The organism is Mucilaginibacter sp. (assembly GCF_028287845.1).
Lineage (GTDB): Bacteria > Bacteroidota > Bacteroidia > Sphingobacteriales > Sphingobacteriaceae > Mucilaginibacter.
Genome location: NZ_JAQBOW010000162.1, coordinates 1 through 57,671, shown reverse-complemented (window position 1 = coordinate 57,671; position 57,671 = coordinate 1). Strand labels below are relative to the sequence as shown.

The 57,671-nt window shown below is 39.7% G+C and carries 58 protein-coding genes and 1 tRNA gene (1 of these 59 running past the window's edge); 35 read left to right on the top strand and 24 right to left on the bottom strand.

The window, feature by feature from the left end; genetic code table 11:
- Positions 1-958: the 3' portion of a class I SAM-dependent rRNA methyltransferase gene (locus JWP71_RS16260; protein WP_299502338.1), read on the top strand. It extends 230 nt beyond the left edge of the window; 958 of the gene's 1,188 nt are visible here — the last part of the coding sequence; the start codon falls outside the window, past its left edge; it ends in the stop codon at positions 956-958.
- A 120-nt stretch (positions 959-1,078) separates the two neighbouring features.
- On the opposite strand, the gene JWP71_RS16255 is transcribed toward JWP71_RS16260, so the two are convergent.
- The 9 genes from JWP71_RS16255 to JWP71_RS16215 form a co-directional block, all read right to left on the bottom strand.
- Positions 1,079-2,488 (bottom strand): hypothetical protein, encoded by a 1,410-nt coding sequence (locus tag JWP71_RS16255; RefSeq protein ID WP_299502109.1) that lies wholly within the window; start codon positions 2,486-2,488, stop codon positions 1,079-1,081.
- Positions 2,469-3,017, bottom strand: a complete 549-nt coding sequence (locus JWP71_RS16250; protein ID WP_299502107.1) for a hypothetical protein — start codon at positions 3,015-3,017, stop codon at positions 2,469-2,471. Before JWP71_RS16250 ends, JWP71_RS16255 begins: the two co-directional genes overlap by 20 nt.
- Positions 3,014-3,571 (bottom strand): sigma-70 family RNA polymerase sigma factor, encoded by a 558-nt coding sequence (locus tag JWP71_RS16245; protein ID WP_299502104.1) that lies wholly within the window; start codon positions 3,569-3,571, stop codon positions 3,014-3,016. Before JWP71_RS16245 ends, JWP71_RS16250 begins: the two co-directional genes overlap by 4 nt.
- Positions 3,572-3,776: 205 nt before the next feature.
- On the bottom strand, positions 3,777-4,304 hold the full coding sequence (locus JWP71_RS16240; RefSeq protein WP_299502101.1) for an ATP-binding protein: 528 nt from the start codon (positions 4,302-4,304) through the stop codon (positions 3,777-3,779).
- A 69-nt stretch (positions 4,305-4,373) separates the two neighbouring features.
- Positions 4,374-5,015 carry a nicotinamide riboside transporter PnuC gene (gene pnuC / locus JWP71_RS16235; protein WP_299502098.1) on the bottom strand — a complete coding sequence of 214 codons (642 nt, stop codon included), beginning with the start codon at positions 5,013-5,015 and terminating at the stop codon, positions 4,374-4,376.
- Between the two features lie 299 nt (positions 5,016-5,314).
- Complete coding sequence (locus JWP71_RS16230) at positions 5,315-6,862, bottom strand: DHA2 family efflux MFS transporter permease subunit (RefSeq protein WP_299502095.1); 1,548 nt, start codon at positions 6,860-6,862, stop codon at positions 5,315-5,317.
- Between the two features lie 106 nt (positions 6,863-6,968).
- On the bottom strand, positions 6,969-8,030 hold the full coding sequence (locus tag JWP71_RS16225; protein WP_299502092.1) for an HlyD family secretion protein: 1,062 nt from the start codon (positions 8,028-8,030) through the stop codon (positions 6,969-6,971).
- A 13-nt stretch (positions 8,031-8,043) separates the two neighbouring features.
- Positions 8,044-9,402 (bottom strand): TolC family protein, encoded by a 1,359-nt coding sequence (locus JWP71_RS16220; protein ID WP_299502090.1) that lies wholly within the window; start codon positions 9,400-9,402, stop codon positions 8,044-8,046.
- Between the two features lie 2 nt (positions 9,403-9,404).
- Positions 9,405-10,034, bottom strand: coding sequence for a TetR/AcrR family transcriptional regulator (locus JWP71_RS16215; RefSeq protein ID WP_299502088.1), 630 nt, complete (start codon positions 10,032-10,034; stop codon positions 9,405-9,407).
- A gap of 198 nt (positions 10,035-10,232) precedes the next feature.
- Between JWP71_RS16215 and JWP71_RS16210 the strand changes: the two genes are divergently transcribed.
- From JWP71_RS16210 to JWP71_RS16200, 3 genes are all read left to right on the top strand, one after another.
- On the top strand, positions 10,233-12,689 hold the full coding sequence (locus JWP71_RS16210; RefSeq protein WP_299502085.1) for a PIG-L family deacetylase: 2,457 nt from the start codon (positions 10,233-10,235) through the stop codon (positions 12,687-12,689).
- A 202-nt stretch (positions 12,690-12,891) separates the two neighbouring features.
- The gene (locus tag JWP71_RS16205; protein WP_299502083.1) at positions 12,892-13,083 is read left to right on the top strand and encodes a hypothetical protein; all 192 of its coding nucleotides are present in this window, start codon (positions 12,892-12,894) and stop codon (positions 13,081-13,083) included.
- A 108-nt stretch (positions 13,084-13,191) separates the two neighbouring features.
- Positions 13,192-14,889, top strand: coding sequence for a sodium:solute symporter (locus tag JWP71_RS16200; RefSeq protein ID WP_299502081.1), 1,698 nt, complete (start codon positions 13,192-13,194; stop codon positions 14,887-14,889).
- 226 nt (positions 14,890-15,115) lie between these two features.
- Here the strand turns inward: JWP71_RS16200 and JWP71_RS16195 are convergent, their stop codons facing one another.
- A complete protein-coding gene (locus JWP71_RS16195; RefSeq protein WP_299502079.1) occupies positions 15,116-15,604 on the bottom strand; it encodes a hypothetical protein in 489 nt (162 codons plus the stop codon).
- A complete protein-coding gene (locus JWP71_RS16190) occupies positions 15,601-16,182 on the bottom strand; it encodes a sigma-70 family RNA polymerase sigma factor (RefSeq protein WP_299502078.1) in 582 nt (193 codons plus the stop codon). The genes JWP71_RS16195 and JWP71_RS16190 overlap by 4 nt, the downstream gene beginning before the upstream one ends.
- 253 nt (positions 16,183-16,435) lie before the next feature.
- Here JWP71_RS16190 and JWP71_RS16185 point away from each other — a divergent pair, with 253 nt between their 5' ends.
- Positions 16,436-16,804 (top strand): DUF6249 domain-containing protein, encoded by a 369-nt coding sequence (locus JWP71_RS16185; RefSeq protein WP_299502076.1) that lies wholly within the window; start codon positions 16,436-16,438, stop codon positions 16,802-16,804.
- Between the two features lie 97 nt (positions 16,805-16,901).
- Here the strand turns inward: JWP71_RS16185 and JWP71_RS16180 are convergent, their stop codons facing one another.
- A complete protein-coding gene (locus JWP71_RS16180; RefSeq protein WP_299502073.1) occupies positions 16,902-17,411 on the bottom strand; it encodes a DinB family protein in 510 nt (169 codons plus the stop codon).
- Positions 17,404-18,615: a HAMP domain-containing sensor histidine kinase gene (locus JWP71_RS16175; protein ID WP_299502336.1), complete on the bottom strand. Its 1,212-nt coding sequence runs from the start codon at positions 18,613-18,615 to the stop codon at positions 17,404-17,406. The genes JWP71_RS16180 and JWP71_RS16175 overlap by 8 nt, the downstream gene beginning before the upstream one ends.
- A 134-nt stretch (positions 18,616-18,749) precedes the next feature.
- Here JWP71_RS16175 and gltX point away from each other — a divergent pair, with 134 nt between their 5' ends.
- Together gltX and JWP71_RS16165 are read left to right on the top strand one after the other, a co-directional pair.
- Complete coding sequence (gene gltX / locus JWP71_RS16170; RefSeq protein WP_299502070.1) at positions 18,750-20,267, top strand: glutamate--tRNA ligase; 1,518 nt, start codon at positions 18,750-18,752, stop codon at positions 20,265-20,267.
- A 27-nt stretch (positions 20,268-20,294) separates the two neighbouring features.
- Positions 20,295-20,624: a hypothetical protein gene (locus JWP71_RS16165; RefSeq protein WP_299502067.1), complete on the top strand. Its 330-nt coding sequence runs from the start codon at positions 20,295-20,297 to the stop codon at positions 20,622-20,624.
- A gap of 347 nt (positions 20,625-20,971) precedes the next feature.
- Here JWP71_RS16165 and JWP71_RS16160 read toward each other — a convergent pair whose 3' ends face one another.
- Positions 20,972-21,448, bottom strand: coding sequence for an Lrp/AsnC ligand binding domain-containing protein (locus tag JWP71_RS16160; protein WP_299502064.1), 477 nt, complete (start codon positions 21,446-21,448; stop codon positions 20,972-20,974).
- A 164-nt stretch (positions 21,449-21,612) separates the two neighbouring features.
- On the opposite strand from JWP71_RS16160, the gene JWP71_RS16155 reads away from it, so the two are divergent.
- Positions 21,613-21,724: transfer RNA gene (locus JWP71_RS16155), tRNA-Asp, on the top strand.
- Positions 21,725-22,317: 593 nt separating this feature from the next.
- Here JWP71_RS16155 and JWP71_RS16150 read toward each other — a convergent pair.
- Together JWP71_RS16150 and JWP71_RS16145 are read right to left on the bottom strand one after the other, a co-directional pair.
- The gene (locus JWP71_RS16150) at positions 22,318-22,872 is read right to left on the bottom strand and encodes a carboxymuconolactone decarboxylase family protein (RefSeq protein ID WP_299502061.1); all 555 of its coding nucleotides are present in this window, start codon (positions 22,870-22,872) and stop codon (positions 22,318-22,320) included.
- 211 nt (positions 22,873-23,083) lie between these two features.
- Positions 23,084-23,665 (bottom strand): porin family protein, encoded by a 582-nt coding sequence (locus JWP71_RS16145; RefSeq protein WP_299502059.1) that lies wholly within the window; start codon positions 23,663-23,665, stop codon positions 23,084-23,086.
- Positions 23,666-23,797: 132 nt separating this feature from the next.
- Here JWP71_RS16145 and JWP71_RS16140 point away from each other — a divergent pair, with 132 nt between their 5' ends.
- The 14 genes from JWP71_RS16140 to JWP71_RS16075 all read left to right on the top strand — a co-directional run bounded on the left by JWP71_RS16140 (position 23,798) and on the right by JWP71_RS16075 (position 36,268).
- Entirely contained in the window at positions 23,798-24,013 is a 216-nt protein-coding gene (locus JWP71_RS16140; protein ID WP_299502057.1) for a hypothetical protein, read from the top strand.
- A 60-nt stretch (positions 24,014-24,073) separates the two neighbouring features.
- The gene (locus tag JWP71_RS16135) at positions 24,074-25,825 is read left to right on the top strand and encodes a S41 family peptidase (RefSeq protein ID WP_299502055.1); all 1,752 of its coding nucleotides are present in this window, start codon (positions 24,074-24,076) and stop codon (positions 25,823-25,825) included.
- Positions 25,826-26,026: 201 nt separating this feature from the next.
- The gene (locus JWP71_RS16130; protein WP_299502052.1) at positions 26,027-26,650 is read left to right on the top strand and encodes a hypothetical protein; all 624 of its coding nucleotides are present in this window, start codon (positions 26,027-26,029) and stop codon (positions 26,648-26,650) included.
- 173 nt (positions 26,651-26,823) lie between these two features.
- Positions 26,824-27,585: a UDP-2,3-diacylglucosamine diphosphatase gene (locus tag JWP71_RS16125; protein WP_299502334.1), complete on the top strand. Its 762-nt coding sequence runs from the start codon at positions 26,824-26,826 to the stop codon at positions 27,583-27,585.
- A gap of 167 nt (positions 27,586-27,752) precedes the next feature.
- Positions 27,753-28,826 (top strand): peptide chain release factor 1, encoded by a 1,074-nt coding sequence (prfA, locus tag JWP71_RS16120; RefSeq protein ID WP_299502050.1) that lies wholly within the window; start codon positions 27,753-27,755, stop codon positions 28,824-28,826.
- Between the two features lie 256 nt (positions 28,827-29,082).
- Positions 29,083-30,009, top strand: coding sequence for an FAD:protein FMN transferase (locus JWP71_RS16115; protein WP_299502048.1), 927 nt, complete (start codon positions 29,083-29,085; stop codon positions 30,007-30,009).
- Between the two features lie 183 nt (positions 30,010-30,192).
- A complete protein-coding gene (locus JWP71_RS16110) occupies positions 30,193-30,522 on the top strand; it encodes a hypothetical protein (RefSeq protein WP_299502045.1) in 330 nt (109 codons plus the stop codon).
- 24 nt (positions 30,523-30,546) lie between these two features.
- Positions 30,547-31,425: a hypothetical protein gene (locus tag JWP71_RS16105; protein ID WP_299502042.1), complete on the top strand. Its 879-nt coding sequence runs from the start codon at positions 30,547-30,549 to the stop codon at positions 31,423-31,425.
- A 7-nt stretch (positions 31,426-31,432) separates the two neighbouring features.
- Positions 31,433-32,116, top strand: coding sequence for a response regulator transcription factor (locus JWP71_RS16100; protein ID WP_299502039.1), 684 nt, complete (start codon positions 31,433-31,435; stop codon positions 32,114-32,116).
- 2 nt (positions 32,117-32,118) lie between these two features.
- Positions 32,119-33,462, top strand: coding sequence for a HAMP domain-containing sensor histidine kinase (locus JWP71_RS16095; RefSeq protein ID WP_299502036.1), 1,344 nt, complete (start codon positions 32,119-32,121; stop codon positions 33,460-33,462).
- Positions 33,463-33,681: 219 nt separating this feature from the next.
- Positions 33,682-34,410, top strand: a complete 729-nt coding sequence (locus tag JWP71_RS16090) for a DUF6515 family protein (protein ID WP_299502033.1) — start codon at positions 33,682-33,684, stop codon at positions 34,408-34,410.
- Between the two features lie 141 nt (positions 34,411-34,551).
- Positions 34,552-35,322, top strand: a complete 771-nt coding sequence (locus JWP71_RS16085) for a Ku protein (protein ID WP_299502029.1) — start codon at positions 34,552-34,554, stop codon at positions 35,320-35,322.
- A gap of 176 nt (positions 35,323-35,498) precedes the next feature.
- A complete protein-coding gene (locus tag JWP71_RS16080; protein WP_299502026.1) occupies positions 35,499-36,041 on the top strand; it encodes a ferritin-like domain-containing protein in 543 nt (180 codons plus the stop codon).
- A 71-nt stretch (positions 36,042-36,112) separates the two neighbouring features.
- The gene (locus JWP71_RS16075; protein WP_299502023.1) at positions 36,113-36,268 is read left to right on the top strand and encodes a lmo0937 family membrane protein; all 156 of its coding nucleotides are present in this window, start codon (positions 36,113-36,115) and stop codon (positions 36,266-36,268) included.
- Between the two features lie 173 nt (positions 36,269-36,441).
- Here JWP71_RS16075 and JWP71_RS16070 read toward each other — a convergent pair whose 3' ends face one another.
- Positions 36,442-38,244 carry a PDZ domain-containing protein gene (locus tag JWP71_RS16070; protein WP_299502020.1) on the bottom strand — a complete coding sequence of 601 codons (1,803 nt, stop codon included), beginning with the start codon at positions 38,242-38,244 and terminating at the stop codon, positions 36,442-36,444.
- Positions 38,245-38,389: 145 nt separating this feature from the next.
- Between JWP71_RS16070 and JWP71_RS16065 the strand changes: the two genes are divergently transcribed.
- The 6 genes from JWP71_RS16065 to JWP71_RS16040 are packed head-to-tail and all read left to right on the top strand — an operon-like array spanning position 38,390 to position 45,736.
- A complete protein-coding gene (locus JWP71_RS16065) occupies positions 38,390-38,860 on the top strand; it encodes a MarR family transcriptional regulator (RefSeq protein ID WP_299502018.1) in 471 nt (156 codons plus the stop codon).
- Positions 38,861-38,872: 12 nt separating this feature from the next.
- A complete protein-coding gene (locus tag JWP71_RS16060) occupies positions 38,873-39,958 on the top strand; it encodes an efflux RND transporter periplasmic adaptor subunit (RefSeq protein ID WP_299502016.1) in 1,086 nt (361 codons plus the stop codon).
- A 6-nt stretch (positions 39,959-39,964) separates the two neighbouring features.
- Positions 39,965-43,093, top strand: a complete 3,129-nt coding sequence (locus tag JWP71_RS16055) for an efflux RND transporter permease subunit (protein ID WP_299502014.1) — start codon at positions 39,965-39,967, stop codon at positions 43,091-43,093.
- A gap of 56 nt (positions 43,094-43,149) precedes the next feature.
- Positions 43,150-44,469, top strand: coding sequence for a TolC family protein (locus tag JWP71_RS16050; RefSeq protein ID WP_299502011.1), 1,320 nt, complete (start codon positions 43,150-43,152; stop codon positions 44,467-44,469).
- Positions 44,470-44,498: 29 nt separating this feature from the next.
- The gene (locus JWP71_RS16045; RefSeq protein WP_299502009.1) at positions 44,499-44,879 is read left to right on the top strand and encodes a response regulator; all 381 of its coding nucleotides are present in this window, start codon (positions 44,499-44,501) and stop codon (positions 44,877-44,879) included.
- A complete protein-coding gene (locus tag JWP71_RS16040) occupies positions 44,876-45,736 on the top strand; it encodes an N-acetylglucosamine kinase (protein WP_299502007.1) in 861 nt (286 codons plus the stop codon). Before JWP71_RS16045 ends, JWP71_RS16040 begins: the two co-directional genes overlap by 4 nt.
- A gap of 59 nt (positions 45,737-45,795) precedes the next feature.
- On the opposite strand, the gene JWP71_RS16035 is transcribed toward JWP71_RS16040, so the two are convergent.
- The 3 genes from JWP71_RS16035 to rsmI are packed head-to-tail and all read right to left on the bottom strand — an operon-like array spanning position 45,796 to position 48,463.
- A complete protein-coding gene (locus tag JWP71_RS16035; protein WP_299502332.1) occupies positions 45,796-46,071 on the bottom strand; it encodes a GIY-YIG nuclease family protein in 276 nt (91 codons plus the stop codon).
- Between the two features lie 39 nt (positions 46,072-46,110).
- The gene (lnt, locus tag JWP71_RS16030; protein WP_299502005.1) at positions 46,111-47,754 is read right to left on the bottom strand and encodes an apolipoprotein N-acyltransferase; all 1,644 of its coding nucleotides are present in this window, start codon (positions 47,752-47,754) and stop codon (positions 46,111-46,113) included.
- 31 nt (positions 47,755-47,785) lie between these two features.
- A complete protein-coding gene (rsmI, locus tag JWP71_RS16025) occupies positions 47,786-48,463 on the bottom strand; it encodes a 16S rRNA (cytidine(1402)-2'-O)-methyltransferase (protein WP_299502330.1) in 678 nt (225 codons plus the stop codon).
- 130 nt (positions 48,464-48,593) lie between these two features.
- On the opposite strand from rsmI, the gene serS reads away from it, so the two are divergent.
- The gene (gene serS / locus JWP71_RS16020; protein WP_299502003.1) at positions 48,594-49,865 is read left to right on the top strand and encodes a serine--tRNA ligase; all 1,272 of its coding nucleotides are present in this window, start codon (positions 48,594-48,596) and stop codon (positions 49,863-49,865) included.
- Here serS and JWP71_RS16015 read toward each other — a convergent pair.
- Positions 49,862-50,266, bottom strand: coding sequence for a hypothetical protein (locus tag JWP71_RS16015; RefSeq protein WP_299502001.1), 405 nt, complete (start codon positions 50,264-50,266; stop codon positions 49,862-49,864). The two genes, serS and JWP71_RS16015, sit on opposite strands and share 4 nt — an antisense overlap.
- Before the next feature lie 125 nt (positions 50,267-50,391).
- Here JWP71_RS16015 and JWP71_RS16010 point away from each other — a divergent pair, with 125 nt between their 5' ends.
- The 5 genes from JWP71_RS16010 to JWP71_RS15990 all read left to right on the top strand — a co-directional run bounded on the left by JWP71_RS16010 (position 50,392) and on the right by JWP71_RS15990 (position 54,103).
- Positions 50,392-50,727, top strand: a complete 336-nt coding sequence (locus JWP71_RS16010; RefSeq protein WP_299502329.1) for a tRNA-binding protein — start codon at positions 50,392-50,394, stop codon at positions 50,725-50,727.
- The gene (locus tag JWP71_RS16005; protein WP_299501999.1) at positions 50,727-51,194 is read left to right on the top strand and encodes a nucleoside deaminase; all 468 of its coding nucleotides are present in this window, start codon (positions 50,727-50,729) and stop codon (positions 51,192-51,194) included. Before JWP71_RS16010 ends, JWP71_RS16005 begins: the two co-directional genes overlap by 1 nt.
- 170 nt (positions 51,195-51,364) lie before the next feature.
- Positions 51,365-51,973, top strand: a complete 609-nt coding sequence (locus tag JWP71_RS16000; protein ID WP_299501997.1) for a superoxide dismutase — start codon at positions 51,365-51,367, stop codon at positions 51,971-51,973.
- 116 nt (positions 51,974-52,089) lie between these two features.
- The gene (locus JWP71_RS15995) at positions 52,090-53,085 is read left to right on the top strand and encodes a zinc-binding dehydrogenase (protein WP_299501995.1); all 996 of its coding nucleotides are present in this window, start codon (positions 52,090-52,092) and stop codon (positions 53,083-53,085) included.
- A gap of 4 nt (positions 53,086-53,089) precedes the next feature.
- Positions 53,090-54,103 (top strand): ferredoxin--NADP reductase, encoded by a 1,014-nt coding sequence (locus JWP71_RS15990; protein WP_299501993.1) that lies wholly within the window; start codon positions 53,090-53,092, stop codon positions 54,101-54,103.
- Between the two features lie 3 nt (positions 54,104-54,106).
- On the opposite strand, the gene JWP71_RS15985 is transcribed toward JWP71_RS15990, so the two are convergent.
- Both JWP71_RS15985 and JWP71_RS15980 read right to left on the bottom strand, forming a co-directional pair.
- A complete protein-coding gene (locus JWP71_RS15985; protein ID WP_299501991.1) occupies positions 54,107-54,667 on the bottom strand; it encodes a hypothetical protein in 561 nt (186 codons plus the stop codon).
- Positions 54,668-54,726: 59 nt separating this feature from the next.
- Positions 54,727-55,260: a YfiT family bacillithiol transferase gene (locus tag JWP71_RS15980; RefSeq protein WP_299501989.1), complete on the bottom strand. Its 534-nt coding sequence runs from the start codon at positions 55,258-55,260 to the stop codon at positions 54,727-54,729.
- Between the two features lie 344 nt (positions 55,261-55,604).
- On the opposite strand from JWP71_RS15980, the gene JWP71_RS15975 reads away from it, so the two are divergent.
- Positions 55,605-56,921: an FAD-dependent oxidoreductase gene (locus JWP71_RS15975; RefSeq protein ID WP_299501987.1), complete on the top strand. Its 1,317-nt coding sequence runs from the start codon at positions 55,605-55,607 to the stop codon at positions 56,919-56,921.
- A gap of 18 nt (positions 56,922-56,939) precedes the next feature.
- On the opposite strand, the gene JWP71_RS15970 is transcribed toward JWP71_RS15975, so the two are convergent.
- The coding region (locus JWP71_RS15970) for a HAMP domain-containing sensor histidine kinase (RefSeq protein ID WP_299501985.1) at positions 56,940-57,671 on the bottom strand (732 nt) is incomplete at its 5' end.

Genomic DNA, 57,671 nt, shown 5'->3' with positions numbered 1-57,671 from the left:
GTTCCGTAATAAAGTAGTGGTTGCTGTAGCAGGGCGCAATGAGTTGTTAAATACCGGTGTTACCAATACCTGCCGACTGATATTCAGCGAATCAGACTACCTGCCGGGTTTAATAGTTGATAAATATGCTGATCATTTGGCAGTACAAGTGCTTACATCGGGCATAGAAAATGTTATGCCGGTTATTATTGACGAACTGAGGCGTTTGCTAAAACCGACAAGCATTTTTGATAAAAGCGATGCCTCATCAAGGCAGCACGAAGGCTTAGAAACAACCAATGTAGTATTGTTTGGTGATAACCCGCCTGATTCTGTTGAGGTAAAAGAGAACAACATAATTTATAATATTAATATTGCAGAAGGTCAAAAATCAGGCTTTTATTGCGACCAGCGCGATAACCGTAAAATAGTTGCAAACTACGCCAAAGGCAAGAAAGTGCTGGATTGCTTTAGCTATACCGGCGGCTTTACATTAAATGCTTTGCATAACGGCGCCACGTCTGTTACCAGTGTGGATAGTTCGGCATTGGCAATTGAAACGTTGAAAGAGAATATCAAACTAAATAAACTGGATATTAAAAAGCATATCGCCATACAATCCGACGTAAATAAACAGTTAAGAGTATTTAGGGAAGAAAGTGAAATGTTTGATATCATTGTACTCGATCCGCCAAAATACGCGCCATCACGTTCGGCGCTGGACAGAGCCTCAAGGGCTTATAAAGACCTGAACCGCTTAGCTATGCTGTTATTAAATAATGGTGGCTTGCTGGCTACCTATTCCTGCTCTGGCGCCATGAATATGGAAACCTTTAAACAGGTTATTGCCTGGGCCGCATTAGATGCAGATAAACAAGTACAATTTATTTACCAGTTTTGCCAACCCGAAGACCACCCGGTTAGATCGTCTTTCCCTGAAGGGGAGTACTTGAAGGGATTGTTGTGCAGGGTGTTTTAAGCTGCAACGATCATTCTTGAGCGATAGCGAAAAATCTTATACGATATAAAATAAAACGCCACGCATATTAGTTATGCATGGCGTTTTATTTTCTCACTATGTTCTAAATGACAAGAGGAATTACTTATCAAACTTAACAGTACCGTAGTTTGATTTTACGGTGATTACTTTATCGGCGTTGCCTTTGCCTACGTGGCCTTTATAGTTTTTTGTTGAACTATATCCTTTTTCATTATCGGGTGTTTTACTGGTAACGCTTGTTGCATTGTTGTAAAGAAAATCGCCCATATAAACTGTTACATCAAAATCAACATTGGTCTCAGTTATGGAGCCTAATTTTACAGGAGCATAAGATGAATTAACAGTAAGAGATTTTAAATTTTTACTTATATCACCTATTTCTAAGCCACTACCATAGCGTACGTTAAATGTACCCGATGTGCTTACCCTGCCTATTTTTGCCGGGCCATAACTTATAGTCGCGTTGACCTTATCTGCCGATTCAAGGTCAAGGCTGCCGTATGATACATTCAGATCGCTGCCATTCAGGCTTCCTATATTAGCGCTGCCATATTTTACTGCTATCACATTGTCGCTGTTAGATAAAGCTTTAGCTACCAGGGCGCCGTACGAATTATTGATATTTAATTTGCCATCTAAATTAGGCAATACAACACTGCCATATTTATTAGTGATAGTAAGCGCACTTTTTACAGGCATATAAATTACATAATTGATAGTTACTTTACGTACGCTGGTTATTTTCCCGTTTTCTGATCTTGTTCCCCACCATGAGTTGTCTGAATGATCTATTGCTGTTGTAAAAGCAACTACGTTATTTTCTTTACTATTAGTAACATTGGTCTGGTCAATTAATTTTTGAGCTTTAGCATCATCGTTAGCATAAGCATTAATTTGTATGTCAACTTTAAACTCATTTTTTGCCCAGGTGTTTACCGTTATTTTACCGTAGCGGTTATCAATCTGTAATTTATCATTGCTGTCGGCAGGATAAGTTTTGCTAATGGTTTTGCTCTTTTCTTTTACTTCGCCGCTTTGTACCTGTTTTTCCAAATTGGCGTCCGAATCAAAATTGAACTTTAAGTTATTAGTAAAGGATCGGCCAAAGTTCCTGCTGAAAGACGAATCAAAACGGGTGCTCATTGTTTTACGCAGCATAGTCATTCTGTCTTGTTCAACGAGCCTGTTTTTCTTTGATTCTTCCCTGTTCAGTTCAGACATTTGCTTATTAAGCGCACGCATTTGTTCCGCCAGTCTCCTCTTTTTATTACGATAAACGGTATCGCCTGGTTGATCTTCCGAATAGTAAACATTCGGGCTAACGGTAGAAGTACTGGGCCCTGAATAATAAACCCGTGGGGCAACAGCTATCGATAAACCCGATTCAACCGACGGTGAACTTGTTTGGGGAGCTACAGGTTCTACCGCTGTTTGTTGTGCATTTGCAGTACTATAAGCCATAAGGCCTATAAAAGCCATTACGGCAGTACTATATATTTTTAACTTCATTTTTTTGTTGATTTTTAAATTCATTAAATTGTTCAATTACATTAAGTTGCTGATTAAGTACCTCTGTTTGCACCTGCAAGTTCCGGATCATTGCACGTAAAACAGCTTCCTGGTTAGGGCTGGTAGCCAAATCTTTATTTAATTTTTTATAGGTAGAATCCATTTTTGCAATCTCGGTCGTAAACTCTTTATATAGTTGCGGGTCTGATTTTGCAATGGTTTTAAGCTCGCTGCGCTGGTTTGCTATCATTGACGCATAATGCACCTGTTGTTTAGCATACTCAGGATTTATAGCAGCCAGGCTAATTGTTTGTTTTTTTTGATTGTATAAGTATGCTCCAAAGCATACACCCATTATTACTATTACTGATGCTGCAACCCGCAATACAAATGCAAACGAAAATGTTTTTGCCGTCAGCTTTTGCGCTGGTATTTTTTTATCGATCTTGCTCCACAAGTTTGCACCTGGCTCCAGGTCGTCAAATTCTTCGCGGTTGTTAATAATGAAATCCTCTAATCGCTTGCTCATTGTGTTATTCCTTTCCTTGTTAAAATTTCACTAAGTTTTCTTTTTGCTCTTAAAAACTGTGTTCTTGATGTGTTTTCTGTTATACCTAATATTTGTCCAATTTCTTCGTGATCATACCCTTCCAGCAGGTATAATGATATTACCAGTTTATATCCTTCGGGCAATTCATTCATGGCTTGTTTTATTAAAGCTACTTTGTATTGGGTTTCTTCCTCATCATTGGGTTCCTCGTCTGTTATACTATCTATATCGTCCCCTAATTCAACCAGCTCTACCTTGCGTTTTCTTAACAAGTTAATAGAGCGGCTTACTACTATTTGTTTAAGCCATAAACCAAATGTGGTTTCCTGCCTAAAATCTTTAATCCGTTTAAAAGCATCTAAAAAGGCTTCTTGCAAAACATCCTCGGCCTCGCCCACGTTGCCCACTATCCTAAAGGCAACGTTCAACATCGCTTTAGAATATAATTTGTACAACTCATAACAGGCTTTTTTACTCCCCTGCTTACACTCAACCACCAGGTTGTAATGCTTGTCTATAAATAAGGCTTCCAAGTTTATTAGCTTTCAGGTTATAAGACATGATGAATTTTACAACGTTGCATGTATACAACAAATAATTAAAATAATGACGAATTACGTAAAGATAACCGATTGTTTGACTGTATTTTAACTTATATATAATATTATAAATATACAAACCGTGTATACACCTGCAGTTTGTATACACTTGCCCGGAAAAATGTGAGAAACAGAAAAGTTAGACGATATGAAGCAGGTAATTATCAATAGCAGCGACTGCATTATCATACCTATCCTGCCCGGTACCTTCTATCAGCAGGTAATTGGCGTTTAAGGCATTTAACTCTTTATACCAAACATCCATAAAATGCTCGCGCATGTTTGGGAAATCGCGCAGCGGATCATCCTGCCAGGGCAGGTCTATGTTTAAAAGCAGGTATAGGTCGTAATGATAATTGGGTAGTTCGTCCAACACCTCTTGCGGGGATTTGCCAAAGGTATAGTCGCTCCAAATTTTTACAGTGATAAAGGTTGTATCGCAAATTAATATGCGGCTGGCGGCAGGTAATAGCTCTTTCTCTAAAGCAACTTGTCCGTAAAACATGTTGATCTCGTCCTGCCAGGTTGGGGCATCAGTTAGCTTTTCGCAGTATTCGCGGGCATATTCAGGTACCCAAACAGTATGGTAATGTGCTGCAAGGTAAGCAGACATGGTTGATTTCCCCGTTGATTCAGGCCCCACTATGGCGATCTTTTTTATTTCCATATCAAATTATTAGCCCCCTCTAAACGGCATTAACCCTCATGAACACCATTGAGGAACTAACACCTTGTATTATAAGCTTTTTAAAGCCCTCCCTTCCGGGGAGGGTTGGGTGGGGCTCTGCTTTTTCCAATCCCTTTTCCAATCTATATATCCCAATAAAGCAATGCCTATATATATGGCATACATTACAGCGGTTAAATGCAGGTCCTTATAAATATACACCCCTACATAAATTACATCTACAAATATCCAAATCAGCCAGTTCTCTAGCACCTTTCGTGCTAAAAAAACTTGTGCAACTAGACTACAGGCAGTACAAAAACTATCAATATAAGGGTAGGAGGCCGTTGTGTATTTTAAGACCGAACCCAATATAAAAGTGAATACAACAACCGCTATAACAGATAATACTATCTCTGTTTTTTTAATGCGCATAACCGGTGCCTTATCCTCGGATGCTGATTTTTTGCTCCAAAAATACCAGCCGTATATGTTAGTTATTAAAAAATATACCTGCAGGCCCATATCGGCAAACAGATGGCTATCATAAAAAATAAAAATGTAAATACCAACGCTAACAATAGCCAGGGGCCAATTCCAGATAATATTTTTTGCAGCAAGGTAAACGCATAATAAACCGGTAATAACGCCAACAACTTCAAGCATTGATTGATTTTGCCACCAGGTTTGCAGCGCGTGTATAATTCCCATTGTTCAAATATAAAAAAACAGAAATTGGTTTGTCATTGCTGTTTGATTATATAAGGCATTTGGATACTATACGCTTAGGTAATCACTTAAGGTTTAATGAGAATGAAAAAATATCATTAAAAGCAAATAAAAATAGGGTTTTTTGATTAAAAACTTCTAATTTTATACCTAAGATTTAAACAAGTCCTGCGAGTATACTTTTTTGTGTGAGGAAAAGCCGCTATCGGGGACACACTACTAAAATTTAATTGTTAATTTTTAAAAAAGCCGTTCCATTCATAGGGAACGGCTTTTTCTTGTTAGTGTACGTCTGTAGGAACTTTTACGTTCTTTTTAAACGGCTGCAAGTATAACAATGGTATAGAAAATAACATTACCAATCCTGAAAGGTAGTAGGCATCATCATAAGTCAGCAACAATGATTGCCTGGTTACAGCGCCTTCAATTGCAGCATAGGCCATGTGCAGCGCGTCAGAAGCAGATTTGCCTTTAGCAATAAAACCTTGCTCCAACATGTTTAACCTTTGTATAAATGCATTATTATATGGATTTATGTTGGTTAGTAAATTGCTACGGTGCACACTTGTTCTTATATGAATAATAGTAGTTAATACAGCTATACCAAATGACCCGCCTAACTGGCGCATCATATTATTTAAACCCGTGCCTTGCCCCAACTCGGGCCCTTTCAAGTCGGCAATTGCCAATGTGGTTAGCGGTACAAATAACAATGCCATCCCAACACCCCTAATTAAAAGAGGAACTAACACGTCTTTTTGTCCTGTGCTAAGTGTCGAGTTGCTCAGCATAGTGGTAAACACAAAGAACAAAAACATACCACCGGTTGCCATAAATTGTGCGGGGATACCTTTATTAAGCATTTTGCCTATAAATGGCATCATAATAATGGTACACAATCCGCCCGGAAATAATAGCTCGCCGGTTTGCTGGGCCGAAAACCCTAGCAAATTCTGACAAAATACCGGGAACACGAAAACCGTGCCGTACAAGCCAAAACCAAGCACGAATGAAGTAAACATCCCTACCGCAAAACTTCGGTGCCGCAATATGCCAAAGTTTACTATTGGATGTTCTATGCTCATTTCGCGCCATATAAAAAGAATAACCCCTAATACAGCCGCTACAGTAAGCACCAATATATAAGTTTTAGCAAACCAATCTTCCGATTCGCCTTTTTCCAAAATAGTTTGTAAACTGCCTACCGCAATTGCCAGCAGTGCAATGCCCCACCAGTCTATAGGTTTTCCTTTTGCTTCTTTAGGTGTTTCATGTATAAATGTAAACGCACAAAATGCCGCCAGCGCACCTACCGGAATATTCACATAAAATATCCAGCGCCATGAGAAGTGATCGGTAATATAACCACCTATAGTTGGGCCCAGGGTTGGCCCTACAACCGCGCCTAAACCAAATAAGGCTGTAGCTGTTCCTATCTGTTCCCGGGGCCAGGTTTCAACCAAAATAGCTTGCGATGTTGATATCAAACCCCCGCCTGCAAGCCCTTGTAATATCCTGAAAATTACCAGTTCATCCAAACTTGTGGCGTTACCGCATAAAAATGAGGCAATGGTGAATACAATTATTGAAGTGATAAAATATTGTTTACGTCCAAAACGGCTGCCTAACCATCCAGACATGGGTAGAATAATTACGTTTGCCACCGCATAACCGGTAACAACCCATGCAACATCCTCCAGTGTGGCACCCAGGTTGCCCTGGATAACCGGTAAGGACACGTTTACTATCGTGGTATCTATAAGCTCCAATAACGAAGCTACAATAACCGTGATAGTAATGATCCATTTTTTAAAGCCAGTTTCAGCCATTTTTTGTTACAGTATTATATGAAAGTATAGTTAGTCTTAAGTCTGTAGTCTTAAGTCGTAAAATGGTAGACTTACGACCAAAGACTTTGAACTCCGGACTATTAAATTAGTCTTTAGTAATAATAGATACATTTACGCTCATTCCCGGGCGCAGTTTATCCAAAACATCTTTAGATGCGTTTATTTTTATTTTAATAGGGATACGTTGTACCACTTTTACATAGTTACCAGTGGCATTATCCGGCGGCAATAAAGAGAATTTTGCACCTGTTGCCGGCGAGAAGTTATACACAGTTCCTTCTATCTTCAAATCAGGATAAGCGTCAGTCTCGATATTTACTTTTAAGCCGCTGTGTATTTTTTCCAATTGGGTTTCTTTAAAATTAGCGGTTATGTACAGGCTGTTATCATTAACAATTGAAAACAAAGTTTGTCCCGCTTGTACCAACTGGCCCAGTTGTACATTCTTTTTTGATGCAATGCCATTTGCCGGCGATTTAACATCTGTATAACTTAATTGCAATTTAGCATAATCAACATCAACCTGTTTCTGGTTAACGCCGGTATTAGTAACCTTTAACTGATCGCGGGTTGTACCAATTTGTTGCTCGGCTGCTTTGTATTGATCTTTAGCAGCGTTTAAGTTTGCCTGTGCAACTTCCATATCAGATTTTGCCTGATCAAATTGTTGCTGGGTTATAGAACCATCTTTAACCAGGTTAGCATAACGCTGGTAATCTTTTTGAACCTTATCTAAACGCGCCTGTGCAGATACAACTCCCGCCAGGGCCACAGCCGAGTTTGAAGCCGTAGTATAAATTTGCGATTGGCCAACATTAACACCTGCGCTGGCGCCAACTTGCGCGGCTTGTGCCTGCTCTAATTTAACCTTGTAATCGCGAGGATCAATTTTTACCAGTATTTGGTCCTTGTTAACGTGCATATTATCTTCGAAGTATATGCTATCAACATATCCGCCTACGCGGGCTACAACCGGGCTTATATCGCCATCAACTTGCGCGTCATCAGTATCCACATGTTTGCCGTAGTATATATATTCTTTTATTCCGAAAAATAGACCTCCTAAAAGTACTATCCCTAATATTATCGGAAGTACTTTATTAGGTTTTTTTGTAGTTTGGTTTTCGGTTGTTTCTTGCTTTGCCATTGTGTTTTTTGTATTATTTGTTAAGTTTTCCGGTTGATTTTAATAAAGTGTAATAGGCCAGTCCAGCATCGGCTTTAGCTAATTCTAAATTGATTTGTGCCTGGTATAATAGTGTTTCTGCATCTGCCCTGTCAGTTGCTGATGCTATGTTGCTTTTGTATTTTGATGCCAGTATGTTGTTGTTCTCACCAGCCTGCTCAATTGATGTTTGTAAGAGCTTAATTCTGCTTAAAGCCGTAAGGTAGCTTTGGTAGTTTTGATTTACCTCGTTCTTTACATTATCAAGCGTTATACCTTTGTTTATAGCTACCTGGTCGCGTTGTATCCTTGCTTCGGCCAGTTTGTTTTTGTTGGTCCATAAAGCGCCAAAATTCCATGCCGCAGTTAAACCTACGGTTACAGGGGTAATAAAATTTCCTGATCTTGGCAGCGGATTACCACTAACATCAACATAATAGCCCCCCGCCGATGCCGATACGGTTGGTGTAGTGTTGGCATTAATGGTTTTTATACTTGTTTCTGCATACTTGTTGCGCAGGTCAAGTTGCTTAAGCTCCTGGCGGTTGCTAAATGCTGTATCAATATAATTGTTTAGCGGCCCCAGCTCTCTGTTTTCTTCGTTTATCTGAGCTATATTTAACTGGGTAGTTTCTGGCAAGCCCAATAGGATATTTAAATTATAATTGATGATCTTACGGTTACTTTCCAGATCGATGCCGCTTAACTCAACATTTGCACGTTGTAATTGAAAACGCAGTACATCATTTTTAGTAACCAGGCCCTGCTCAAAAAAACGTTGCGACTGGTGTATTTGCGCATCAATGGTTTCCAAATTTTGGTTAACCACCTTTTTGCTTTGCAATACTTTATACAGGTTGTAATATTCGTTTATAATATCATAAGTGATTTGGTCCTTGTCTTTATCCGCATCTAAACGAGATATGCTGGTTAATAACCGGGTAGACTCTTGCGCATACTTTAATTTTCCGCCGGCAAAAATGGTTTCATTTAATGAAACGATACCTAAATAGGCGTTGTCGTTTTTAGGTAATGCAATAGTGTTTGGGCCAAAATTAAGTGTGTTATAAGGTATTTCTGCACGGTTGTAAGAAAGACTTACTGATCCGGTAGGTAATACATTGTCTTTCACCTGATTGTATTGGGATATTGCCTGGTCTATCCTTGATTGCGATAGTTTTAAAACCTTACTGTTATCAATACCCAATTTTACGGCTTCTGTTAAAGTTATGGTCCTATCCTGAGCCGAAGCTTTTTTAGAAACCAATGACATCAGCAATAGAGAAAGCACAATAGCTAAAACTGGTATCTTGCAAAGGTGTAGTTTGTGAGTTGTATTAAATGGTATATTCATTGTTAGTTGTGTAAGTAAGATTTTAAAAGATTTTTCATGAAGCTTTTTATTTGTGGCTTTAGCCTGGTCTCAATCATGTTATCGTCATTTATATCATAACCCAGTAATGGCGAAGACATCATGGGGGTGTTTATTATATAATTTTTAGTGCCATAAAGCGCGGCTATCACCATCGGGATATCTATATCTTTTTTAAACTCGCCGTTAGCAATTCCTTCACGCAAAATTTTATCCAGTTCGGTAATGCTCTTCATTAACATGTCGCGCAGTTTGTATGATAAATCCGTACTTCTATTCATACTCATTTCCTGATATAATAGTTTTTGGAAACAGTTATTATTTACCACCTTCTCGCCATACATTTCTATATATTTTTCCATCTTGTTCCAGGCACCAATGCTATCATCATTGCCCAGGTTTTGTAAAATATCTTGAAAAGATGAGATCTTGCGTTCAAAAATTGCCAGGAATAATCCTTCTTTCGAGCCGAAATAATAGTTAAGCATAGCCATATTAACACCGGCCTCACCAGATATCAATCGGGTAGATGCGCCGTCAAAACCTTTTTCTGAAAATACGCGCTCGGCTACATCCAGAATATGGTCTTTCTTGTCTATTTTTTCTTTATCCATAATCATTTTATAGTGCAAACTTAATCAAACGATTGATTGATATAAAATTATTTTTATGTTAACTTTATAAGTTTCTGATTATCAATTATAAAAAATCAATCAATCGATTAATAATTATATAAAATACAGTGATTTTGAATTTTTGTTTTATTATTGATACAATAAAAGCCTGCTAATTTTCTTTTAATATATTTGGCTATGAAGCGTATTAAACTACTTGCCGCATTTTTGCTTTTTACAGGTACTGCATTTTCTCAAACCGCACCGCCGGCAGACCTTGTAACTATACAACAAAGCTTTAAAAAACTGAACGTTTTGGGCAGTATATTATACATGGCTGCGCACCCCGACGACGAGAACACCCGCTTGCTGGCCTACCTGGCGCAGGAAAAGCATTACCGCACGGGCTATTTATCATTAACCCGCGGCGATGGTGGGCAAAACCTGATAGGAAACGAGCAAAGCGAAATATTAGGCTTAATACGCACACAGGAACTTTTGGCCGCACGCCGGGTTGATGGTGCCGAGCAGTTTTTTAGCCGTGCCAACGATTTTGGTTTTTCTAAAGGGCCCGAAGAAACTTTAAAAATATGGGACAGGGAGAAAGTATTGGGCGATGCCGTTTGGGTGATACGTAAATTTAGGCCCGATGTTATTATATGCCGTTTCCCTACCACGGGCGAAGGGGGCCATGGGCACCATACTTCATCGGCCATTATAGCGCAGGAAGCATTTATTGCCGCTGCCGATCCGAAACGTTTCCCTGAACAATTGAAATATATACAACCATGGCAGGTAAAGCGTTTATTATGGAACACTTTCAATTTTGGTACTACTAATACCACGGCGGAGAATCAATTTAAAATTGATGTAGGTGTTTATAACCCTATAACCGGTAAAGGCTATGGCGAAGTTGCGGCCGATAGCCGTTCTAACCATAAAACACAAGGGTTTGGCAGTGCCAAACAAAGAGGGCAATCATTCGAGTATTTTAAAACTATTTTGGGTGATACCCCACAAAATGATTTAATGGATGGTGTTAATACCGGTTGGGGAAGAGTTAAAGATGGCGAAGCCATAGCAGCTACACTGGCAATAATAAAAAAGGGTTTTGATGCCGAAGATCCGGCGAAATCTGTACCTGCGTTGGTGGGCTTGTTAAGCAGGGTTGAAAAAATAAGTGATGTTTATTGGCGTGCGCAAAAGGTAAAAGAACTGGATGAACTGATAACGGCATGCGCCGGATTATGGGTTGAGGCTTATACTAATAATCCAACTTACGCGGTAGGTGACAGTATGGCTGTTAGCTTACAAATGATAAGGAGGTTTAACAACAAGATGAGTTTAAATAGTTTTAGCACAACACCGGCAGATGTAATTAATGTAAAGAATTTTGACTTTCCGGTTAACCAACTCAAAACCGTTAATTTAAAAATGGGCACGGGTAAAATATCACAACCCTATTGGCTTGAATCGCCCCATAGCATGGGTACCTATACAATAAATGACGAAACCAAAATTGGTAATCCTGAAAATCCTGATGTACCAAAGGTTGAGTTTGAATTTGTAATTGAAGGCAAGCCGGTTAGAATTAGCCGCAGATTAATGTATAAATACGTTGATCCCGCCAAAGGCGAGATATATCAACCCATAGAAGTGGCTCCGCCGGTAACTGCTAATATTGAAAATAAAGATTATGTTTTTAATACACAGCAACCGCAAATTGTACAGATAAAATTGCAAAGCTTTACCAAAACCGCCGGCAGTATCAGCATAAAACCTATTGCAGGTTGGAAGATTAGTCCGGATAAGATAGACTTTACCAATAAAAATAAAGGCGACGAATGGATGGCATCGTTCACCATAGCACCGGCAGATAATAAGCCTAAGGTTGCTACTTTTGAAGCTATAACAACAGTTGGAGGAAAAGATTATACAATGGGCATACAGCGCATACGTTACGATCATGTGCCGACTATAACACTGTTCCCGCCTGCTGAAGCCAAGCTGATTGACATAGACCTGAAAACCGCGGGCAAAAAAATTGGCTACTTAGCCGGGGCGGGTGATGTAGTGCCCGAGTCATTGCAGCAGGTAGGTTATGAAGTACATCAACTAACAGAAAACGATATTCTTAATACCGATCTTTCCATATACGATGCCATAGTAACCGGCGTACGTGCCTATAATGTAAACTCACGTTTGGTGGTTGAACAGCCTAAATTAATGGCTTATGTAAACAACGGTGGAAATTTAGTAGTGCAATACAATAATAACGCGGGGCTGGTATTGAACCAAATTGGTCCATACCCGTTCCGACTGGTAAATCAAAGGGTTACTGATGAAAATGCCAAGGTTACTTTCCTTGACGAGAGCGATGCGGTACTAAACTATCCCAATAAAATTACCCAGGCAGATTTTGACGGCTGGATACAGGAGCGCGGCTTATATTTTGTGAGCAATATTGATAATCGTTATAAAACCATCCTGCAAATGAATGATACAGGCGAAGCACCAAATCCAGGCTCATTAATAGTTGCCGATTATGGCAAGGGCCGGTTTGTTTATACATCGCTGGCTTTTTTCAGGGAGTTGCCTGCGGGTGTGCCGGGTGCCTACAGGTTGTTTGTGAACTTGTTGAGTAAGCCGAGGTAAGATGTGCAGATATGTCAATAATAAATAGTTTGTCATCCTGAGCATAGCGAAGGATCCTCACAAAGTACCCAGCGGATAACTGTTATGGTGTATAAGATTCTTCGCTATGCTCAGAATGACAATAAAAATTAAACATTTCTCACTCATAAGTTATTAGATAATCAATTAATCCATTAATTTTGCTGTCATTATATATAGAGATATGAAACATCACCCAAAAGCAGAAAAAGAAAATTTAGACTACGTTTATTACCTGGTTGGTATATTGAGCGGCTTATTTGTTGGCGTAGTTATAGCGGTAAGCATTACGTGGGTAATAGTTGGTGGTATTTTAGGATTTTTAAGTGCGGCCTTCTTCGTGAATGTACTGGCTAAAAGCAGTGAAAAAGCCTGATCCCGAGCTACCTTCATTTATACGCAATTGGAACCAGTTTTACGGCATTGTAGTCGGTTGGCTGGTTTTTTTAATTATAGTATTCTGGCTCATTACCTTGTATCTTAAATGAGTTTAACAGACTGGATCGTTCTTGGTGCCACCATTTTGGTTATAGTAGTTTACGGACTATGGAAAAGCGGCACCAACAAAACCACCGATCAGTTTTTAGTGGGCGGCCGCTCTTTATCCTGGTACCATATTGGTTTTTCGGTAATGGCTACGCAGGCCAGCGCTATTACTTTTTTATCGGCACCTGGCCAGGCCTATTCCGATGGGATGCGGTTTGTGCAATTCTACTTCGGTTTGCCGCTGGCCATGATCGTACTCTGTATAACCTTTGTACCCATATTTCATCGCCTTAAGGTATATACCGCCTACGAGTTTTTAGAGCAACGGTTTGATCTGAAAACGCGTGTGCTTACATCGCTTCTTTTTTTAATACAGAGAGGCCTGTCAACCGGTATAGCTATTTACGCGCCGGCTATTATATTATCTATCATCCTCAACATAAATACTACTTATACAACCTTATTTATTGGCGGGTTGGTAACTTTCTATACGGTATATGGCGGCACAAAAGCGGTATCATACACCCAATTGCTGCAAATGAGTATTATTTTTTTGGGGATGTTTGCGGCCGGGATATTGGTGGTTGTTTTACTGCCCCATAGTGTTGGATTTGGTCATGCCCTTAAACTTGCCGGCAAAATGGGCAAGATGAATGTTATTGACTGGAAGTTTGACCCCAACAACCGCTATAATATTTGGAGCGGTATAATTGGGGGTTTTTTTTTGCAGCTATCCTATTTCGGTACAGACCAAAGCCAGGTTGGGCGCTATCTTACAGGCAGCTCGGTAGGGCAGAGCCGATTGGGGCTGATCATGAACGGCCTGATAAAAATACCAATGCAGTTTTGCATCCTGTTAATAGGGATATTAGTTTTTGCCTTTTACCAGTTTAACAGGCCGCCCCTGTTCTTTAATCAATACGAGGTAAAGCAGGTGCAGCAAAGCGCTTATGCCGGGCAGTATAACGCGCTGGAAGTAAAATATACTGCCGCGTTTGAACAACGCAGAGCCAAGTCGAACGAATTAATTAGCGCTATTGATAGTAAGGATGCCGGCCAGATAGATAGGGCTCAGGCAAATTTAAAACTGGCCGATAAACAGGTAAACAGCATCCGACGGGATGGCATAGGCCTGATGAAAAAGAATAACGAAAAGGCAGATACTGATGATACCAACTATGTGTTCCTGAATTTTGTGACCCATTACCTACCCCGCGGATTAATAGGATTATTAATAGCCATAGTATTTTTAGCGTCTATGGGTTCAACAGCCAGCGCATTAAACTCTTTGGCATCAACCAGCGTGATTGATATTTATAAACGTATTATCCATCCCGGCGCGTCTGATAAAAATTATTTGCTTGCATCGCGCCTGGCCACTATATTTTGGGGTTTGGTTTGTATTGGTATGGCCCTTTACGCGGGTAAAATGGGCAATTTATTAGAAGCGGTGAACCAGTTAGGATCCTACATATATGGTACTATACTCGGTGTATTTGTAGTGGCGTTTTATGTGAAACGGGTAGGGGGTACGGCTGTATTCATTGCAGCGGTTATTACAGAAGCTATTATTTGCGTAATGGGAATTTGCGGAACTGTAGCTTATTTGTGGCTAAATGCCATAGGCTGTATTTTGGTGATATTGTTTTCTTTGATGCTTAATCCTTTTACAAAGGAGAAAGCCAAAGTTGCCTAAAAAATAAAAGCCCCTTTGCACTTGCTGCTTGGGGGCTTTCAACCTAAACCTTATCACAATTAAACTGGCAAGTTTGCCAGCTTATATACTTTAGTACAATTACTGTACCAATATTTGTTAAATGCCAGAAATGTCAGTATACAGTGTGGAAAAAATATTTTCAATATAAATTCCTTTTATTTAAAATACGCTGTTGTCATTTTAATACACCAAACTGTACAAAATATCACGCATGTTTGGCAATACCCTTTTTGCGCAAAAAAGCGTCAAACAAAAACAACACTAATACTACATCAAAAAATAAAAAGCCTTTTAAAACTTCGCCACTTAGCAAGCTTTTCATTTCGGGCATTTTAAACGCTGGCAGTGCAACCGTGGTACTTGCAGACCAATTAATATTTACCAATATAAATAGTAATAATGCCGCAATAGTAAGTACAAAAAAGCCACCTATCACTTTAATTATACGGCTGTCAATAGCCACCTTTAGAGGCTTTTTTGCATAGTCTGCACGTATATTTTCCATCACCTTATACGTGAAGGCCATAGATGGTTCTTCAATCTCCATAGCGGCTATCTCGCGGTTAAGGGCCAGCAGCTCCAGGTATTTTTGCCGGAATGCTTCGTCCTGCACAAGCAGCAGGTCAATAGCTTCATGTTCTTCAACAGAGCAGGCGCCATCAATATAGTCCCAAAGTTTTTCTTCTATGCTCATATCAATTCGTTAACCTCATGTTTTAAATTACGCTCCAGTTTTTCTTTCAAACGCTGGCGTGCCCTAAATAATTTAACCTTAACGCTATTAGCTTCAATGCCTAAAGTTTGTGCAATTTCCTCCAGAGATTGCTCGCCTTTGTAAAATAGCGTAATAATTATGGCATCGTCAGGTGTTAGTTGTGCAATGGCCTGGTTCAAGTAAAACGACCTGGATCTATTCTCTGCATTATTAACATCATAGCCCGACGATGTGTTTGCTATCTGTATATAAGTATCTTCGTCATCAATAGATGTTGTATCTACTCTTTTTTTGCGTAATGATGTCATGGCAGTTGTATAAACTATACTATACAGCCAAGTGCTGAATTTAGACTCCTGCTTAAACGACGCTAACGAGCGGTAAGCCTTTATAAAGCAATCCTGCGCAACTTCCTCTGCATCCTCGCGATTTTTTGTAAAACGCATAGCCAATGTAAAAACAAAACGCTGGTGGCGCTTAACCAAGTCGGCATAAGCCGACTGGTCGCCGGCCAGTGTCTTTACTATTAACGCTATATCTGAAAGCTTGCTTTGCATTTTATATAGACTATGACTACGTGATGTTTACAGAGGTTACACTTTTTTTTAGTTTGCAGTTTTTAGTGAACCAATTTCCAAACTGTATATATTGATAGTATTAAATAAAGATAAATATTAATACTGCCAACTGCTAACCTTACAACTTTTTATAAAACCTGTAACCTCTTTAAAAATCCGGTAGTCATAGCTTACAAATACATTAATTATGGTGTATATGAAAACTAAAAACTAACTTTAAAATTTAAATAAGATGGATGTAAAAGTAATCGGGGTTATGCTCCCCATTTTAATATCACTGGGATTATTCGCCATGATATTTGGAATTGTTTATTTACGTAGCCGCGAAAAAATGGCTATGATAGAACGAGGTATGAACCCCGGAATTGATGTTGGAAAACCTGTTAGCCGCAACTATGTACTTACCTGGGGCTTATTACTGATAGGTTCGGGCATAGGTTTATTCCTGGCTTATACATTAGACGCTACACAATATTTCAGCAGTAGGGACAATGATAACCCGGCTATTTATTTCGCTATGATAGCCATATTTGGTGGATTGGGCTTATTTACATCCTACCTTATTGAAAAAAAAGAAGCTAAGAAAGAAGCGGGAGAATAAATTAGGAGGTAAAAGGTTTTTTTTAGGAGGTAAAAGGTAAAAGGCCGAAAGGTAAAAGGAGAAAAACCTTTTGCCTTTTACCTTTCGCCTTTTTACCTTAAATCAAGTATCTCTCTTTTATAATTTTCAAATGGTGCAGCTCGTGCCCGGCCAATATATATACTATAGCCAATACAGACACTTTACTACCGTTAGCTATACCGGTTATATTTAATTGCCCCGGCGTTAATGCACGCAGCATATATAAGTTAGCTATTCTTGTTGCTTTAAATTCGGCTGCCAGATCCTGTATGGTACGGTTGTTAAATGTTGCGCTCTCTACATACGCATTCTCATCAAAGCCGGGCAGTTCTTTCTGCCCGCGTGAAAAGGCCAGGATACGGTAAGCAAAGGTGCGCTCGGCATCTATTATATGGCCCAGCACTTCTTTGATGGTCCATTTGCTTTCGGCATAAGCATAGTTAGCCTGGTCATCGGTAAGGTCACTAAAAAATTTAAAGGTGGTCGAAGCTAAATCTTCCAAAATATCTAAAACCGGTCCTTCCCAAACAAGAGAAATATAATTACCATAGAAGGCCGCGTATTCATCAGGTTTGGGTCTATTCATCGTATCGTATATTTTTTAAAATTATTCTAAAAGTTGTGCCTTTACCCAGTTCAGAATCGCGCACAAATATTTGCCCGTTATGGTAATTTTCAACCATACGTTTGGTTAAAGATAAACCCAGGCCCCAGCCACGCTTACGTGTAGTATAACCCGGCTGAAATACAGTGGCAAATTTTGAACGGGGTATGCCCTTGCCGGTATCGGTAATGTCAATTAATATCTGGTCTTTAACCTTATTGGTGCTTATGTTTACTTTGATGCTTCCCTTATCCTGAATTGCGTTAACAGCATTTTTGAGTAAATTTTCAATCACCCAATCAAACAGCGGTATATTTAAACCTGCCTTTAGGTCTTTATTGCCGGTTAGCTCAAAGCTAATATTATTGCTTACCCGTACCCTAAAGTAATTTACAAAGTCTTCTACCACCTCGTAAACAGAATATTCTTCCAGCTTTGGTTTGGAGCCAATCTTAGAGAATCTGTCGGCTACTATTTCCAGCCGTTGTACATCGTTTTCCATTTCGGCAATCAGCGGGTCGTCTTCGGCATTAAACTTATCCTTTATCAACTCTATCCATGCCATCAGGGATGATATGGGCGTGCCCAATTGGTGAGCGGTTTCTTTAGCCAATCCCACCCAAACCTGGTTCTGTTCAGATTTGCGCGAAGAGTTAAAAGCTGTATAAGCAGCCAGTAAAAAAATAGCAATTACTGATAGCTGTACATAAGGGAATATTCTTAATTGCGTAAGCAGAGGAGACTCTTTATAATAAATGAGCCAATAACCCCTTGGTACGGGTATTTTAATAGGCTCATTTTGTTTTTTCATTATTTGCAGCTCGTGTTTAAAATATTCCGGATCATATTGAGGCGCATTTTGACTTTTTACAGCATCCGGAACAGGAGGAATGTAGGTTTTGGTACTATCAAGGCCTTTTGCACTTTGTATATCACCCTTTTCATCGGTAACAATTGCCGGTACTATCGAGCTATCACGCACTGCAAAAACATAGGGCAAAAAGTCGTCATCATCTGCCGATATTACTTGTTTCATGCTCATTGCCCATACCTGCGCGCGCGTACGCTCAGACTTTGCAATGTTTATTACCAGGTATTTTGTGTAAAACAAGGAACCACTGGCTATAATTACGGCAAAAACAAGCAATATATATTTCCAGCGTCTCTTATTTTGGTAAGCGTTTATCATATCAGCTTCAAATAACGTAAAATAGGTTTATATCTTATAATTTAAAATTGAGGTAAAAGGCTTAAAACATTACATCTTAAGGACTTTGCGGCATTTAAACTTCCCGACTAAAAAATTATCTTTGCCGCACAATGTCAGACAAAAAAGTTAGAGTTCGTTTTGCACCCAGTCCAACGGGTGGGTTACATTTAGGAGGCGTACGTACAGCCTTATTTAATTATCTTTTCGCCAAAAAAAACAAAGGCGATTTTATTTTAAGGATTGAAGACACCGACCAAAACCGATATGTTGAAGGTGCTGAAGCTTATATAATTGATTGTTTAAACTGGTGCGGCATAATTCCGGATGAAAGCCCGGTTACACCCGGCCAGTATGCGCCATACCGCCAAAGCGAGCGTAAAAGCATTTACCGCGAATATGCCGAAAGGCTGGTAATGCAGGGCCATGCCTATTACGCTTTTGATACTGCCGAAGAACTGGATAAAAACCGTAAGGAAATACCCAACTTTCAATACGGGCAAGTTTACCGTGATGGGCTGCGAAATTCATTATCATTACCACAGCACGAGGTTGACCAGTTGCTGGCCGAGCATACCCCGCATGTTATCCGCATAAAAATACCTGCCGACCAAACCGTTAGCTTTACCGATATGATACGCGGCCGCGTTAGTTTTGAAACTAACCAGGTGGATGATAAGGTGTTGTTAAAGGCCGATGGCATGCCAACTTATCACTTAGCTGTGGTGGTTGATGATTATTTGATGAAGATATCCCACGCTTTCCGCGGCGAAGAATGGCTGCCATCAGCGCCTGTGCATTTACTGCTATGGGATTATTTGGGCTGGAAGGCAGATATGCCACAATGGGCGCATTTGCCTTTAATATTAAAACCTGATGGCCACGGCAAGCTAAGCAAGCGTGATGGCGCACGTTTGGGTTTCCCGGTATATGCCATGAATTGGTTTGACGCTAAAACCGGTGAGCTTACTCCCGGTTTCCGTGAGTTGGGCTTTTTGCCCGAAGCATTTGTGAATCTGCTGGCAACTTTAGGCTGGAACGACGGCAGCGAGCGGGAGATATTTAACATAGATGAACTGGCTGATAAATTTTCGATAGACCGTATCAGCAAAGCCGGGGCGAAATTTGATTTTGAAAAAGCCAAATGGTTCAATGCCGAGTGGATTAAGAAGGTGAAAGGTGAAAGGTTAAAGGTTGAAGTTAAAAAGGTATTGGAAGATAAGGACGTTATTATTAATGATGACGATTATTTATTAACTGTTATAGAACTGATAAAGGACCGTTGTACCTTACTGCCTGATTTTTATCAGCAGTCTGCTTACTTTTTTCAAACCCCTGCGGAATATGACCTGAATGCCGTTAAACCTAAATGGACGGAAGAGAAAACCGATTTTTTTAACGCGATCATTGAACTATTAAAACCGACCGAAGTATTGGTTGCTGCTGATCTTGAATCCTCATTTAAAGCATTAGCCGAAGAAAAAGGATTAAAAACGGGTGATGTTATGCTGCCTTTCCGTATTATGCTGGTGGGTGGTAAATTTGGTCCGCATGTATTTGATATTGCCGCTTTGTTGGGTAAAGATGAAACGATTAATAGGATAGAGAAAGCTTTGGTTGCATTCAAATAATATTACATTTGAATAAATAAACCAACTATGGATAATACCATTAATTTCTTTGGATTTTTAGCAATAGCAATCAACCTGGGCTCAATAGCGTTTATAGCGGGTATATTATTTCAAATAATTGTAGTAGTTAAATACAATAAACCGTGGACGTGGGGCAAGCTAACTTTTCTGCTGATAGCGACAAGAGTAGTATCATTGGCGCTCACTATACTTATCTGGAAATATTGGTTCCTGCCGTTCGAAATGATGCAGGGGCCGGTTTTGATACCAGCTATGATTGCCGAAATAATTGCCTGCCCAATTATGCTAAGATTATTTAAGCATAGTATTTTTAATAAACCAACGGCATTGGTATAAACGATCTTGTTACACGCGTGGTGTAACAAAATGTAACAAGTGTAACAAGATTTCGACTTAAGATATTGTTTATAAGTAACTTGCGAAAAAGTGATGTAACAAAATGTAACAACTTATTCGTCAGTATTTTTAAGTGTAATTTTGAGTTTTATTATTGATAATCAAGTGATTGCAAATTGCCAATTTTAGAAGTGGTGAAACAAGATTTTGAAACAAAATCACTTACAATAAGTCACCATTATACCAGTTGCCGAAGCCGGATCAGCCTTACAAAAGCATTTAAACCAAAAAGCTCGCCGGTTTAAACCGCTAAGCTTTCTACTAATTATAATAAAGTATAAGTACAGTTACTCCAAAGTAATCTGTCTCCTGATGGTTTCTTCTAATGATATAAAGGTTTCGGTACGTTGTATGCCCTTAACGCTTTGTATTTGTTCATTCAATACTTCGCGCAGGTGGGTGGTGTCATGGCATACAATTTTTGCAAAAATACTCCAGCTGCCGGTGGTATAATGCAGCTCTACTATCTCCTTTACGGTTTTTAGCTGTTTAACGGCCTCGTTATACTGCGATCCCTTCTCCAGGAAAATACCCAGGAAAGCGGTAATATCATAGCCTAATTTCTGCGGATCAACCTCTAAACTGGCACCCTTAATTACACCCATTTCTTCCAACTTTTTCATCCGCACGTGTATTGTTCCGCCGGAAACGATCAATTCTTTAGCAATTTCTGTGTACGGCGTAGTGGCGTTTTTCATCAATATTGATAAAATCTGGATGTCGAGATTATCAATTTCTAAATTTTGAGCTTTTCTGTGGGACATAAATTTGAATATCTATATTGAAATACAAGTATAATTATAATTTGAATAAAAATAAAATATTTTTGTTGAAATATTTGCAAGGAATTGATAGGTCTGTTATGTTTGTAGTAAGCAATTGGACCTAAAAGCTTAATCGTTCTTTTAAATAAATAACACACACATAATGTTGGGTGGTGAAATTTTTGGCAGACACACCTCCTTGTCCCGGTGGTAGAGATCATAGGAAACCCGAAGCGGGCTAACTACTCTGTGGAGGTTCGAATCCTTCCCCAACAGCAATTCACTGGCGTGAATTAATAAAATGTAGGATGGTGAAATTTTTGGCAGACACACCTCCTCGTCGCGGTGGCGGAGATCATGGGAAACTCTTAGCAATAAGAATAACCACTCTGTGGAGGTTCGACCCCTTCTCCTACAGCTCTTCTCATAATTTAGGTTTATAATTGGTTAGCAAAGGCCCCTGCCCATCAGGGGCTTTGCTTGTTTATAGACTTTTTTTTCTGAAATGATCTTCTGTTTTTAATCTCGGGTAATGGATGTAGATTTAGAAGTGGAGCAGTTATTTATGGCGTTCCCTGCGGGTCGTGCTATCCGCTCATACTACACAGGCCTTAGCCACTGGCCGGTATCCGCTGCTATCACTAACGCGAGCCATGCGCAACCCTACCGCCACGCGTCACTCTCCCTCAAAGCGTCATTGCGAGGAACGAAGCAATCTCTACGTAAGCTAATCAAATGTGCAATAGGCACAAGTACTCCACGCTATGGCCCGCGCTGCATACTTGCGCCAGCGATTCATTTTAATCCCTAATAAACCGTCATGGTTTTTCAGCGTTGAATTTAGCGTTTCAGGGACTTTATCGGAATAATTAAGTTGCTATCAGCGGTTTCGCAAGCGGAAAATCAATTGGAATCTTTGTCAACCGGTATACATGGTTGGTGAAAGTCATCACATTGATCAATATCAATAAATCCATTAAAGCAGCATTATCATACCCGCATTCAAAAAAAGCATGCAAAATTTCATCACTTACTTCTCCTTTATGCTGAATCACGGATTGGATCACCAAATAAATCGCTTTCCATTTATTGTCAGGAATTGTTCCTGAACGAAGCTGCATCGTTTCTTCTTCTGTCCAGTGGTTTTTTAATGCACTTTGCGTGTGAGCACTCAGACAATACTGGCAACCGTTGAGTTCTGAAATGATTAAAAAAATTGCTTCCCGGTCCTTTGCGTGGAACGATCCTTTTGCTTGGGCTTGTACAAATGCCATGTAAGAACTTAATGCATTTCCAGAATAACCGATCGTAGCATATAAATTCGGAACTTTTCCGGAGATTTTCTTTAATTGATCAAATATCAGTTGCGCGTCCGCGGTAACGTCCTCATAAGCTGGTACCTTAAAAATTTCTTTGTTATCCATAAGTGTGGGTGTAAAGACTGATAACTTAAATTTAATCAAAATTAATTATTTCTTTGGGCTCAATGGATAACTCTTTTTTAAAAATTACTTAAAAATGCTTGGGTAGATTCATTGATCAGCGTACAAAAATTAAAAAGGGTCAATAAAAAAAGCCACTTCATCAACAAAGATGAAATGGCTTTCTGCTTTAAGCTTTTCGCTTTAAGCTATCTTAAAAGAATTTAAACCCAACACTTAGCGCCCAAATTTTTTGACGCTGGCCGTAGGTTTTGTTTACGTCGGTCAGGTCGCCCTCATAACGTAAATCGGCAGTGATGGGGCCAATATCAACACCGGCACCGGCCTGGTAACCCAGGGTGCTGTTTCTGTAGTTGCCAAAATCGGCATAGGCACCGCTAAAGTTTGCAGAAAAATTTTCATTCTTATTCATCAGGTATGAATAGATAGGGCCGGCCATGATACGGAAATTTAAATTTTTAGCGCCAAATGAGCCACCCAATAATAGCGGAACATTTAATGTAGTAAATTTAACATCGCCGCTATAATTGGTACCATTTGCGCTCGAGTCGAATTTGCCGCCTTTACTGCTCACATAAACTTCTGGTTGTACATAAAAACCGCCACCAAACCGGGCAAATAAACCTGCCTGGTAGCCCGCCACTGTTGATCCGTGCATATTATCAGAAGTAATTTTCGAATAATTTACGCCCCCCTTAACGCCGAGGCTAAATTGCGCTTTTGCGCTAATGCTTACAGCTATTAGCAATACTGCGCTTAATACATACTTTTTCATAGCGTTTAATTTAGTTTTATAAAATTTGATGAGTTTTATTTAAACCACCAGTAATGGTTCAACAATAGCTGTACCAAAATTTTACAATGGCCTGCATGGTATTTTTTATATTTTTGTTGAAAATATTATATTATGGCAGAAATAAGCATGACCAACAAAGAGTGGGAGCGGGTGAAAATTAAGGTGCAAAGAAAATATAACCATTTAACAGATGAGCAATTAAACTATACCGAGGGCCACGAAGATACCCTGATAACTAATTTAATGCGCCTGGTTAACCGCAATCGCGAGTATGTTGTATTTACTCTGAAAAAAGCTTTGGTAAATATTGACAATAATCGTTTATAAAAGGAGTTAACTCTTTTATAAGCAGTTTTTTGTAGCTTTATATTTATTAAGATGAATTTGATGAAAAAGGGTGTATTGAAAAGTGGAAAATTGCTGTTATCCGGTGGTTTAGTAGCACTGGCACTGTGTATATGGAGTTTTAGCGATGATCTGTTCCAGATATCAAAAAACCTCGAAGTATTTGCGTCCTTATATAAAGAGGTAAACCTTAACTATGTTGATGATATCAACTCGGCCAAAATGATAAAAGCTGGAGCTGATGCCATGCTGGATGGTTTGGATCCGTATACCGAGTTTGTCCCCGAATCGGAAATTGAAGACTATAAGCTACATTATGTAAGCACGCAATACGGCGGTATTGGCGCAAGTATTTTTTCGCGCAATAATAAAGTGTATGTATCGGGCGTGTTTGAGGGTTTCCCGGCTCAAAAAGCAGACATCCGCCCCGGCGACCAGATAGAAAAAATTAATAATATAGTACTCGACGGTAAAAATAGCGACCAGGTTAGCGCGCTGCTAAAAGGATCAAAAGGCGCTATTGTAAAACTATTGGTTAAGCGCGATGGTGATGCCAAAGATGTTGAAAAAGATTTAGTGCGCGATGAAATTAAACAACCCAACGTATCATATCACGGTATGGTTGATGGCAATATAGGCTATATTAAGCTGGACAGGTTCTTAGAAAACTCGGCAGACGAAGTTACCAGCGCCCTGGTTGATCTGAAAAAGAATAACCCCAACGGTATTATATTAGACCTGCGCTCAAACGGCGGGGGCATACTGCAGGAAGCGGTAAAAATTGTGAATCTTTTTGTGCAGAAGGATGTTGAAGTAGTATCGCAAAAAGGAAAAATACGTGAGAAGAATTATACCTATAAAACAGTAGTAGCCCCATTGGCTCCTGATTTGCCATTGGTAGTATTAACAAATGCCCGCTCGGCCTCGGCTTCAGAGATCGTTGCCGGCGCGTTACAAGATCTTGATCGTGCAATAATTATAGGCCAGCGCAGCTATGGCAAGGGCTTGGTGCAGCAAACATTCCCGTTAGCTTATAATAGTTTGGTAAAGATCACTATTGCTAAATACTATGTTCCTTCGGGCCGTTGTATACAGGAAATAGATTATGCGCACCGTAAAGATGATGGCAGCGTAGTTAAGGTTGCCGATTCATTAATGCATGAGTTTAAAACCCGTAACGGCCGTTCTGTTTATGATGGCAGCGGCATATACCCGGATATTTTTATTAAGCCCGAAAAATTTGCAAACGTTACTCAAACATTAATAGGCAAATTATTACTGTTTGATTATGCAACAAAATATCGAGCCGCACATGTAAAAATGGAAGACCCTCGCTCATTCAAATTATCAGATGCAGAATATGAAGATTTTGTAAAATACCTGTCTGATAAAAATTACACCTACAATACTACATCAGAAAAAGTATTGGATGCTTTGAAAACCGAAGCCACTAAAGAAAAGCAATTTGACCAGATACAAACAGAATATGATGTATTAAAAAGCAAATTGTTAAACAGTAAGAAAAACGACTTGCAAATACATAAAGCCGAAATAAAACAAGCGCTCGAAATTGAAATAGCATCGCGCTATTATTATGACAAAGGCCGCTATGAAGCTAACTTTAAGTATGATATTGAATTGGCCCGGGCCATAAAAACTATGCAGGATAAAAATCAGATAGCTGCCATACTAAAAGGCGATGGTGCATATAAGGTAATAGGTAAACCGGTATTAGCTGCCATGCCTGATAAAAAGGCCGACGCTAAGGAAAAAGATACTAAGAACGACCAATGAAATTAAAAATCAGGAGTCTAAGAATCAAAGAGAGCGATGGGTGTTACCTGTCGCTTCTTTTTTTGAACCGCTGATTTATTTGATTAGATGATTATATGATTAGTATCTGCGCATCAATAAATCTTATAAATCAGCGGGGCAGACAAAAATAAACTAAACTTTTATTAATAATAATTGTCTTACATCCAAAATACTATAATTATGAAAAAGATAATCTTAGCAGCAGCCTTAATAATTGGATGCTCAATGTACAAAACAGCCGATGCGCAATTACGTATAAGCTTAGGATTCAATATAGGCAGTCAGCCTGATTGGGGTCCGGTTGGTTATGACCATGCCAGTTATTATTACATGCCTGATATTGATTCTTACTATGATGTGCCAAACCATCAGTACGTTTATTATCAAAACAACGTATGGATACATTCGGGCGCTTTACCTCCAAGATATGCTAATTACGACCTGTATCACGGATACAAAGTGGTAGTTAACGATCGTAACCCATGGGAACGTAATACAGTTTACAGAACAAAATATGCAGGTTATAGGGGCCGTCGCGATCAGCAAGTAATTCGCGAAAGCCGTGACCAAAAGTATCAAAACCATTGGAATGGTGACCGCGGCAATAACGGTCGTGGCCCCGGCGATCGTGGTAATAACGGTCGTGGACAGGATAATCGTGGACAGGATAATCGCGGACAAGATAATCGTGGACAAGATAATCGTGGACAAGATAATCGTGGACAGGATAACCGCGGTCATGGAAATGGAAACGGTCATGATAATGGAAATGGCCATGATAAACAAGATCATGGTGATCATTAATACTACTATTATTTAACAACACCAGGCTCTTCAGAAATGAAGGGCCTGTTTTGTTTAGTTGCAGGTGTTGGCGCAGCACATGTAACAGCTTTTCAACCAGCCTTGTACCACCTGCAAAAACCTTTCACTTTTATTCTTTTACCTTTCGCCGCTATAACGTACTTTTGATGCCCATGGCCATAGGTAATAAACTTTATTTCGCATCAGATTTTCATTTAGGTACAGGCAGCTATGCCGAAAGCCGTGAGCGTGAAGATCGTTTAGTGCGCTGGCTGGATATGATAAAAGCCGATGCCGCCGAGGTTTTTTTAATGGGCGATATTTTTGATTTTTGGTTCGAGTATAAAACGGTTGTGCCTAAAGGCTACATCAGGTTTTTAGGTAAACTGGCAGAGTTGGCCGATGCGGGCGTAAAATTGTACTTGTTTAAAGGCAATCATGATATGTGGATGTTTGATTACTTTGTGCAGGAATTTGGCGCTACCATTATTAGCGATGAACTGGAAATAGAACGCATCGGAAAAAAATTTTACCTCCATCATGGCGACGGCTTAGGGCCGGGCGATGCTATGTATAAGATTTTGAAAAAAATATTCCGCAGTAAAATATGCCAGTGGTTGTTTGCACGTGTTCATCCTAACCTTGGGGTGGGTATAGCCAATTATTGGTCAAGCCAAAGCCGTATTGCCGGCGAAAGTAATGAGCACCGTAAAAATGTAGAGCAAGAGTGGCTGGTAGTTTACAGCCACGAGTTATTAAAAAATAATTTTTATAACTACCTTATATTTGGTCACCGCCATATACCAATGGACCTGCAAATAAATGAACAAAGCCGCTACATTAATTTAGGCGAATGGGTAAATTATAACACGTATGCGGTGTTTGATGGAGAGAAACTGAGCCTGCATTATTTTGAGCAGAAAGATGAAGGCTAAAAGCAGAAAGCCTTGTCATTTGTATTTCAACTTTTAGCGCATCCATACAAGCTTTAGCTTGCAGCCATATCTTTACGCTTTTTGCTTTATGCTTTCAGCTCAAAAAACCGTATTTTTGTGCGCTTTTTGAGCAGGTCGTTTATATGGACCGATTGAATAAATAGAATATGTTAGAAAAATTAGAATTAATATATGAACGTTGGAAAGACGTGGAAGCTGAATTAAGCAGCCCTGATGCAATGGCTGATATGAAGCGTTTTGCCCTGTTGAATAAGGAATATAAAGACCTGGGCAAAATTGTTGATGAGTATAACATTTACCGCAACATCATGAGCAATATTGATACTAACAAGGATATATTAGCTACCGAAAAAGATGAAGAATTTCGCGAAATGGCGAAGTCTGAATTGGATGAACTATTAGTTCAACAAGAAGAAAAAGAGGAGTATATACGTTTAATGCTGATCCCTAAAGATCCGGAAGACTCTAAGAATGCCATTGTTGAGATACGTGGCGGTACCGGCGGTGACGAAGCATCTATATTTGCCGGCGATCTTTACCGCATGTACATGCGGTACTGCGAAAAACGGGGCTGGAAAACAGAACTGGTTGACTATACCGAAGGAACAGCTGGCGGTTATAAAGAAATTGTTTTTAATGTTAATGCCGAGGATGCTTACGGAACATTAAAATACGAGTCGGGTGTGCACCGTGTACAACGTGTGCCCGATACCGAAACACAGGGCCGGGTGCATACATCAGCAGCATCTGTAGTGGTATTGCCGGAAGTTGATGAGTTTGATATTGTGCTAAATGTAAGTGATATCCGTAAGGACCTGTTTTGTTCTTCAGGACCGGGCGGACAATCTGTAAATACAACTTATTCGGCCGTTAGGTTAACCCACTTACCTACCGGTTTGGTTGCACAATGCCAGGATCAAAAATCGCAGTTAAAAAATTACGATAAAGCATTAGCGGTATTACGCTCAAGAGTATACGAGTTAGAATTACAAAAGCACCTGGAAGAAGCATCTAAAAAACGTAAAACCATGGTTGCCACCGGCGACCGATCGGCCAAAGTGCGTACCTATAATTATCCACAGGGGCGATTAACAGAACACCGTATAGGTTTAACTATATATAACCTGTCAGAAGTAATGAATGGTGGCATACAGGAAATTATGGAGGCACTGCAGTTTGCAGAGAATGCCGAAAAATTAAAAGAAGGAACGGTAGCGTAATTGATATGCAGATGTGCGAATGATTAATTTCATGCGTATATCTGTATTTTTGTAATAACCCATTCCTTCATCTGCATATTTGCACATCAGATATCTTCATATTCTTTTACATTTATTTAGATATCGCTTTTCATCCTATTTTCATAAAGCCCCGCTACTTTAGCTTTTAATATGGGCGCAGTCTATTTATTGCCGCAAAGGCAACTAATAAAGCGCCAACAAAGTATTAATATTAATTGCTACTAAATATAACATTATGCTGGCTCTAAAAAAGGTATTAGCAAATAACTCCACAATTTACAGACGTGAAGTACGCTTGATGGGAAACAAGTTTGAAATTAGTGTAGTTGGTAATGATCCTGTTTGGGCCGGCGAAAAAATAAACAGCGCCATAACCGAAATTAACCGGGTTGAAAAATTGCTAAGTACATTTAGCGAGGATAGTGAAATAAATGCCATTAACCGTAATGCGGGTATTAAACCGGTAAAAGTTAGCGCCGAAATTTTTAAGCTGATAGATCGCTCCATACAAATATCTGAGTTGACTTATGGTGCATTTGATATTACTTACTACTCTGCCGGTAAAGATTCTGATACGGATAATCATACTGCAATAGCATCTTACACAGTAGTTAACTACAAAGATGTGCAGCTTGATGCAACAGCAACCACCGTATTTTTAAAAGAAAAAGGTATGCGTATTGGCTTTGGTGCCAATAGTAAAGGTTACGCTGCCGACAGAGCTAAATATGTACTACAATTAGAAGGCGTAAGCCACGGTGTTATTAATGCCGGTGGTGATTTGCTTACCTGGGGTTTACAACCGGATATGGAGCCGTGGACAGTTGCTGCTGCTGATCCACGCCAGCAAACTCAACCATTTGCCGATATGGATATTAGCAATATGGCGGTAGCCACATCAGTTAATGTTGAAAAATATGCTACCATCAATGATAAAAAGCTAAATACTGTTAAGAGTAAAAACGGATTTACAGTAAGCGAAATTAAAAGTGTAAGCATATTGAGCCCAACTGCCGAATTTGCCGATGCGATGGCAACCCCTGTAATGACTATAGGTGTTAATGCGGGTTTATATTTAATAAACCAACTAAACCAAATAGGTTGTGTAATAATTGACGACCATAACCGCTTATATCCTTCAAAAAGTATCAATATCACATAACTGCCGGTAAGCCATTAAATTATAACTTTTTATGCCGATGCCGGGATATTGTTGTTAATACTTCAATATCCCTTTTTTAATTATAAAATTTAAATACAATATTATAAATTAGAAGTGCTATACCCCCGGTAGCATTTAAATTGACTGATATTTGAAAAAAAAATTACAAATTTCCCTTTCTCAATGATAAAGCGGCTTGTGTATATTATATTGTTGTTGATATTTGCACCGGGCTTATTATCTGCTAAAACAAGAACCAAGTATAATGATCCTGTTACGGGCCATGCTTTGCGATTTATTTTAGTTGTCCAACAAAAAGATACCACAAAAAAACAAAGACAGGAAGAAGATAAAAAGAAAATAAAGGAAATATCAAAAGCCAAACGGCAGGCAAAACCCGAAAAAATAGAAGTAATAGATATCACACCGGATTTAAAAACTAAACCTAAAAGGCAGCGCCGGCCCGAAGGCTTGGAGCGTCCGCCGGAAATACCAAGAAGAAATGGCAATTAACCTGTAAATAATAGCTTATATTAAATGAAATACTTTCGTATACTGCTTTTTTTAATTTTATGTATCCAGGTACATGGGGCCCGGGCTGCCGGGCATTTTGTTGTGGGTAGTGCAGATCATCATATTGTTACTGATACAGATACCATCATCCGGAAAAAATCACTTTCTGTTGGTATAAGCTATGGCAGCGATGCCTTATTTTTTGGCCGAACGGGGCCAATTAGCTATCCATTTTTATCAACCGATGTAGTATATAATACTAAGATGGGCTTATTTATTTATGGCTCGGCATTAAGATTATTGGGTTACCGCACCTTTGTTGACGAGGTTGACCTGGGCGGTGGGTATTTATACCGCCCATCAAAAAGATTCTCCGGATCGATAAGCTATAACCGTTTTATATTTAATAAACAAGAACGGATAATTGAATCGGCCACATCAAACGATATTAACTTGAAAAACTCGTACGATTTTAAGCCATTTAAATCAACCGTGATACTGGATTACCTGTTTGGTAAATCAAGCGATTTCTTTGTAACCCTTACTGAATCCAAATACTTTGAAAGTAAGTGGAATATTTTTGATGATAAAGATTATTTAACATTTACCCCGGCAGTGAGTGCTATTTTTGGCACGCAAAATTTTGTGCAGAAATATTCTTTAGACCATCAGGAAGGGTTAAATGATAATCAATATCTGTTTGGCCCGGATGCCCCTTACAGCCGTGACAACGGCCGCTTTGATGTACTTAATTATAGTTTTAAGCTGCCAATAGCTTATAACAGACCACATTATACTTTTGAGTTTTCGTACAAATATTCTATACCGGTTAATGTGGAGGGGGCTTTGCAAAATAAGCACGAATCTTTTTATAACTTAACATTTTACTACCTATTTTATTGAGAGAAATATGAATGTGTTGATTATTGAGGATGAAGAAGCATTAGCACATGAACTGGAAATATTCCTTACCAACCATAACTACATTACCGAAGTATGCTACAATGGTAACTCTGCATCAGAGAAGATAGCCATAAACCTGTACGATTTTATTTTGATAGACCTGGGTTTGCCAGATTATGACGGCCTTGACCTGCTTAAAGAAGCCAAGAAAAATAACCCGGACGCTGCCTGTATAATTTTAACCGCGCGCGCCGAGGTTTATGACCGTGTACGGGGCCTTGACCTGGGCGCCGATGATTATTTGGCTAAACCATTTTCGCTATTAGAATTGCAGAGCCGCATGCAGGCAATAATTCGCCGCAAATTTGGTTTAAAACAAAGCATTGTTGAGCTGGGTGATTTTTTAATAAACCTTACCGATAGGGTAATTACTCATCACGAGAATATAGTAAATACCATTACCAAAAAGGAATTTGATCTGATAGCCTATTTAATTTTGCACAAAAACCGTACGCTAACACGTACACAATTAAGTGAGCATATTTGGGGCAGCATAATTAATGATGATTACGACTCGAATTATATAGATGCGCATATTAAAAATATTCGTAAAAAATTAAATATTTATGCACCGCCCGATTGGCTGGAAACGGTGCGTGGCCTTGGTTATAAAATTAAGATGAACGCTTAGTATTGAAACTAAAAACAAAACTTACGCTATTTAATGCCTTATCAAAATTGGTAATAGTGGTACTTTTTGTATTGCTGGTACCGGTTTTAATAAAATGGATAAGCCATAATTATGTAGATAATAACCTCATCAAACAAAAAAACAAGTTCCTGCAAATAGTTAAAATACAGGGGATAAAAAATTACATACCTGATGGCGAAAAATACGGCAGCTATTATTTACCGGTTAAAGAAGAATACTTAACCATTGAAGAGGCTGCCCCCCAATATTTTTTAGACACTATTAAAAATGAAAAGCGGTTAGTTGAGCGCGACACTATAGAATACCGTATACTAAGCCATACATTTAAAATAAACAGCCAAAATTACTTGCTGGAGATTGGTAAAAGCGTATCCACCCTTGACGAAACAAGTACCCCATTGCAAAATATTGCTTTAGCAGTATTAGTGGGCATGATATTGTTAACCATTTTGGCCGATCTGTTTTACACAAACCGTGTATTAAAACCATTGGGGTTGATCATTAAAACCAAGCTGATAGGCCATAAATTCCCAAACTTTGGTTCATACCAGGAAGTTAAAACCAGTACATCAGATTTTCAATACCTGGATATCAGTATCCATCAAATGATCGAGACCATTGAGGCCACTTTTCAAAAAGAGCGGGAGTTTATTTCAAATGCATCACACGAATTGATGACCCCAATATCAATCCTTCAATCAAAAATAGAGAATATGTTTGAACGGGATGATATCGCTGATGATACAAAATTGCGTTTGCTGGAAATGCAAAAAATACTCAACCGGTTAAAAAGCATTACCAAAACCCTGCTACTCATTTCGCAAATTGAAAATGAACAATTTTTAAAAGAAGATAAAATATCATTGCAAGAACTACTGCAGGAGGTTTATGATGAAATATCTATTCGCTTGCCCGAAAAGAACCTGACTTTTGATATTGTGATCCCACAGGACACTATCCTTGTAAACGTTAATAAATTTTTAATATTCAATTTGTTTTTTAACCTGGTTAATAACGCCATAAAATACAACAGGGAAGACGGTGAAATAATAATTGCTGCCGAAAATGAAAACAACACATTAGTAGTTAATATAACAGATACGGGCATAGGCATTAGTCCGGAGGATATGCCTTTTATATTTAACAGATTTAAAAAATTCAGGCAATCTATGCAACACGATAGTTTTGGCCTGGGCCTGCCTATTGTAAAATCAATAGCCGCGTTTCATCAAATAGTAATAGGGGTAGATTCTGTGCAGGGAGTGGGCAGTAATTTTAAATTAACTTTCCCTACCGTGTTGATTGGGCAGGATGTTTATTTATAATAAAAATCAGGGGTACCATAAGGCCCTCTAAATGTGTGCTATTCACATGCTTCTGGAGCTTCGGCATACAGCTAATAAATGCATAAAAAAGTATAAAATTTTTCACTTTCACAATTAAACCCTTTAAACTGTAAATAGTCAAACATATGCTAGCGAAAGAAAAGTTTTTGATACACATACTTTATAGCACAAATATCTGTTAATGTTTTTTTAAGTAATATGAAAAAGTTATATAAATATGCTTCCGGATTATTGTTAACCGGAGCACTTTCGATGATGATAGTGTTAAATGCTGATGCTCAGCGTGGCGGTGCACATGTCGGCGGCGGCGGCGGTAGTTTTAGCCGCGGCGGCGGCGGTAGTTTTGGCAGAGGCTTTGGCGGCCATAACATTGGGTATCGGTCGGGCTATAGAGGCGGTTTCGGCCTGGGCTTAGGTTTTTACGGATACCCGTCACTAGGTTTTTATTTAGGTGCACTTCCTTTTGGATATTATCCGTTCTATATGGGCTCATCACTATATTATTATGCCGATGGTGCATTTTATCGCCCGTATGATGATGGTGGTTATGTAGTTACTGCGCCGCCGATAGGTGCAGCAGTACCAAAATTGCCAAAAGGAGCAAAATCTATTATGATAGATAACCAACAATTTTTTGAATTTAATGGTGTGTACTATAAAGCCATTGTTAATGATAAAGGCGAAAACGTATTTGTTGTAGCCGGTAAAGACGGTGTATTAAACACCGATGGTGAGAACGCTGATACTGTAGTACCACAGGCACCGCAAGTTGGTGATGTGGTAAACCAAATACCTGATAACAGCCGCAGGGTATCCCTTAATGGTAAAAAATACTATGTATCGCCTGATGATATTTATTATGAAATAATAACAGACAAAGATGGAAACACTGCTTATCGTATAGCCAGTGTTCCGGATGGTAATTAATATTAAATACCTGTGAAATTAAAGCCGACTGCTAACAGTTGGCTTTTTTTATGCAGTCACTTTCCAAAGGAGAGGGATTTAGGTAGAGGCTAAAACCGTTTCCCTCTTTTAATAGTTATAGTTTATATAAAAACATTAGCTATGAGATCTATCTGGAAAGGTTCGATTGGGTTTGGGTTGGTAAGTATCCCTGTTAAGCTATATTCGGCAGTGCAAACCAGCACGCTTGATTTTGATATGCTGGATAGCCGCGACCATTCACGTATCCGCTACCAACGCGTAAACGAGCATACCCACAAAGAAGTGCCTTATGATAAAATTGTAAAGGGATACAAAATTGATGATGAATACGTAATAATGGATGAGCATGACTTTGAAGATGCCGCTCCCGAAAAAAACAAGGTCATTACCATAGAAAGCTTTGTAAATGTAGCCGATGTTAACCCCATGTTTTACGAAACATCTTACTACACCGAGCCGGATACCAAGAACAATAAAGCTTACGGACTATTATTACAGGCGCTAATAAAATCAAAGAAAGCCGGCCTGGCCCGCTTTGTATTGCGCAATACCGAGAGCCTTTGTATTGTGCACCCGGTTAAAAATATATTGGTAATTACCCGTATCCGTTTTGAGCAACAGATACGTGATGCAAGCGATCTGAATGTAGCCGGGGATATGGCTATCAGCAAAAAAGAATTGGATATGGGCCTGGCCCTTATAGATCAGTATGTCGAAAAATTTGATGTGTCGAAATTTAAAGATGAATACAACAGCGCACTGCTTGATATTATCAAAGCCAAATCAAAAGGTAAACGCGCAACGATTAAAAAACTAAAACCGCATAAAGCTACCGGTACTGATCTGTACGATCAATTGATGGAAAGTTTAAAGACTAAAAAAGGCGCGTAAAATAATTATTAATACAAGGTGTTTAAAAAAGAAAACATAACATCGCAAGAAAGATCTTACCTCATTATATTGATATAGATTTGTTTTTTTAGTTATAAATTAATAAATTAAATTAGTTAGTAATAGTGGCATTGTGTTTGTGTTTAATAAGTATATAAATTAAAAAACATTGAGCTATGACAACTAAAACAAAAACCCCCGGGCAAACAACAGAGGTACAAGAATCAGCATTAAATGAACTGTTCGTTGATGAATTAAAGGACATTTACTGGGCCGAAAAGAATTTGGCAAAAGCATTGCCTAAAATGGCAAAAGCTGCTACATCTGCCGAATTGCGTACCGCAATTGAAAACCACAAAACCGAAACTGATAACCATATTACTCGTTTAGAAGATGTGTTTAGTTTGATAGACGAAAACGCGGTAGCTGTAAAATGCGAAGCAATGGTTGGCTTATTAAAAGAAGGCAATGAAATCGTTGAAGAAACAGAAACAGGCAGCTTAACCCGCGATGCGGGCATTATATCGGCCACTCAAAAAATTGAGCATTACGAAATTGCTTCATACGGAACACTAAGAACACTGGCTGGCGTATTAGGTTATGATGATGCCGTGGAATTACTGGAAGCAACTTTAAAAGAAGAAAAGAATGCAGATAGCCTATTAACAGATATAGCTACAAACGGTATCAACCTATCTGCCAGTACCGAAAAAGGATAATTTCTAAAACATTTTATAACCAACGGATATTATATAAATATCTATGAAAACGTTAATTAAAACAACAGACTATGAATTCACTATTGTATATCATAGCGGTTATCCTGGTAATAGGATGGGCGCTAGGTTTCTTCCTTTATTCGGCAGGTGGTATAATCCACGTATTGCTGGTAATTGCAGTAATTGCATTACTATTAGGATTAATAAGAAGACCAACAACACTCTAATGATAAATTAGAACAATAAAACGCTCCCGGTATGCCGGGAGCGTTTTTGTTTAAGGCACAAGTGTGCTAAACCGCTTTTGTCATCTTGAGCCAATAGCGAAAGATCTTATACGCTGTTTAGGAAATTGTATAAGATTTCTCACTCGTTCCTCGTATCGAAATGACAGTTTCTTCTATTTAATCGATAACCATTTCTTCCGCACAACCAATTGTTCTGAAGTAACATTGGGCAGCTCTTCAATTTTATATTTTACGCGGTTGTTTTTCAACAAGGTTACCGGTATGTTTAGCGTTAAGCCATCGCGTATAACGGTTACAAGAATTTTATCGCCCGGTTTTTTACCGGCAAGTACGCCGGTTGTGGTAGTTAATGCTGCGCCGTCAATAGCGGTTACCTCATCATTAACATTAATGCCGCTAACCCATGCCGAGCCACCCCTCACTACGCTCGAAACAATTATTTTACTAATACCCGCAACGGTAGTTATACCAAGAGCTGGATCATTATTTGCGGCTAGCGCGTTAGTTAATTTATAACCGGCATAGCTTAAATAGCCGTCATAGTCCATAGGGGTTAAGCCATTAATGTATTTTGCATAAAAATCGTCCAGGTTCTTTCCGGCAAATTTCTCAACAGCCTGCTTAAATTCAGCATCAGTGTAGCCGCGTTTTTTTACCTTGTAGTACTCATTATACATGTATTTCATCACATCATCTAATGAGTTTTTTCCCTTGGTATCATTAATAATTTCCAGGTCCATAAACATACCCACCAATGCGCCCTTGGTATAATAGGAGATCGTACTGTTGGCCGAATTTTCATTTGGCCTGTAGGCCTTTATCCACGCGTCAAAGCTCGACTCAGACAATGCCTGCACGCGGGTACCGGGCAAGTTTTCCTGTTGATTAATATTTTCAGCTAAGCTGCCTAAGTAATTCTCGGGGCTATAAAGCTGTGTGCGCCTTACAATAATATCCTGGTAATAGGCGGTAAAGCCCTCGGCTATCCAAAGGTTGGTGGTATAATTTTCGTTATCATAATCAAACGGACCGAGCGCTATTGGGCGCAAACGTTTAACGTTCCATAAATGAAAATGCTCATGCGCGGCTAATGCTAAAAAGTTTTGATAACCTGCTTCGGTGGCATAGGCATCTCTCGATGCACCAAGTGTTGTCGAGCTTAAATGCTCTAAACCGCCGCCGCCTTTTAATGCATTATGTACAATAAAGGTATAGTGCTTGTTAGGATTTTCACCAAATATTGCGGTTTCCTCTTCTACAATTTTGGGCAGGTCTTTTTTAAGGCGTTCCTTATCATATTTACCGCCGCCAACCATAGCAACTTCATAGTTAACACCACTTGCAGTAAAGCCAAACACATCCTGTGTGCCTATTTCAATAGGCGAATCGAACAAAATATCATAATCAGGCGAATATCGTGTAAACGTATCGCCGTTAACTTTCTCTAAACTGGAAGATACTGTGGTCCATCCTTTATAAGGTATAATATGGATAGTTGATGGCGAATGCAGCATGTTAGCCGGGTAAATAAACATATCCGGTGATGACAGGAACGCGTGCGAATCATCAATAAAACTGGTACGTACAGAAATTTCAAATGCATAAACCCGGTACTTTATGATTATTGTTGATAATCCCGCAGTATTTAGGTGCCATATATTTTTTCTAACCTTTTGCAGGTATAGTTCTTTGCCATTAGCAGCAGCACTTATGGTTTCAATGTTGCGTGTAAACTCGCGCACCAGGTATGATCCGGGTGTCCAAACAGGCATTTTAAGGTCCAATGTGGGTTGATCTAATTCGCTAATATTCAACTCTATATCAGCATAATGTGCTTGCGCCTCCGGGAAAGTTACAGTATAAGTTATATGTGCATTTACTGCAGCATTACTAATGGAAGTGCCCATAAAGAAAAATATTAAAGAGAGAATAATAGTTAATTGAATTTTATTCATGGTGCAATGTATAAAAATTAACTATTTGACGTGATATTAAATTAATACATAGCTGCAATGATATTTAATTAACACAATTTTGTTGTAAAATGGTTGATACATGCAACTATTAAGATTCGTAACTAATTACATTTATGACCTAATTATGAAGGTAAAGTTAATTGAACCTATATCACGTAAACTGTTGGTTTTGGGCAGGGCCTATTTAAGTGTATTGAGTGCCCAGATGGAACATTTAGATATAAATCGTTTTTATTATGCACTAACGGTAATATGTTTTTATGATGGCGAGCTTACGCAAAAAGCGCTGGCAGAAAAACTGGGCAAGGATAAATCTGTAATAGTAAATGTTATTGATACACTTACCGAGAAGGGATTTGTTTATAGAGAAATTAATCCCGCCGACAGAAGGCAGCATTTATTACGGGTGACAGAAAAAGCAAAAAAAGCAGTACCTCAAATAATTGAAGCATTTGAAATAATGAACAGTAGTGCCGCGCACGACATATCTGCTCATGATATGGAGATATTTGAAAACGTATTACATAAAATTAAAAACAACCTAGGTCAGTTTTCAATAAAACAAACCAAACCAAACCAACAAAACCTTATCTAACAATTAGTATATATGAAAACAAAGTATATTATATACACCCTGCTGGCGTTGCTTATCGCCTTTTTAATTTACAACAAATTTTTTAGCGATCATGCCAAAGCAAATGCAGCAGCAATTGCCGGGGGTAAAGGCGGCAAAAAGGGTGGCAGGGGCGGCCCCGTACCTGTTAAGGTAATGATTGTTAAAGACACATCTTTAAATAATACTATTGATATAACCGGCAGTATAGATGCCAACGAAAAGGTAAATTTGATAAGTGAAACAGCGGGTAACATAACCGGAATATACTTTACAGAAGGCAGCAGGGTAAAAAAAGGCCAGTTATTGGTTAAAGTATACAATCAGGATCTGGTAGCATCATTAAAACAAAACGATTACCAGATAGCATTGGCTAAACAAAATGAATATCGCAACAAAATATTATTGCAAAAAGAAGCAATAAGCCAACAAGAATATGATACTTCGCTAACCTCGTTAAATACGTTAAGAGCGCAAAGTGATGTGGTTAAGGCACAAATAGCTAAAACCGAAATTAGGGCGCCATTCTCTGGCACCATTGGTTTGCGTAATGTTAGTCCGGGTGGTTATCTTTCGCCTAACACAGCCATAGCATCACTGGTAAATATTGACCCTGCTAAAGTTACTTTTTCTGTTCCCGAAAGGTATTTGCCATTAATTAACGTAGGTGGAAAAATTACTTTCAATGTTGAAAGCTCAAGAGATAATTTCAAAGCATCTGTGTATGCTATCGAGCCATCTATTGATCTAAACTCGCGTACCATTACGGTGCGTGCAAAAGCACCAAATCCTAAGGGGCTACTTACAGCAGGCGGCTTTGCCAAAATAAATTTAGCTTTAGATCAAATACCTAAAACTATTATGGTACCAACCGAATGTGTTATACCAGATTTAAAAAGCAGTAAGGTATATGTAGTTCACAATGGCCAGGCTACAGCTAAGATGGTTAAAACAGATTTGCGTACCGATACCCGGATACAGGTAATAAGCGGTTTAGAGCCGGGTGATAGTTTGATCATATCGGGCATTATCCAATTGCGCGCCAAAGCTCCTGTAAAAATTATTAAAGTAATTAAATAAGCTGCAATGAGTTTATCGTCAGTTAGTATAAAAAGGCCGGTACTGGCAACGGTTTTATCCGTTGTAATAGTTGTATTTGGTGTAATAGGATACAATTTTTTAGGTATTCGTGATTTTCCTTCGGTCGATCCGCCAATTATCACAGTTTCCACAAGTTATTCCGGTGCAAACTCTGATGTAATAGAATCGCAAATTACCGAGCCATTAGAAAAAGCAATTAACGGTGTACCCGGTATACGTAATATATCATCTACAAGCTCTGTAGGCAGCAGCCAGATCACTGTTGAATTTAACCTTGATGCCGACCTGGAAACAGCAGCTAATGATGTGCGCGATAAAGTTGGCCAGGCCCAGCGTCAGTTACCGCAGGACATTAATGCCCCGCCGGTAGTTACCAAGGCCGATGCAAGTGCCGATAATATTATTACGCTCACCGTAAGCAGCGATACCCGTAATATCACACAGGTTGATGATTATGCCGAAAACGTTTTGCAGGAAGGTTTACAAACCATATCTGGTGTTAGTGCAATCAATGTACAGGGACAGCGCCAGTATGCTATGCGTTTATGGATAGATCCGGGTAAGCTGGCATCATTAGGTTTAACAGCTACGGATATTACCAACGCCTTAAATATTGAGAACGTAGAGTTACCTGCTGGTAAAATTGAAGGTAATAATACCGAAGTTATTATCAGGGCGATAGGCAAACTATCTACCGAAAAAGATTTTAACAATTTAATTATCAGGGCAGATAGCAACCGGGTTATCCACTTAAGCGATGTAGGTTACGCCGTATTAGGATCGGCCAATGAAGAAACGGCTTTTAAAGATTCGGGCATACCGCAGGTTGCTTTGGCTCTTGTGCCGCAACCCGGAGCAAATTATGTACAAATAGCTAAAGACTTTTATGTAAGGCTGGCCCAGATACAAAAAGACCTGCCGGCAGATATACACGTAAAAGTAGCGTTGGATAATACCAAGTTTATTAACCAGTCTATCAGCGAAGTGGAAGAGACCCTGGCGGTATCATTCATACTGGTGGTAATTATCATTTACCTGTTCTTTAGGGATTGGCTTATAGCGTTCCGCCCGTTAATTGATATTCCGGTATCATTAATAGGGGCCTTCTTTATCATGTATGTTTTTGGTTTCTCTATTAATATATTAACACTGCTGGGTATTGTGCTTGCCACGGGGCTGGTGGTTGATGATGGTATTGTGGTCACGGAGAATATTTATAAAAAGGTGGAACAGGGTATGGCTATCCGAAAAGCGGCTTTTGAAGGGTCTGCCGAAATATTTTTCGCGGTGATATCAACTTCGGTTACGCTGGCGGCGGTGTTTTTACCTATCGTATTCTTACAAGGCTTTACGGGCCGGTTGTTCCGCGAGTTTGCGGTGGTGGTAGCAGGTGCGGTATTAATATCGGCTTTTGTATCTCTTTCATTAACACCCATGTTAAATGTTAAGCTGATAAGGAAGAATTCAAAAAAATCTAAATTCTACGAAAGGACCGAACCGTTTTTTGTAAACATGACCAACTCTTATACAGAGACTCTGGTCAAGTTTATGAAACACAGGTGGATATCAATAGTTATATTGGTGGCGTCTATAGCCATTATTGCTATCCTGTCTAAATTTATCCCGTCGGAGTTAGCACCATTGGATGACCGTAGCTTACTCCGTTACTCGGTAACAGGGTCAGAAGGCGCATCATACGAGTTCATGACCAAATATATGGACAACGTTGCCAACCTGGTTGATGATTCCATACCCGAAGCAAATGTAAACCTGGAGTTTGTTGCTGCCGGTGGTGGTGGCGGTGGTGCTGTTAACAATGGTTTTGGCCGTATTGGATTGGTTCCGCCAGATCAGCGCAAGCGCAGTCAACAAGAAATAGCCGATTTCCTGAATAAAAAACTGAGCCGGTTTCCGGATGCAAGGGCTATTGTGGTACAAGAACAAACTATAAGCGGTGGCGGTAGTGGTGCGCGTACTTCATTGCCGGTACAATTTGTTATTCAAAACCAGGATTTTGAGAAAATACGTAAAGTATTGCCTGACTTTTTTGCCGAGGTGTCAAAGAGTCCGGTTTTCCAGAATACGGATGTTAATTTAAAATTTACTAAACCAGAGTTAAGAGTAGTTACCGATAGGGATAGGGCACGTGATATGGGGGTATCGGTATCAGATATTGCGCAGGCGCTGCAATTGTATTATAGCGCCGGGCGTTTAGCATATTTCCTTATTAACGGTAAACAATACCAGGTAATTGCACAGGCCGACAGGGCCAACCGCGATCAGCCGCTTGACCTGAAAGCTATATATGTGCGTAATGCCAAAGGTACCTTAGTACAGTTGGATAACGTTGTACATATCAGCGAGGATGCTACGCCGCCGGCTATATATCATTTTAACAGGTATAAATCTGCAACTATACAGGCGGGCTTATCGCCGGGCCATACGGTAGGTGATGGTATTACCGAGATGAACCGTATTGCCAAGAGTATGCTAGACGATACATTTAGTACCGCGCTTAGCGGCCCATCGCGTGATTATGCTGAAAGCTCATCGAACATTTTGTTTGCCTTTGCCTTTGCGTTACTATTAATATACCTGGTTCTGGCTGCACAGTTTGAAAGCTTTTTAGACCCTGTTATCGTAATGCTTACTGTACCGCTGGCAATTGCGGGCGCGTTTTTATCATTATGGCTGTTTGACCAAACGTTGAATATATTTAGCGAAATAGGTATAATAACACTTGTGGGGCTGGTAACCAAAAACGGTATCTTGATTGTTGAGTTTGCCAACCAACGCATGGAACATGGCCTGGCCAAATATGAAGCGGTGATTGAAGCGGCAACTTCGCGCCTGCGCCCAATTTTGATGACAAGTTTGGCCGTAGTATTGGGTTCTGTACCTATTGCATTGGCATTGGGTGCAGGTGCAAAAAGCCGTGTATCGTTAGGTATAGTTATTATTGGCGGTATGTTGTTCTCGCTGGTATTAACTTTATATATTATACCAATGATGTATGTGCTTATTGCATCAGATGAGCGCCATGACCCGGATGAGGTGCAACCCGGTGATGTTGATAAAGGCGGCAGAAAAAAAATAAAGATTGATAAAGAATAGAAGGACTAATAGAAGATGAATGTCATTGATTTAATACCACTGGAAAATAAAAACAGATGAAACTTAAAAAATTAGCCTGCTTCATTTTTTGCTGTATAGCATTCACTGCTACTGTTAAAGGGCAGAGCGCGCCGTTATTAACTTTAAAGGATGCCGTTGAAATAGCGTTAAAGAATAATTATAACATTAAACTGGCGCAAAACTATAGCACCATATCGCAAAATAATAATACCATAGGTAATGCCGGTTTTTTACCCGTTGTTAACGGCGACCTGACCCAAAATAACAGTATACAAACTATACAGCAAACGCGGAGTGACGGTACGGTAAACAATATCCCAAGTGCTAAAAACAGTAATTTAAGTTATGGGCCAAGTCTTAACTGGACTATTTTTAACGGCTTTGCCATGTTTGCAAATCTTGATCAGCTTAGGCAGATAAAGCAATTAAGCGATGTAAGCCTGCGGGATACAATTATCAGTACCACCGCCAGTGTAATATTAACTTACTATAGTTTGATCAATCAGTATGAGCAGATAAAGGCGCAAAATGGGGCTATTGCAATATCGCATACTCAGCTGCGCTATGCTAACGATAAGTTTTCGGTAGGCAGGGCATCACGCCTTGATGTGTTGAATGCACAAGTTAATTTAAATACAGATACTGCTACTCTATTAACACAGATACAGCAATTTAAAGCGTCAAAAATAAGTTTGAATCAATTGCTGGTACGCGATCTGCAAACCGATTTTTCGGTAACAGATACTATCATAGTTGATGAAAAACTGGTTTTAGGCGATATAATTAATAACGCGCAATCACAAAACCCGGCAATCCTGTCGTCAGAAATTAATAAACGTATTGCCGAGATCAACCTTAAGCAAGTACAGGCTACACGTTATCCATCGGTAGGCGTATTGGGCGGTTATACATGGACCAATAGTAAAACACCGGCTGGATTTACCCAAACGCAAAACGCGCACGGATTAAACTATGGTTTAACCGCGTCTATTAATATATTTAACGGTTTTAACCAATCGCGCAGAGAGCATAACGCTAAGATACAAATAGATAATGCGGCTATTGATATTAAACAAACCCGTTTAAACGTTGATGCGCAAATAAGTAATTTATACGTAACTTATCTGTCGGGATTAGACCTGGTGAAGCTGGGACAGTCAAATGTATCGATAGCTAAACGCAACCTTGATATATCATTAGATAAGTATAAAATAGGTACTATTACACCATTAGAAATACGCGAAGCACAAAGAAATTACCTGCAGGCGCAATCAACTTTCTTTGCTGCACAATACCAGGCAAAAGCAGCAGAAGTAACTTTAAAACAAATTACTAACAATATTAATATCCAATAATCAAATATTTGGTTATTTTTGAGATCTAAATGGCTGAATATTATAACACTTGCTTGCTGATTGATGACAATTACATAGATAATTTTGTCACCAGCAAGCTATTGGCCAATTGTAACTTCGCCCAAAATATAGTTGTTAGACAATCGCCTGCCGAGGCTATTGATTCCCTGCGCGATGGCAGTGTTAAACCCGATGTTATTTTTCTGGACCTGCGCATGCCCGTAATGAACGGCTTTGAGTTTTTGCAGGCGTTTGATAAGCTTGATATTGATAAGAATAACATTAAAATATTTATACTTTCATCATCACTTGATCCTACAGATATAAAGAAATCATTTGATAACAAGTACATTACCCAGTTTATTCATAAACCTCTTACTAAAAAAATACTCGACGAATTGGCTCCATGATCTTAATTGCGGATAGCGGATCATCAAAAACAGATTGGTTGCTTAAGCAGCCCGGGCATGATGCAAGGGAATTCAAAACCTCCGGCCTTAACCCTTATTTTTTAACCGAAAAAGAGATAGTAAAAATACTGCAGGACCAGGTGCCAGAAATGATGGCCTTTAATGCAGATGTTAAAGAAATATACTTTTTTGGCGCCGGCTGCTCCAGTCCGGACAGGCACGAGATACTATCAAATGCGCTGAGCCAGTTATTTGCCAAAGCCTATATAAGTGTTGACAGTGACCTGTTAGGTTCGGCCTACGCAACCTGCGGGCACGAAAAAGGGTTGTGTTGTGTATTAGGCACTGGCTCTAACATATCTTTTTTTGATGGAGAAGAAATTCACTCGGGCAAACATGGCCTGGGTTATATTTTGGGCGATGAAGGCTCTGGTACCTGGTTTGGCAAAGCCCTTATAACCGATTTTTTATATGGTATGATGCCCGATGAGGTAAATACCATTTTTAACAATACTTACCAACTAACCAAAGAAGAGGTTATTCAAAACATTTACCAAAGACCCGGCGCAAACGCCTATCTGGCATCGTTCGCACGGTTTTTAAATGTTATCCGCAGAAGCGAATATGGAAAATCACTCATTAATAAAGGGTTACAAGAGTTTATCGATACCAATATTAGATCATATCCCGAATACAATAAATATAAATGTCATTTTGTAGGTTCTATAGCCTATGTTTTCGCTACCGAGCTCACCGCCCTTTGCCAAGCCCAGGGCATAAATATTGGCAAGGTCATTAAGCAACCCATACATGATCTGCTGGCATTTATTTTGAGCAGGGAAGAGGGGGATAAGTAACCCTATCCCGTGTCATTTCGAAACGAGGTACGAGTGAGAAATCTTATACACTTCGCAAATCATTCGCTCACATCTACGTTTAAAAATCTCCAATTGGGATTGAAAGAATCAATTAATGCATCTTTCTTTTCGCGTCGGAGTTTTTTTAGTTGTTTTTCTCTTTCTATAGCGAAGACGATATGAGTAAAATGCTCGAAATAGACAAGGTTATAGCAGTAATATTTCCCTGCAAATGTTTTCGGATTTCCTTTGTTCTCGGTATGCTCAAATAGCCGCCTGCTTAAATCGTTTGTGACGCCTATATACAAAACGGTCTTTTCAGGGTTGGTTGTGATATAAAGATAAAAATTATAGTTCCATATCCTATCGCACGTTTAAGATTTCTCACTCGTACCTCGTTTCGAAATGACAGGGTGGTTATAACGCACCCTAACCAATAAAAACAAAGCAAGTAAAATAGCCAGTAAGCTTGCCGTTTTAGGCAAATAATCGCCATGCTTTACATAAAAGGTAAGGTCGGAGTTTAGGTTGATATCCTGTTTTAGCGCGGCTTTAACCCACCATTTGGTTTGCTGTACAATATCACCACGCTGGTTAATAAAAGCGCTGATACCCGTATTAGCCGACCGGCATATCCAGCGACGGGTCTCTATGGCGCGTAGCTTGGCATAATCCAGGTGCTGGTCCTTGCCTGATGTGTTTTCCCACCAGCCATCGTTGGTAATAATAGCAATAAATTGCGCTCCGTTAAGTACAGACTGTGCTACCCATTCGCCCCAGATAGATTCATAGCAAATAACCGGCGCTGCCCCTATACCGCTTTGCGCGTATAGCTCGCTTGGCTGTTCCTGTCCGGCATAGCTTCCGGTTGCACCGCCCAAATGATCAAACACCGGTTTTAAAAATGATAAGGCATCACCAAACGGTAACGACTCGGCCCCCGGCACTAGTTTAGATTTATGGTAAAAATGCACCTCGGCCGAATTTTCAATACTAACCGCCGTGTTATACCTGTCGAAAAACTGGTTACCATCATAAAGAGTGGCGGTTTTGGTTTGGCGGGTGTTAAATACCTTATAGGTTTCGGCCCCGGTTATGATTGTGCCGTTTTTGTATTTATTTAAAAAATGCTGTGCCTGTGTAAAGTAGCTGTTGGTACGGATATGTGTCTCATCAATCGGATCGGGAATAGCGGTTTCGGGCCATATAAAAAACTCGGTATTAACCTGCCCTAATGAATCAGACAAGCGGGTGAGCGTTGCAACCTGCTCATAAGGAGGTATTCCGCCGTTTTTAGCATACGGGTCAATATTAGGCTGCGCCACAACTATGTTTGATGGGTTGGACTGCTCTTGGTAAGAATAATATCTATATAAAGAACAACTCAATGGCAACATCAATACAGCAACAAATGCAATAATTAATTTTTGTCTTACCAGTTTGGTTTGCGCTTCGCGGAACCCGATATAAATTAAGAAGATCAGGATATTAATAACCCATATCCAGATCGTGCCGCCATAAACTCCTGTGTACTCATACCACTGCACCCATTGGTGCGCCACGGCAAATCCATTACCCAAAGTCATCCACGGGAAGCTAAGGTCCCAGGTTTGGTGCAGGTACTCGTAGGCTATCCAAAAGCAAACCAACCCCGCTAAGCCCCAACAACGGTTGGTAGCCAGCCTTAAACGGTAATACAGCCAACATGCGGTGGCCATTAGCAATGGCCCTAAGGTATAGGGTATAAGAGATATGGGGATAGCCACTAACGACCCCACTATCTTCAAAGAGTTATATACCCAATAAATACTTAAGGTGTTCCAGATAAAAAATCCCAAAAAAGTGGTGTTGAATATTCGCCTCCCTTTTTTGGTTGATGTGGAGTTGATGATGTTTTCTATCACTATCAACATTGGCACCAGGCCAAAAAATAAAAACACGGTAGTATAATGCATGGGCGGCCATGCTAACCACAATAACAAGCCGGAGAATATGGAAAGGAGGATGTTTTTTTTCATTAAAATATATTGTTAGTAACTGACGCTGGTTTTATTTCCCCGCAACACAAATCACAAATTCGCCTTTTACAGGATGTGTTTCAAAATAAGTTTTAACCTCGGTTACTGTACCGCGTACTGTTTCTTCGAACATCTTGGTCAATTCGCGCGATACGGATATTTGCCTGTCTGATCCAAAATAAGTAGCCATTTCATCAAGCGTTTTTAACAAACGGTGTGGCGATTCATAAAGTATAATGGTGCGCTCCTCGTCTGCTAAAAATTTATAGCGGGTTTGGCGACCTTTTTTCAAAGGCAAAAATCCCTCAAAACAAAATTTATCAGTAGGGAAACCCGAGTTAACCAGCGCGGGCACAAAGGCCGTAGCGCCGGGCAGGCATTCTACCGCTATATTATACTTCAAAGCCTCGCGCACCAGGTAAAAACCCGGATCGGATATGGCTGGTGTACCCGCATCGGATATTAAAGCGATGTTCTTGCCCTCCAGCAAAAACTTAACTATCTCGTTAGATGATTGATGCTCATTATGCTGGTGATGCGAAAAAACTTTCTGATGAATATCAAAATGCTTCAGCATAGGGGCCGATGTACGGGTATCTTCAGCCAATATCAGGTCGGCCTCTTTTAATACACGTATGGCTCTAAAGGTCATATCCTCCAGGTTGCCTATTGGGGTGGGTACAAGGTATAGTTTACCGGTTTGGTTCATGGGTTGTGAGGTTGTCCATAGTCCATGGACGATAAACCATAGCCATATGAATTTTACTAAACTCAAATAACTATGGACCATAGACTATGGACTATCGACTTATTTATATCTTTGCCTAAAAATAATATCAATGCTGCAAGTTAGTTATATCCGCGATAACAGGGAACAGGTTTTAGAACGTTTAGCTGTAAAAAATTTTAAACAGGCTAATTTAGTCGATGAAGTTATCCAATTGGATGACACTCGTCGCCAAACCCAGGCTAAATTGGATAATACATCCGCAGAAGCAAACTCGGCAGCGAAACAGATAGGCGAGTTAATGCGTAGTGGCAAAAAAGACGAGGCCGAAGCCATTAAAGCCAAAACCGGTGTTTGGAAAGAAGACATAAAAAAATACAGCGAAGAACTGGCTGCAATAGAAGAGGAACTATATCAAAAACTGGTATTACTACCCAACCTGCCGCATTCATCAGTACCAAAAGGGTTAACTCCTGAAGACAATGAAGTGGTACTGGAAAATGGCGCCGTTCCAGCATTGCCTGCCAACGCTTTACCGCATTGGGAGCTGGCTGCTAAATATAAGCTGATAGATTTTGAGTTGGGCGTTAAAATAACCGGCGCGGGCTTTCCCGTTTACACCAATAAAGGCGCCAAACTACAGCGCGCGCTTATTAACTTTTTTATTGATGAGGCCGAAAAAGCAGGTTATAGAGAAGTAAGCGTGCCATTAATGGTTAACGAAGCATCGGGCTTTGGTACAGGCCAGCTACCGGATAAGGAAGGGCAGATGTATTTTGTTAATGAAGATAACTTATACCTTATCCCCACTGCCGAAGTACCAATTACCAACCTATATCGCGATGTAATATTAAAAGCAGATGAACTGCCCGTAAAAAATTGCGGACATACACCTTGTTTCCGTCGCGAGGCTGGGTCATATGGCGCGCATGTGCGTGGCCTTAACCGTTTGCATCAGTTTGATAAAGTAGAGATTGTACAGGTGGTAAACCCCGAAACATCATACCAAGTGTTAGAGCAAATGAGCGCGCATGTACAAAGCCTGTTGCAAAAATTAGGTTTGCCTTATCGTGTACTTCGTCTTTGTGGTGGTGATATGGGTTTTGCCTCGGCCCTTACTTATGATATGGAAACCTGGAGTGCGGCGCAACAACGCTGGCTGGAGGTATCATCGGTATCAAACTTCGAAACTTTTCAGAGTAACCGTTTAAAGCTGCGTTTTCGTAATGCCGAGGGGAAAACTCAATTGGCGCATACGCTTAATGGCAGTGCTTTGGCTTTGCCACGTATAGTGGCAACATTATTAGAAAACAATCAAACAGACCAAGGCATTAAAATACCTGAGGTATTAGTGCCCTATACCAAATTTGAGTGGATAGATTAGTTATAACTTGCTTCAGCAAGTTTAGTAGTAGAAACAGTTTCGAATATATTGTTTAAAATTTTTACAGTAGCGCTTACTTTCGGCTGCTTATCTTCAGCGTAAATAAATTCCTGTACACCTAATGCCCTTAACAAGCCATCTACTTTGGTGTGCGAACTGGTTTTGTAGCAATATATCTTTAAATTATTATAAAACGGATTGGACCGGATACGGCGCAATATCTTTTCAACCTCGTTACCCATATAATTATAATCAAGCACAATACCGCATGGTTGTAATTCATGTATAGCCGGAAAAATTCGGCTTATATTGGTAACACGGACGATGTTTTTTTTAACTGGAATACTAATACTAGTTGCGGCTTCCGCCACTACAAGTAAAGGCTTAGGTTTAATTTGCATCTTCAGAATATTGTAACAAACCTATTATACGACACTAAGAATCAATTTGTTTCATTTGATTTAAAAATTATCAGGCAGCCTGTATTTTAAATAAATTACCTTTGTTTGAATCAATGGAAAACACTTTGGAAACCATAACCTGGAACGATTTTGAAAAAGTAGAGCTGCGTGTGGGAACTATCCTTGAAGCAGCAGATTTTCCCGGCGCACGCAAGCCGGCTTATAAGGTTAGGGTTGATTTTGGTGAATTTGGTATAAAATGGTCGAGCGCGCAGATCACAAAGCATTATACTAAGGAAGAACTTATCGGCAAACAAATTGTGGGTGTAATAAATTTCCCGAAAAAGCAGATAGCAAATTTCATGTCGGAGTTTTTAGTTACCGGTTTTGCCGATGAAAATGGCGATATTGTATTAACCGCGATTGATAAACAAGTGCCCAACGGCAGTAAATTGATATAATGAGATATGTTACTTTTGGCGATGAACCCGCTTTATCGCCTGATGATTTTTTTATGAACGAGGCGATAAAGGAAGCAAAGCTTGCTTTGGCCGAAGATGAAATCCCCATTGGCGCAATTGTTACCTGCCAGGGAAAAATTATTGGCCGCGGCCATAATTTAACCGAGCGGCTTAATGATGTATCTGCCCATGCAGAAATGCAGGCGCTAACCGCGGCTGCCAACTTTATGGGTGGTAAGTATTTAAAAGATTGTACACTATATGTAACCCTGGAACCCTGCGTAATGTGTGCAGGTGCATCCTACTGGTTCCAGGTAGGGAAAATAGTTTTTGGCGCCTACGATACCCGGCTGGGTTTTGGCCGCCTTAATCAAAAAATAACCCATCCTAAAACAATTATAACCGGTGGTATACGCGAAAATGAATGTGCGGAACTGGTGAGGAATTTTTTTAAAAGTAAACGATGATTGGTCCATAGACCATAGTCAATGGACCATATTTATTAATAGGTAAGTAAACCATGGACTATCGACCATCGACCATAGTCTGATAATAAATTGACATTCATTTAGAACAAAAATGATATTCACGCATTATATTTGTTGCACAATCTTTTAAACTTTTAAAATATAAAATTATGGCATTTACACTACCGGCGTTATCTTATGCTACTGATGCATTAGAACCGCACATTGATAAGCTAACCATGGAAATTCACCACGGTAAGCACCACCAGGCTTATGTTACTAACCTAAACAAAGCGCTGGAAGGTAAACCTGAGGCTGATCACAGCATTGATGATATCATTAAAAACATTTCTAAATTTCCGGCGGCTGTACGTAATAACGGTGGTGGCCATTATAACCACACCATGTTTTGGACGTTGCTTTCTCCAAGCGGAGGCGGTGAGCCAACAGGCGCTTTGGCCGATGCTATAAAAAGCACTTTCGGTTCGTTCGCCGAATTTAAAACTAAAGTATCTGACGCGGGTGCTACCCGTTTTGGATCTGGCTGGGCATGGTTAATTGTTACTGCCGATAAGAAACTTGCCATAACATCAACCCCAAATCAAGACAATCCTTTAATGGATATTGCCGAAGTAAAAGGCACACCAATTTTAGGTATTGATGTTTGGGAGCATGCTTATTACTTAAAATATCAAAACCGTCGCCCTGATTATTTGGCGGCTGTATGGAACGTGATTAACTGGAACCACGTTGCTGAGTTATATGCAAAAGCAATATAAGCAGATAAACTAATTTAAAAAGGCAGCAATCATATGCTGCCTTTTTTTGTTTTGATAACATACCCCCGCGTCATTACCACGCTATAGCTTGCAATGACGGTTTTATTAAATTTTTTATGAAAGCCAACCTCCTTGAAGCACCCGATAAGCCATTAGTATGGAAAGAGGTTGAAAACCCAACCCTTGCCCCCGGCGAAGTTTTAATAAAAATAAAAGCCGCGGCATTAAACCGTCGCGATTACTGGATAACCATAGGCAAATACGCGGGGTTAAAATATCCGGCCATATTAGGGTCAGATGGTGCCGGTGTTGTTACCGAAATAGGCGAGGGCGTTGAATCAACTTGGTTGAATAAAGAAGTAATAATTAACCCTTCTAATAATTGGGGTGAACATGAAGAATTTCAATCAACAAATTTCAAAATATTGGGGTTGCCGGATGATGGCACCTTTGCAGAGTATGTTAAAACCCGTGCAGAATACCTATACAATAAACCCACTTATTTAAGCTGGGAACAGGCAGCGGCGTTACCGCTGGCCGGTTTAACCGCTTATCGTGCATTATTTATTAAAGGTAAGGCCCAAAAAGGCGATACCGTACTAATAAGCGGGGTAGGCAGCGGCACGGGTGCTTTTGCCCTACAATGGGCGGTTGCCGCAGGTTGCAGGGTTTTTGTAACGTCGGGCAAGGGCGAAAAGATTGAAATGGCGCGACAATTGGGTGCTCTGGCAGGCGTAAATTATAAAGCGCAGGATTGGGCCGAAGAGCTAAAGCATTTAGCCGGCGGGTTTGATGTGATTATAGACAGCGCGCTTGGCGAGGGCTTTGCTAAATTCCCCGACCTGTGTAATCCTGGTGCCCGTATTGTGTTTTTTGGCGGTACCGCAGGCGACGTGCCCGCTATTAATGGCCGCAAAATATTCTGGAAGCAATTGCAATTGTTGGGTACCACGATGGGCACATCTACAGATTTTAAGAATATGCTTGATTTTATGACACAACATCAAATAGTTCCGGTAATTGATGAAGTATTCGCGTTAGCAGATGCAGCAAATGCAGTTGAAAAAATGGGCAAGTCATTGCAATTTGGTAAAATTGTATTGAGGGCCTGATAGTATGCTCGAGTTAAGGATTGAAGTTATAAAATGGGAAACAGCAGATACAGCTACATTTTATTTTGCTGAGGTATCGGGCAAAAAAATTACCTATACAGCCGGGCAATTTATTACGCTGGTATTTATGCACCATGAAGGGGAGATCCGAAGGTCGTACTCGTTAAGCTCATCGCCTGATGAAAAGTTATTGAGCATAACCGTGAAGCGCATTGCCAACGGCGAGATATCACGTTACCTGTTAACAAAGATAAAGCAGGGCGATATTATAACCGCCGTTGAACCCGCGGGCCGGTTTACCATTAAAAATTTTAAGACGCCTAAAGATATACTGCTGTTTGCCGCAGGCAGCGGGATAGTGCCGGTATTTTCGCAATTAAAATATATGTTTAATCGCCCGGGCGAAAGCCGCGTTACCTTAATTTATAGCAGCCAGGATAATGCCTCTGTTTTATTTAAAACAGAACTGGAAGAGTTGCAGGTTAAACATCCCGACAGGTTAAAAATTATTTACCTGTTAAGCAGCGAGGGTAAACGGCTCAATAATATTAATGTTGAGCAACTGGTAAAGCAAAATATACATTATAACCTTGCTAACGCGGAGTTTTACCTGTGCGGGCCATTTACCTATATGCGCATGGTACGGCTAACGCTTTTATATATGGGGTTAGAGAGCAGCCAGATACGCAAAGAAAACTTTGTACTGCAAACGGTTGCAGTTAGCAGCAGCGCCGTTAATTATCCGCCCAAAAATATCCGCATCCTGTTTAATAATGAGCTGCATGATTTGGTTGTTGGCGAAAATCAATCTATTTTACAAGCCGCTTTGCAAAACAACATTAAGCTGCCTTATAGCTGCAGGGCAGGTATTTGTTCGGCCTGTACTGCTACTTGTACCAGTGGTAAAATAGAAATGGCGGTTAACGATGTGCTAACCGATACTGATCTTGCTCATGGCCTTGTACTTACTTGCACCGGCCACCCGGTTAGTGATGATGTGGTGATAACGTTTATTTAAATTTTATACTGCTGTTTCAAGATCAGCTTTTTTCCTTTTCAACTCTATATAATTTACTATCATTCGGCTACAGGTTAGCATAAAGAACCCGATAAACGTTTTTAGCAAATAGAATACTATGTACTTTGATACGGGGCTATCTGTAAACTTCTTATATACAAGTGTGTTAGATTGCTGAAAATAGGCTAATAGCTGCTGGCAAAATAAAGGGAAGCTATCAGCTATCAATAACCCGCCAATTACCATTACAACTATTTTTAATATGGTTGAGCGATGGATATTAAACTCAAAGCGCTCATCGGTATAGCCTTTGTCTAATTGCAGTTTATCAATTAACCAATCGGTTTTGAAAATGCATAAACCAAGAATAGTTAGGTATACAATAGCTACTGTTATAGAATAAGCAACTTCAATAAATAAAATATTTTCACTACCCAACATATTAGCCTGGGTAGTGAAAATATATAAATTGCCTAAAAAATGAGGTATGGCAATTAACGATTGTAAAATAATATAGATACCCAATAACTTTATCAGGATGGTCCAAAAAGAACGTGGTGTCATAGGTTTGACTTAGGTTTATAAATCAAAGCTATTATTTTTATTTAAACAATACCTGTTTATTAAAACCTCTTTATGGTCTCCGTTATATGCGCCAAATGGTGTTTGCCATGCCACGCGTATATACTCAAATTTCTTTTTAAGGTAACGTTGGCTCCTGTTTCCGGGTGCACAAAATAGCGGTCCCATTGCACTTCGCTAAAGCTTTCAAATAAAGCTACCATGTGCTGGTGTATGCCTTCCAGCATTTTTAACGAAGGTTCAACCGGCAGGCGATAGTCGGCCAGCAGGGCCCAATCAGCTTCTTCATAGGCTTTTATTACCGTTTTCTCTTCGGTTAGCGCCCATTTAAAACGTATTAACGAGTTCATGTGGCTATCAGCCAGGTGATGCACTACTTGTCTCAGCGTCCAGCCGCCGGGGCGGTAGGGGGTATCCAGTTGTGTTTCATTCAGCGTAATTATAACCTGGCGCAGTTTGCCCGGCAGCTCTTTTATATCATTTATCCATCCGTGAATATCCTCGTTGGTGTATGATACGGGTGGCGTAAATTTGCCGATAGGGTATTTTAATTGTTCGTCTGATGTTGTGCTCATATAGTGTTTGATGTTTGATTAAAAGATATCAAAGTAGGATGTTTTTTTATTAAAATCTGTCGCATCCTGGTAAATTTTTGCAGTCTCTAAAGTTTTACCCTCGCCAAAAAACCGACCAATAAAAGTAATGCTGGCTTGGCAAACCACTTTTATTTAATTTTTTGGCCCCCCGCTCACCATACCAATAGTTATGGGATTTAATTCTACCTTGTGCCATACAAAAGCACCAAAACAAAGCTAAATACGAAAGTGGCGCATAGGTTTAAATACTTTCGTCCAGAATTTTTTATCACGAGTAAAAGGTTTGCACTAATTTAGCGTTTTGATATGTGTTTATTTAGCAAATGGCGAAAAAATTATTCCTGTTAATTCTATTTTTTAATTATTATTTCACCTACGCCGAAACTATTAAAACAGATGTGCTGGTTATTGGCAGCGGCCCCGGGGCGGTAGCTGCGGCTATGCAATGCGCTCACAGTAAAATAAAAACAATATTATTGGTTAAAGGTGGTTGGCTGGAAAGCATGCAGTCGCAAAAAATGGAGGTTATAACAACAGGTAGTAATTTACCATCCGGAATTTGGGGGCAGTTTAGAAAAGATGTACAAGACTTCTATAAAAAAACTCCCGGGTATGATACCACCTACAACGCGCCGTTAAAATTCGAACCTTATACAGGTGCGGCCATCCTGAAAAAAACAGCCGACACTACAAAAAATCTCGCCATAAAACTAAATACGCCTTATACCGCTATTAAAAAAGACGGAACAGGCTGGATTGTTAGTATAACCGTAAATGGCAAAACAGATTATATTAAAGCAAAAGTAATAATTGACGCTACCGAAACGGGCGAGGTGGTTACTACTGCAGGCGCTAAATTGCCGGCAGCAACGGCATACAACGATAATTTATACCGCACTGCTATTGTTTCGGGCGATTGTTTAAAAAAAGACGATGAGTTGTCTAAAGCGGAATACCCGCTACCTCCGGCATATTATATTCCGGTTAAAGCGCTGGTAGCGCAAGATGCTGATAATTTATTTATTGCTGATAAAGCCCTGGGGGTTGCGCCGGGCCTGCAAAATTTACCCCTGCAAATGGCAACAGGACAAGGTGTGGGAACAATGGCGGCCTTTTGCGCGTTTTTTAAAACCACCCAGAAAAATTTAAAAGTAAGGCTGATACAAGGCGAGTTATTAGACTTTAAAGGTTACATTTTGCCTTTTGAAGATATTAACCCAACCGACCGTTATTTTAGGGCCATACAGCAAATAAGCGCAACAGGATTGCTTAAAGGCACACAACAAACAAATGGCAATACTTTGCAATTTGTTTTTTTGCCAAATGCTATAGTTAATACCACAGAAATAAAACCTGTTTTAACAGAAATATACAGCCGCGCGTTTATATGGTTCAACAAGAATAAACCGGGCGAACAGTTTACCGTGGGCAACCTGTTATCTTTTATCGGCGAGATAACACTTACCGAACCTCAGGCATTTCAAACCACTATACAAAAGGAGTGGAAAACAAAGTATAAGTTCGCTTCGGATTTTGATATGAACCGGCCCATTACCCGCCGCGAGTTTGCTATACTGGCCAACCAGTTTCTTAACCCGTTTGCAAGGGTTGTTGATCTGGATGGGAGAATGGTGAATTAGGTTTGCACCTTACGAGCATCAAACCGCCCCTTCATCCCCCACCGGTAAGCTAAAACATAGTTCTGTACCCACCCCCAAACTGCTTTTTGCCCAAATTTTACCATTATGTTTCTCAATTAGGTCCTTGCAAAATAAAAGACCCATACCGGTACCGCTTTCGTTTTCGGTACCATTCGAGCTGTTAACCTGGCTTTTAAACAGCGTATTTAAAAACTCGTCACTCATTCCAACCCCGTTGTCTTTTAAGCAAAATATAACTTCAGCATCCTGTACGTATGATGTTGCTTCGATAATATCGTTGCGGTTTGAAAACTTAATGGCATTGGTTAAAAAATTATGAATTACTATCCTTGTAGCATTCGGATCAGCGAATGCAATAGCATCGGTTGCCATTTTAACGTGTACACTAATGTTTTTCTGCTTTAGCTTATCCTCCATATGTACAAGTTCGCGGGTAATTAAATCATCAATATAAAAACTCTTAATGGTGTTTTCTGTGCGGTCAACCTGGCTGTTTATCCAAAATAATAAGGTATCTAAAAAGTCAGAGGTATGCTCAAGGGTGTTAAATACCCTTGGGGTCATTTCAATAAATTCTTCGCGTGTAATAGCATCATCGGTCATTAAATTAAATAAACCTCTCAGGGTACTAATAGGCGCCCTTAAAACATGGGCCAGCACACCAATTAGCCTGTCTTTTAATAAGTTAAGTTCGTTTAATTTGGCTGTTTGAATACTCAGGATTTCCTG

Excerpts from the sequence above, each read along its gene's own strand:
- JWP71_RS16255 (WP_299502109.1), bottom strand. The coding sequence starts at position 2,488 with ATGAAGTTAAAAATATATAGTACTGCCGTAATGGCTTTTATAGGCCTT.
- JWP71_RS16250 (WP_299502107.1), bottom strand. The coding sequence starts at position 3,017 with ATGAGCAAGCGATTAGAGGATTTCATTATTAACAACCGCGAAGAATTT.
- JWP71_RS16240 (WP_299502101.1), bottom strand. The coding sequence starts at position 4,304 with ATGGAAATAAAAAAGATCGCCATAGTGGGGCCTGAATCAACGGGGAAA.
- pnuC (WP_299502098.1), bottom strand. The coding sequence starts at position 5,015 with ATGGGAATTATACACGCGCTGCAAACCTGGTGGCAAAATCAATCAATG.
- JWP71_RS16230 (WP_299502095.1), bottom strand. The coding sequence starts at position 6,862 with ATGGCTGAAACTGGCTTTAAAAAATGGATCATTACTATCACGGTTATT.
- JWP71_RS16225 (WP_299502092.1), bottom strand. The coding sequence starts at position 8,030 with ATGGCAAAGCAAGAAACAACCGAAAACCAAACTACAAAAAAACCTAAT.
- JWP71_RS16220 (WP_299502090.1), bottom strand. The coding sequence starts at position 9,402 with ATGAATATACCATTTAATACAACTCACAAACTACACCTTTGCAAGATA.
- JWP71_RS16215 (WP_299502088.1), bottom strand. The coding sequence starts at position 10,034 with ATGGATAAAGAAAAAATAGACAAGAAAGACCATATTCTGGATGTAGCC.
- JWP71_RS16210 (WP_299502085.1), top strand. The coding sequence starts at position 10,233 with ATGAAGCGTATTAAACTACTTGCCGCATTTTTGCTTTTTACAGGTACT.
- JWP71_RS16205 (WP_299502083.1), top strand. The coding sequence starts at position 12,892 with ATGAAACATCACCCAAAAGCAGAAAAAGAAAATTTAGACTACGTTTAT.
- JWP71_RS16200 (WP_299502081.1), top strand. The coding sequence starts at position 13,192 with ATGAGTTTAACAGACTGGATCGTTCTTGGTGCCACCATTTTGGTTATA.
- JWP71_RS16195 (WP_299502079.1), bottom strand. The coding sequence starts at position 15,604 with ATGAGCATAGAAGAAAAACTTTGGGACTATATTGATGGCGCCTGCTCT.
- JWP71_RS16190 (WP_299502078.1), bottom strand. The coding sequence starts at position 16,182 with ATGCAAAGCAAGCTTTCAGATATAGCGTTAATAGTAAAGACACTGGCC.
- JWP71_RS16185 (WP_299502076.1), top strand. The coding sequence starts at position 16,436 with ATGGATGTAAAAGTAATCGGGGTTATGCTCCCCATTTTAATATCACTG.
- JWP71_RS16180 (WP_299502073.1), bottom strand. The coding sequence starts at position 17,411 with ATGAATAGACCCAAACCTGATGAATACGCGGCCTTCTATGGTAATTAT.
- gltX (WP_299502070.1), top strand. The coding sequence starts at position 18,750 with ATGTCAGACAAAAAAGTTAGAGTTCGTTTTGCACCCAGTCCAACGGGT.
- JWP71_RS16165 (WP_299502067.1), top strand. The coding sequence starts at position 20,295 with ATGGATAATACCATTAATTTCTTTGGATTTTTAGCAATAGCAATCAAC.
- JWP71_RS16160 (WP_299502064.1), bottom strand. The coding sequence starts at position 21,448 with ATGTCCCACAGAAAAGCTCAAAATTTAGAAATTGATAATCTCGACATC.
- JWP71_RS16150 (WP_299502061.1), bottom strand. The coding sequence starts at position 22,872 with ATGGATAACAAAGAAATTTTTAAGGTACCAGCTTATGAGGACGTTACC.
- JWP71_RS16145 (WP_299502059.1), bottom strand. The coding sequence starts at position 23,665 with ATGAAAAAGTATGTATTAAGCGCAGTATTGCTAATAGCTGTAAGCATT.
- JWP71_RS16140 (WP_299502057.1), top strand. The coding sequence starts at position 23,798 with ATGGCAGAAATAAGCATGACCAACAAAGAGTGGGAGCGGGTGAAAATT.
- JWP71_RS16135 (WP_299502055.1), top strand. The coding sequence starts at position 24,074 with ATGAAAAAGGGTGTATTGAAAAGTGGAAAATTGCTGTTATCCGGTGGT.
- JWP71_RS16130 (WP_299502052.1), top strand. The coding sequence starts at position 26,027 with ATGAAAAAGATAATCTTAGCAGCAGCCTTAATAATTGGATGCTCAATG.
- JWP71_RS16125 (WP_299502334.1), top strand. The coding sequence starts at position 26,824 with ATGGCCATAGGTAATAAACTTTATTTCGCATCAGATTTTCATTTAGGT.
- prfA (WP_299502050.1), top strand. The coding sequence starts at position 27,753 with ATGTTAGAAAAATTAGAATTAATATATGAACGTTGGAAAGACGTGGAA.
- JWP71_RS16115 (WP_299502048.1), top strand. The coding sequence starts at position 29,083 with ATGCTGGCTCTAAAAAAGGTATTAGCAAATAACTCCACAATTTACAGA.
- JWP71_RS16110 (WP_299502045.1), top strand. The coding sequence starts at position 30,193 with ATGATAAAGCGGCTTGTGTATATTATATTGTTGTTGATATTTGCACCG.
- JWP71_RS16105 (WP_299502042.1), top strand. The coding sequence starts at position 30,547 with ATGAAATACTTTCGTATACTGCTTTTTTTAATTTTATGTATCCAGGTA.
- JWP71_RS16100 (WP_299502039.1), top strand. The coding sequence starts at position 31,433 with ATGAATGTGTTGATTATTGAGGATGAAGAAGCATTAGCACATGAACTG.
- JWP71_RS16090 (WP_299502033.1), top strand. The coding sequence starts at position 33,682 with ATGAAAAAGTTATATAAATATGCTTCCGGATTATTGTTAACCGGAGCA.
- JWP71_RS16085 (WP_299502029.1), top strand. The coding sequence starts at position 34,552 with ATGAGATCTATCTGGAAAGGTTCGATTGGGTTTGGGTTGGTAAGTATC.
- JWP71_RS16080 (WP_299502026.1), top strand. The coding sequence starts at position 35,499 with ATGACAACTAAAACAAAAACCCCCGGGCAAACAACAGAGGTACAAGAA.
- JWP71_RS16075 (WP_299502023.1), top strand. The coding sequence starts at position 36,113 with ATGAATTCACTATTGTATATCATAGCGGTTATCCTGGTAATAGGATGG.
- JWP71_RS16070 (WP_299502020.1), bottom strand. The coding sequence starts at position 38,244 with ATGAATAAAATTCAATTAACTATTATTCTCTCTTTAATATTTTTCTTT.
- JWP71_RS16065 (WP_299502018.1), top strand. The coding sequence starts at position 38,390 with ATGAAGGTAAAGTTAATTGAACCTATATCACGTAAACTGTTGGTTTTG.
- JWP71_RS16060 (WP_299502016.1), top strand. The coding sequence starts at position 38,873 with ATGAAAACAAAGTATATTATATACACCCTGCTGGCGTTGCTTATCGCC.
- JWP71_RS16055 (WP_299502014.1), top strand. The coding sequence starts at position 39,965 with ATGAGTTTATCGTCAGTTAGTATAAAAAGGCCGGTACTGGCAACGGTT.
- JWP71_RS16050 (WP_299502011.1), top strand. The coding sequence starts at position 43,150 with ATGAAACTTAAAAAATTAGCCTGCTTCATTTTTTGCTGTATAGCATTC.
- JWP71_RS16045 (WP_299502009.1), top strand. The coding sequence starts at position 44,499 with ATGGCTGAATATTATAACACTTGCTTGCTGATTGATGACAATTACATA.
- JWP71_RS16040 (WP_299502007.1), top strand. The coding sequence starts at position 44,876 with ATGATCTTAATTGCGGATAGCGGATCATCAAAAACAGATTGGTTGCTT.
- lnt (WP_299502005.1), bottom strand. The coding sequence starts at position 47,754 with ATGAAAAAAAACATCCTCCTTTCCATATTCTCCGGCTTGTTATTGTGG.
- rsmI (WP_299502330.1), bottom strand. The coding sequence starts at position 48,463 with ATGAACCAAACCGGTAAACTATACCTTGTACCCACCCCAATAGGCAAC.
- serS (WP_299502003.1), top strand. The coding sequence starts at position 48,594 with ATGCTGCAAGTTAGTTATATCCGCGATAACAGGGAACAGGTTTTAGAA.
- JWP71_RS16015 (WP_299502001.1), bottom strand. The coding sequence starts at position 50,266 with ATGCAAATTAAACCTAAGCCTTTACTTGTAGTGGCGGAAGCCGCAACT.
- JWP71_RS16005 (WP_299501999.1), top strand. The coding sequence starts at position 50,727 with ATGAGATATGTTACTTTTGGCGATGAACCCGCTTTATCGCCTGATGAT.
- JWP71_RS16000 (WP_299501997.1), top strand. The coding sequence starts at position 51,365 with ATGGCATTTACACTACCGGCGTTATCTTATGCTACTGATGCATTAGAA.
- JWP71_RS15995 (WP_299501995.1), top strand. The coding sequence starts at position 52,090 with ATGAAAGCCAACCTCCTTGAAGCACCCGATAAGCCATTAGTATGGAAA.
- JWP71_RS15990 (WP_299501993.1), top strand. The coding sequence starts at position 53,090 with ATGCTCGAGTTAAGGATTGAAGTTATAAAATGGGAAACAGCAGATACA.
- JWP71_RS15985 (WP_299501991.1), bottom strand. The coding sequence starts at position 54,667 with ATGACACCACGTTCTTTTTGGACCATCCTGATAAAGTTATTGGGTATC.
- JWP71_RS15980 (WP_299501989.1), bottom strand. The coding sequence starts at position 55,260 with ATGAGCACAACATCAGACGAACAATTAAAATACCCTATCGGCAAATTT.
- JWP71_RS15975 (WP_299501987.1), top strand. The coding sequence starts at position 55,605 with ATGGCGAAAAAATTATTCCTGTTAATTCTATTTTTTAATTATTATTTC.